Source organism: Sphingopyxis sp. PET50, assembly GCF_025244705.1.
GTDB lineage: Bacteria > Pseudomonadota > Alphaproteobacteria > Sphingomonadales > Sphingomonadaceae > Sphingopyxis.
This window is the reverse complement of sequence record NZ_CP104207.1, coordinates 3,145,937-3,198,168: the sequence shown is the minus strand read 5'-3', so window position 1 is coordinate 3,198,168 and position 52,232 is coordinate 3,145,937. Positions and strand designations below refer to the sequence as shown.

63 protein-coding genes, 4 pseudogenes and 1 riboswitch are annotated in these 52,232 nt (G+C 66.6%); of the genes and pseudogenes, 36 read left to right on the top strand and 31 right to left on the bottom strand.

Features of this window, described 5'->3' with window-relative positions; genetic code table 11:
* Positions 1 to 48: 48 nt before the first annotated feature.
* The gene (locus N0A20_RS16920; RefSeq protein WP_260581518.1) at positions 49 to 561 is read right to left on the bottom strand and encodes a 2'-5' RNA ligase family protein; all 513 of its coding nucleotides are present in this window, start codon (positions 559 to 561) and stop codon (positions 49 to 51) included.
* A 160-nt stretch (positions 562 to 721) separates the two neighbouring features.
* On the opposite strand from N0A20_RS16920, the gene N0A20_RS16915 reads away from it, so the two are divergent.
* Positions 722 to 1,873, top strand: a complete 1,152-nt coding sequence (locus N0A20_RS16915; protein WP_260581517.1) for a Fic family protein — start codon at positions 722 to 724, stop codon at positions 1,871 to 1,873.
* Positions 1,874 to 2,121: 248 nt separating this feature from the next.
* A complete protein-coding gene (locus N0A20_RS16910; protein ID WP_260581516.1) occupies positions 2,122 to 2,247 on the top strand; it encodes a hypothetical protein in 126 nt (41 codons plus the stop codon).
* 91 nt (positions 2,248 to 2,338) lie between these two features.
* Here the strand turns inward: N0A20_RS16910 and N0A20_RS16905 are convergent, their stop codons facing one another.
* The 6 genes from N0A20_RS16905 to N0A20_RS16880 form a co-directional block, all read right to left on the bottom strand.
* On the bottom strand, positions 2,339 to 3,001 hold the full coding sequence (locus N0A20_RS16905) for a DUF4145 domain-containing protein (protein ID WP_260581515.1): 663 nt from the start codon (positions 2,999 to 3,001) through the stop codon (positions 2,339 to 2,341).
* A 53-nt stretch (positions 3,002 to 3,054) separates the two neighbouring features.
* Positions 3,055 to 3,465, bottom strand: a complete 411-nt coding sequence (locus tag N0A20_RS16900) for a nucleotide-binding protein (RefSeq protein WP_260583942.1) — start codon at positions 3,463 to 3,465, stop codon at positions 3,055 to 3,057.
* Between the two features lie 10 nt (positions 3,466 to 3,475).
* On the bottom strand, positions 3,476 to 4,357 hold the full coding sequence (locus N0A20_RS16895) for a hypothetical protein (protein ID WP_260581514.1): 882 nt from the start codon (positions 4,355 to 4,357) through the stop codon (positions 3,476 to 3,478).
* Positions 4,354 to 6,246 (bottom strand): phosphomethylpyrimidine synthase ThiC, encoded by a 1,893-nt coding sequence (gene thiC / locus N0A20_RS16890; protein WP_260581513.1) that lies wholly within the window; start codon positions 6,244 to 6,246, stop codon positions 4,354 to 4,356. The genes N0A20_RS16895 and thiC overlap by 4 nt, the downstream gene beginning before the upstream one ends.
* A gap of 47 nt (positions 6,247 to 6,293) precedes the next feature.
* Positions 6,294 to 6,404, bottom strand: a riboswitch (TPP riboswitch).
* 5 nt (positions 6,405 to 6,409) lie between these two features.
* Complete coding sequence (locus N0A20_RS16885) at positions 6,410 to 7,189, bottom strand: hypothetical protein (protein ID WP_260581512.1); 780 nt, start codon at positions 7,187 to 7,189, stop codon at positions 6,410 to 6,412.
* A gap of 203 nt (positions 7,190 to 7,392) precedes the next feature.
* Positions 7,393 to 7,821, bottom strand: a complete 429-nt coding sequence (locus N0A20_RS16880) for a cupin domain-containing protein (protein WP_260581511.1) — start codon at positions 7,819 to 7,821, stop codon at positions 7,393 to 7,395.
* A 200-nt stretch (positions 7,822 to 8,021) separates the two neighbouring features.
* On the opposite strand from N0A20_RS16880, the gene N0A20_RS16875 reads away from it, so the two are divergent.
* From N0A20_RS16875 to N0A20_RS16860, 4 genes are all read left to right on the top strand, one after another.
* Positions 8,022 to 8,747, top strand: a complete 726-nt coding sequence (locus N0A20_RS16875) for a hypothetical protein (RefSeq protein ID WP_260581510.1) — start codon at positions 8,022 to 8,024, stop codon at positions 8,745 to 8,747.
* Between the two features lie 10 nt (positions 8,748 to 8,757).
* On the top strand, positions 8,758 to 9,990 hold the full coding sequence (locus N0A20_RS16870) for a cytochrome P450 (RefSeq protein WP_260581509.1): 1,233 nt from the start codon (positions 8,758 to 8,760) through the stop codon (positions 9,988 to 9,990).
* Positions 9,991 to 10,081: 91 nt separating this feature from the next.
* Positions 10,082 to 10,531, top strand: a complete 450-nt coding sequence (locus N0A20_RS16865) for a hypothetical protein (RefSeq protein WP_260581506.1) — start codon at positions 10,082 to 10,084, stop codon at positions 10,529 to 10,531.
* 78 nt (positions 10,532 to 10,609) lie between these two features.
* On the top strand, positions 10,610 to 10,834 hold the full coding sequence (locus tag N0A20_RS16860; protein WP_260581505.1) for a transcriptional regulator: 225 nt from the start codon (positions 10,610 to 10,612) through the stop codon (positions 10,832 to 10,834).
* 2 nt (positions 10,835 to 10,836) lie between these two features.
* Here N0A20_RS16860 and N0A20_RS16855 read toward each other — a convergent pair whose 3' ends face one another.
* On the bottom strand, positions 10,837 to 11,436 hold the full coding sequence (locus tag N0A20_RS16855) for a flavodoxin family protein (protein ID WP_260581503.1): 600 nt from the start codon (positions 11,434 to 11,436) through the stop codon (positions 10,837 to 10,839).
* A 171-nt stretch (positions 11,437 to 11,607) separates the two neighbouring features.
* Between N0A20_RS16855 and N0A20_RS16850 the strand changes: the two genes are divergently transcribed.
* The 4 genes from N0A20_RS16850 (at position 11,608) to N0A20_RS16835 (ending at position 12,906) form a co-directional block, all read left to right on the top strand.
* Entirely contained in the window at positions 11,608 to 11,928 is a 321-nt protein-coding gene (locus N0A20_RS16850; RefSeq protein ID WP_260581501.1) for a winged helix-turn-helix transcriptional regulator, read from the top strand.
* A 243-nt stretch (positions 11,929 to 12,171) separates the two neighbouring features.
* Positions 12,172 to 12,456 carry a hypothetical protein gene (locus N0A20_RS16845; protein ID WP_260581499.1) on the top strand — a complete coding sequence of 95 codons (285 nt, stop codon included), beginning with the start codon at positions 12,172 to 12,174 and terminating at the stop codon, positions 12,454 to 12,456.
* The gene (locus tag N0A20_RS16840) at positions 12,453 to 12,800 is read left to right on the top strand and encodes a DUF6265 family protein (protein ID WP_260581497.1); all 348 of its coding nucleotides are present in this window, start codon (positions 12,453 to 12,455) and stop codon (positions 12,798 to 12,800) included. The genes N0A20_RS16845 and N0A20_RS16840 overlap by 4 nt, the downstream gene beginning before the upstream one ends.
* Complete coding sequence (locus tag N0A20_RS16835; protein WP_260581496.1) at positions 12,742 to 12,906, top strand: DUF6265 family protein; 165 nt, start codon at positions 12,742 to 12,744, stop codon at positions 12,904 to 12,906. The genes N0A20_RS16840 and N0A20_RS16835 overlap by 59 nt, the downstream gene beginning before the upstream one ends.
* On the opposite strand, the gene N0A20_RS16830 is transcribed toward N0A20_RS16835, so the two are convergent.
* Genes N0A20_RS16830 through N0A20_RS16815 form a run of 4 tightly spaced genes read right to left on the bottom strand, consistent with a single transcriptional unit; the run spans position 12,903 to position 14,639 of the window.
* Positions 12,903 to 13,361, bottom strand: a complete 459-nt coding sequence (locus tag N0A20_RS16830) for a DMT family transporter (protein ID WP_260581494.1) — start codon at positions 13,359 to 13,361, stop codon at positions 12,903 to 12,905. The two genes, N0A20_RS16835 and N0A20_RS16830, sit on opposite strands and share 4 nt — an antisense overlap.
* Positions 13,358 to 13,579, bottom strand: a complete 222-nt coding sequence (locus N0A20_RS16825; protein WP_260581492.1) for a tautomerase family protein — start codon at positions 13,577 to 13,579, stop codon at positions 13,358 to 13,360. Before N0A20_RS16825 ends, N0A20_RS16830 begins: the two co-directional genes overlap by 4 nt.
* An 11-nt stretch (positions 13,580 to 13,590) precedes the next feature.
* Positions 13,591 to 14,016 carry a VOC family protein gene (locus N0A20_RS16820; RefSeq protein WP_260581491.1) on the bottom strand — a complete coding sequence of 142 codons (426 nt, stop codon included), beginning with the start codon at positions 14,014 to 14,016 and terminating at the stop codon, positions 13,591 to 13,593.
* Positions 14,013 to 14,639 (bottom strand): pyridoxamine 5'-phosphate oxidase family protein, encoded by a 627-nt coding sequence (locus tag N0A20_RS16815; protein ID WP_260581489.1) that lies wholly within the window; start codon positions 14,637 to 14,639, stop codon positions 14,013 to 14,015. The genes N0A20_RS16820 and N0A20_RS16815 overlap by 4 nt, the downstream gene beginning before the upstream one ends.
* Before the next feature lie 136 nt (positions 14,640 to 14,775).
* Here N0A20_RS16815 and N0A20_RS16810 point away from each other — a divergent pair, with 136 nt between their 5' ends.
* Positions 14,776 to 15,633, top strand: a complete 858-nt coding sequence (locus N0A20_RS16810) for a LysR substrate-binding domain-containing protein (RefSeq protein ID WP_260581487.1) — start codon at positions 14,776 to 14,778, stop codon at positions 15,631 to 15,633.
* Between the two features lie 308 nt (positions 15,634 to 15,941).
* Here N0A20_RS16810 and N0A20_RS16805 read toward each other — a convergent pair whose 3' ends face one another.
* The 3 genes from N0A20_RS16805 to N0A20_RS16795 are packed head-to-tail and all read right to left on the bottom strand — an operon-like array spanning position 15,942 to position 17,441.
* The gene (locus N0A20_RS16805) at positions 15,942 to 16,373 is read right to left on the bottom strand and encodes a DUF3592 domain-containing protein (RefSeq protein WP_260581485.1); all 432 of its coding nucleotides are present in this window, start codon (positions 16,371 to 16,373) and stop codon (positions 15,942 to 15,944) included.
* Between the two features lie 59 nt (positions 16,374 to 16,432).
* Positions 16,433 to 16,846 carry a MipA/OmpV family protein gene (locus tag N0A20_RS16800; RefSeq protein ID WP_409574801.1) on the bottom strand — a complete coding sequence of 138 codons (414 nt, stop codon included), beginning with the start codon at positions 16,844 to 16,846 and terminating at the stop codon, positions 16,433 to 16,435.
* Between the two features lie 46 nt (positions 16,847 to 16,892).
* The gene (locus tag N0A20_RS16795) at positions 16,893 to 17,441 is read right to left on the bottom strand and encodes a MipA/OmpV family protein (RefSeq protein WP_260581483.1); all 549 of its coding nucleotides are present in this window, start codon (positions 17,439 to 17,441) and stop codon (positions 16,893 to 16,895) included.
* Positions 17,442 to 17,597: 156 nt separating this feature from the next.
* On the opposite strand from N0A20_RS16795, the gene N0A20_RS16790 reads away from it, so the two are divergent.
* From N0A20_RS16790 to N0A20_RS16775, 4 genes and pseudogenes are all read left to right on the top strand, one after another.
* Positions 17,598 to 17,834 carry a hypothetical protein gene (locus N0A20_RS16790; RefSeq protein ID WP_260581481.1) on the top strand — a complete coding sequence of 79 codons (237 nt, stop codon included), beginning with the start codon at positions 17,598 to 17,600 and terminating at the stop codon, positions 17,832 to 17,834.
* 112 nt (positions 17,835 to 17,946) lie between these two features.
* Positions 17,947 to 19,876: pseudogene (gene dxs, locus N0A20_RS16785) on the top strand (1-deoxy-D-xylulose-5-phosphate synthase).
* 134 nt (positions 19,877 to 20,010) lie between these two features.
* The gene (locus N0A20_RS16780; protein WP_260581479.1) at positions 20,011 to 20,148 is read left to right on the top strand and encodes a hypothetical protein; all 138 of its coding nucleotides are present in this window, start codon (positions 20,011 to 20,013) and stop codon (positions 20,146 to 20,148) included.
* Between the two features lie 25 nt (positions 20,149 to 20,173).
* Positions 20,174 to 20,842 (top strand): hypothetical protein, encoded by a 669-nt coding sequence (locus tag N0A20_RS16775; protein ID WP_260581478.1) that lies wholly within the window; start codon positions 20,174 to 20,176, stop codon positions 20,840 to 20,842.
* 90 nt (positions 20,843 to 20,932) lie between these two features.
* Here the strand turns inward: N0A20_RS16775 and N0A20_RS16770 are convergent, their stop codons facing one another.
* From N0A20_RS16770 to purE, 10 genes and pseudogenes are all read right to left on the bottom strand, one after another.
* A complete protein-coding gene (locus N0A20_RS16770; protein WP_260581477.1) occupies positions 20,933 to 21,352 on the bottom strand; it encodes a DUF3035 domain-containing protein in 420 nt (139 codons plus the stop codon).
* A gap of 24 nt (positions 21,353 to 21,376) precedes the next feature.
* Entirely contained in the window at positions 21,377 to 21,910 is a 534-nt protein-coding gene (gene lspA, locus N0A20_RS16765) for a signal peptidase II (protein ID WP_260581474.1), read from the bottom strand.
* Positions 21,907 to 24,977: pseudogene (ileS, locus tag N0A20_RS16760) on the bottom strand (isoleucine--tRNA ligase). Before ileS ends, lspA begins: the two are co-directional and overlap by 4 nt.
* 148 nt (positions 24,978 to 25,125) lie before the next feature.
* Positions 25,126 to 25,416 carry a GIY-YIG nuclease family protein gene (locus N0A20_RS16755; RefSeq protein WP_260581472.1) on the bottom strand — a complete coding sequence of 97 codons (291 nt, stop codon included), beginning with the start codon at positions 25,414 to 25,416 and terminating at the stop codon, positions 25,126 to 25,128.
* An 86-nt stretch (positions 25,417 to 25,502) separates the two neighbouring features.
* Positions 25,503 to 26,552: a glycerophosphodiester phosphodiesterase family protein gene (locus N0A20_RS16750; RefSeq protein ID WP_260581470.1), complete on the bottom strand. Its 1,050-nt coding sequence runs from the start codon at positions 26,550 to 26,552 to the stop codon at positions 25,503 to 25,505.
* A gap of 47 nt (positions 26,553 to 26,599) precedes the next feature.
* Positions 26,600 to 27,529 (bottom strand): bifunctional riboflavin kinase/FAD synthetase, encoded by a 930-nt coding sequence (locus N0A20_RS16745; protein ID WP_260581469.1) that lies wholly within the window; start codon positions 27,527 to 27,529, stop codon positions 26,600 to 26,602.
* Between the two features lie 157 nt (positions 27,530 to 27,686).
* A complete protein-coding gene (locus tag N0A20_RS16740) occupies positions 27,687 to 28,883 on the bottom strand; it encodes a dipeptidase (protein ID WP_260581467.1) in 1,197 nt (398 codons plus the stop codon).
* Complete coding sequence (locus N0A20_RS16735; protein ID WP_260581465.1) at positions 28,883 to 29,374, bottom strand: dihydrofolate reductase; 492 nt, start codon at positions 29,372 to 29,374, stop codon at positions 28,883 to 28,885. Before N0A20_RS16735 ends, N0A20_RS16740 begins: the two co-directional genes overlap by 1 nt.
* A pseudogene (locus N0A20_RS16730) lies at positions 29,371 to 30,394 on the bottom strand (5-(carboxyamino)imidazole ribonucleotide synthase). The gene N0A20_RS16735 and the pseudogene N0A20_RS16730 overlap by 4 nt, the downstream one beginning before the upstream one ends.
* A gap of 58 nt (positions 30,395 to 30,452) precedes the next feature.
* On the bottom strand, positions 30,453 to 30,950 hold the full coding sequence (gene purE / locus N0A20_RS16725; protein WP_260581463.1) for a 5-(carboxyamino)imidazole ribonucleotide mutase: 498 nt from the start codon (positions 30,948 to 30,950) through the stop codon (positions 30,453 to 30,455).
* Positions 30,951 to 31,133: 183 nt separating this feature from the next.
* Between purE and N0A20_RS16720 the strand changes: the two genes are divergently transcribed.
* Genes N0A20_RS16720 through N0A20_RS16695 form a run of 6 tightly spaced genes read left to right on the top strand, consistent with a single transcriptional unit; the run spans position 31,134 to position 33,321 of the window.
* Positions 31,134 to 31,637 (top strand): GGDEF domain-containing protein, encoded by a 504-nt coding sequence (locus N0A20_RS16720; RefSeq protein ID WP_260581462.1) that lies wholly within the window; start codon positions 31,134 to 31,136, stop codon positions 31,635 to 31,637.
* The gene (locus tag N0A20_RS16715; protein WP_260581461.1) at positions 31,615 to 31,779 is read left to right on the top strand and encodes a hypothetical protein; all 165 of its coding nucleotides are present in this window, start codon (positions 31,615 to 31,617) and stop codon (positions 31,777 to 31,779) included. The genes N0A20_RS16720 and N0A20_RS16715 overlap by 23 nt, the downstream gene beginning before the upstream one ends.
* A 54-nt stretch (positions 31,780 to 31,833) precedes the next feature.
* Complete coding sequence (locus N0A20_RS16710) at positions 31,834 to 32,163, top strand: hypothetical protein (RefSeq protein WP_260581460.1); 330 nt, start codon at positions 31,834 to 31,836, stop codon at positions 32,161 to 32,163.
* A gap of 38 nt (positions 32,164 to 32,201) precedes the next feature.
* Positions 32,202 to 32,453: a hypothetical protein gene (locus tag N0A20_RS16705; RefSeq protein WP_260581458.1), complete on the top strand. Its 252-nt coding sequence runs from the start codon at positions 32,202 to 32,204 to the stop codon at positions 32,451 to 32,453.
* Positions 32,446 to 32,763 carry a TMEM165/GDT1 family protein gene (locus N0A20_RS16700; protein WP_260581456.1) on the top strand — a complete coding sequence of 106 codons (318 nt, stop codon included), beginning with the start codon at positions 32,446 to 32,448 and terminating at the stop codon, positions 32,761 to 32,763. Before N0A20_RS16705 ends, N0A20_RS16700 begins: the two co-directional genes overlap by 8 nt.
* Before the next feature lie 45 nt (positions 32,764 to 32,808).
* Complete coding sequence (locus N0A20_RS16695) at positions 32,809 to 33,321, top strand: Dps family protein (RefSeq protein ID WP_260581454.1); 513 nt, start codon at positions 32,809 to 32,811, stop codon at positions 33,319 to 33,321.
* A gap of 80 nt (positions 33,322 to 33,401) precedes the next feature.
* Here the strand turns inward: N0A20_RS16695 and N0A20_RS16690 are convergent, their stop codons facing one another.
* From N0A20_RS16690 to N0A20_RS20280, 4 genes are all read right to left on the bottom strand, one after another.
* On the bottom strand, positions 33,402 to 34,463 hold the full coding sequence (locus tag N0A20_RS16690) for a TrkA family potassium uptake protein (protein WP_260581452.1): 1,062 nt from the start codon (positions 34,461 to 34,463) through the stop codon (positions 33,402 to 33,404).
* On the bottom strand, positions 34,460 to 35,338 hold the full coding sequence (locus tag N0A20_RS16685) for a M23 family metallopeptidase (protein ID WP_260581451.1): 879 nt from the start codon (positions 35,336 to 35,338) through the stop codon (positions 34,460 to 34,462). Before N0A20_RS16685 ends, N0A20_RS16690 begins: the two co-directional genes overlap by 4 nt.
* Before the next feature lie 219 nt (positions 35,339 to 35,557).
* Positions 35,558 to 36,172, bottom strand: a complete 615-nt coding sequence (locus N0A20_RS16680) for an SOS response-associated peptidase family protein (protein WP_260581449.1) — start codon at positions 36,170 to 36,172, stop codon at positions 35,558 to 35,560.
* A 276-nt stretch (positions 36,173 to 36,448) separates the two neighbouring features.
* Positions 36,449 to 37,246 carry a cold-shock protein gene (locus tag N0A20_RS20280; protein ID WP_312846559.1) on the bottom strand — a complete coding sequence of 266 codons (798 nt, stop codon included), beginning with the start codon at positions 37,244 to 37,246 and terminating at the stop codon, positions 36,449 to 36,451.
* 261 nt (positions 37,247 to 37,507) lie between these two features.
* Between N0A20_RS20280 and N0A20_RS16665 the strand changes: the two genes are divergently transcribed.
* From N0A20_RS16665 to N0A20_RS16645, 5 genes are all read left to right on the top strand, one after another.
* Positions 37,508 to 38,125 carry a ribonuclease D gene (locus N0A20_RS16665; protein ID WP_260581448.1) on the top strand — a complete coding sequence of 206 codons (618 nt, stop codon included), beginning with the start codon at positions 37,508 to 37,510 and terminating at the stop codon, positions 38,123 to 38,125.
* Between the two features lie 15 nt (positions 38,126 to 38,140).
* Entirely contained in the window at positions 38,141 to 38,779 is a 639-nt protein-coding gene (gene lptC, locus N0A20_RS16660; RefSeq protein WP_260581447.1) for an LPS export ABC transporter periplasmic protein LptC, read from the top strand.
* Entirely contained in the window at positions 38,776 to 39,360 is a 585-nt protein-coding gene (locus tag N0A20_RS16655; protein ID WP_260581446.1) for an LptA/OstA family protein, read from the top strand. The genes lptC and N0A20_RS16655 overlap by 4 nt, the downstream gene beginning before the upstream one ends.
* Positions 39,361 to 39,467: 107 nt before the next feature.
* The gene (locus N0A20_RS16650; protein WP_260581445.1) at positions 39,468 to 39,620 is read left to right on the top strand and encodes a hypothetical protein; all 153 of its coding nucleotides are present in this window, start codon (positions 39,468 to 39,470) and stop codon (positions 39,618 to 39,620) included.
* 318 nt (positions 39,621 to 39,938) lie between these two features.
* Positions 39,939 to 41,753, top strand: a complete 1,815-nt coding sequence (locus N0A20_RS16645) for an ABC transporter ATP-binding protein/permease (RefSeq protein ID WP_260581443.1) — start codon at positions 39,939 to 39,941, stop codon at positions 41,751 to 41,753.
* Here the strand turns inward: N0A20_RS16645 and N0A20_RS16640 are convergent.
* Positions 41,750 to 42,154: a hypothetical protein gene (locus tag N0A20_RS16640; protein ID WP_260581442.1), complete on the bottom strand. Its 405-nt coding sequence runs from the start codon at positions 42,152 to 42,154 to the stop codon at positions 41,750 to 41,752. The genes N0A20_RS16645 and N0A20_RS16640 overlap by 4 nt on opposite strands.
* 95 nt (positions 42,155 to 42,249) lie before the next feature.
* On the opposite strand from N0A20_RS16640, the gene ybaL reads away from it, so the two are divergent.
* The 7 genes and pseudogenes from ybaL to N0A20_RS16605 all read left to right on the top strand — a co-directional run bounded on the left by ybaL (position 42,250) and on the right by N0A20_RS16605 (position 50,710).
* Positions 42,250 to 43,890: a YbaL family putative K(+) efflux transporter gene (gene ybaL / locus N0A20_RS16635; protein ID WP_260581441.1), complete on the top strand. Its 1,641-nt coding sequence runs from the start codon at positions 42,250 to 42,252 to the stop codon at positions 43,888 to 43,890.
* Positions 43,891 to 44,054: 164 nt separating this feature from the next.
* Positions 44,055 to 45,830 (top strand): DNA helicase RecQ, encoded by a 1,776-nt coding sequence (gene recQ, locus N0A20_RS16630; RefSeq protein ID WP_260583939.1) that lies wholly within the window; start codon positions 44,055 to 44,057, stop codon positions 45,828 to 45,830.
* A 332-nt stretch (positions 45,831 to 46,162) separates the two neighbouring features.
* Complete coding sequence (locus N0A20_RS16625; RefSeq protein WP_260581440.1) at positions 46,163 to 47,158, top strand: hypothetical protein; 996 nt, start codon at positions 46,163 to 46,165, stop codon at positions 47,156 to 47,158.
* Between the two features lie 45 nt (positions 47,159 to 47,203).
* Positions 47,204 to 47,638 carry a TIGR01244 family sulfur transferase gene (locus tag N0A20_RS16620; RefSeq protein WP_260581439.1) on the top strand — a complete coding sequence of 145 codons (435 nt, stop codon included), beginning with the start codon at positions 47,204 to 47,206 and terminating at the stop codon, positions 47,636 to 47,638.
* Entirely contained in the window at positions 47,635 to 48,042 is a 408-nt protein-coding gene (locus tag N0A20_RS16615; protein ID WP_260581438.1) for a hypothetical protein, read from the top strand. Before N0A20_RS16620 ends, N0A20_RS16615 begins: the two co-directional genes overlap by 4 nt.
* Positions 48,035 to 48,989: pseudogene (locus tag N0A20_RS16610) on the top strand (sterol desaturase family protein). The gene N0A20_RS16615 and the pseudogene N0A20_RS16610 overlap by 8 nt, the downstream one beginning before the upstream one ends.
* A gap of 134 nt (positions 48,990 to 49,123) precedes the next feature.
* Entirely contained in the window at positions 49,124 to 50,710 is a 1,587-nt protein-coding gene (locus N0A20_RS16605) for a GMC family oxidoreductase (RefSeq protein WP_260581437.1), read from the top strand.
* A gap of 74 nt (positions 50,711 to 50,784) precedes the next feature.
* Here the strand turns inward: N0A20_RS16605 and N0A20_RS20825 are convergent, their stop codons facing one another.
* On the bottom strand, positions 50,785 to 50,979 hold the full coding sequence (locus N0A20_RS20825; protein WP_409574800.1) for a winged helix-turn-helix transcriptional regulator: 195 nt from the start codon (positions 50,977 to 50,979) through the stop codon (positions 50,785 to 50,787).
* On the opposite strand from N0A20_RS20825, the gene N0A20_RS16600 reads away from it, so the two are divergent.
* From N0A20_RS16600 to N0A20_RS16590, 3 genes are all read left to right on the top strand, one after another.
* Entirely contained in the window at positions 50,978 to 51,319 is a 342-nt protein-coding gene (locus N0A20_RS16600; RefSeq protein ID WP_260581436.1) for a hypothetical protein, read from the top strand. The genes N0A20_RS20825 and N0A20_RS16600 overlap by 2 nt on opposite strands.
* 206 nt (positions 51,320 to 51,525) lie before the next feature.
* Complete coding sequence (locus tag N0A20_RS16595; RefSeq protein WP_260581430.1) at positions 51,526 to 51,900, top strand: VOC family protein; 375 nt, start codon at positions 51,526 to 51,528, stop codon at positions 51,898 to 51,900.
* Positions 51,897 to 52,094, top strand: a complete 198-nt coding sequence (locus N0A20_RS16590) for a hypothetical protein (protein ID WP_260581429.1) — start codon at positions 51,897 to 51,899, stop codon at positions 52,092 to 52,094. Before N0A20_RS16595 ends, N0A20_RS16590 begins: the two co-directional genes overlap by 4 nt.
* Positions 52,095 to 52,232: the final 138 nt, after the last annotated feature.

Here is a 52,232-nt window from a genome sequence, read left to right as displayed (position 1 = left end):
GCCCGTGCTCCCCGGCGAAAGCCGGGGTCCATACGCCGCGCCGGCTGTTCAGGAAGCGTCCCCGCGCAGCGGCCAGCGGCCGTGTTCGACATGGGTGGTCTTGCCGACGATGCTCTCCATCAGAATGATCTCATCGACCGTCCAGCCGATCGGCGGCATTTTCTGGGCATTCAGGCGGTCGCCGCGATAGTTGATCGTGATGTGCGGTTCGGGCGTGGTGCCGTCCATGATCGGTGCCTTCTCGCGCAGCAGATGGTTGACCAACGCCTTCTGGAACGCCCGCGCCTCGGCCAGCGGATCGCGCGTGCGCAGCGTCACCGCCTTGCGATTCTCGATCCGGTCGAAGCTGAGCGGGAAGGGGGCTGCGGCGAAGCCGTCCAGCGCGGCGATGGTCGCGGGCAGCCACTCGGGCGGCGCATAATGGAGGTCGTAGAGCGAGATGAGCGTGACATGGAGGAGATTAGGGCCGCGTCCGGGGTCGTTGCGCGGCAGCGCGGCGATCTGTTCCTGCACCTCGGGCGGCGGCTTGGCCATGACGTAGAGGGGGGTCCGGGCGCGCATGGCGGGAGTGTAGCATGGTGTGGGGGTGATGCGAGACTGTACGAAGCGGGATCGAAACTGATCCGTTTTGGTTTCCAACGTTCGTGGAAAAGGAGAAAGTAGTTTTCAACGAAACAAAGTTTTTGTAGAAAACCTCTGGCCCATCTTCAAGGAAGCGAGAATGGAACAGAACGGGTTTGGCAAAGCTGCTACCGGCACCCTAGTTCCAACGATTGGCGGGCGCAAAGCGTTTGTACCGGACAAGCTGCCGCCCGTGCTCGACCTGAATCCATTGGCGGCGCAGCTTTCCGCAGCCTCTCAGGCTATCGGGGAGTTGCGCGGGATTGGCCGCGGCATGGCCAATCCGATGCTCCTTATCCGCCCGTTGCAGCGGCGCGAAGCCGTTTCATCGTCGGGCATGGAGGGCACCTACACGACGCTGTCCGATCTTTTCCTGTTTGAAGCCGGGGCGGGCGATGCCGGCAAGCGTGAGGACAATCGCGAAGTCTTCAATTACGTACGCGGGTTGGAAACTGCCATCCAGCAGCTTGATGAACTGCCGATATCGAGCCGCCTGCTGCGCAATGCGCACCGCCTGTTGCTCGACGGTGTGGCGAAGCATCGCGGCGCGAGTGTCGATGCCGGCGAGCTCAAGCGCGACCAGAACTGGATCGGCGGGACGGGCCGGATCGAAACGGCGCGCTTCATTCCGCCGCCGCCGCGCGAAGCCGCCGACGCGCTGGATGATCTCGCCAAATTCATCAACCGGGCCGATCGTGGCGGGATACCGCCGCTGGTCGATGCGGCGCTGGCGCATTACCAGTTCGAGACGATCCATCCCTTTGCCGACGGCAATGGGCGTGTCGGGCGGATGCTGATCACGCTGATCCTGATCCAGAGCGACACGCTGCGCCAGCCCCTGCTCTATATGTCGCCGTGGCTGGAGCGGCACAAGGACCGCTATATCGACCTGATGTACGAGGTGTCGCGGGGGGGCGAATGGTTGCCGTGGCTGTCCTTCTTTCTGGAAGCGGTGACCGAATCTGCGCTGGGTACGATCCGCGTCGTCGAGCGGCTACAGGATTTGCAGACGCGCTATCGCGAGCGGTTCCAGAAAGCGCGCCAATCGGCGCTGTTGCCACGCATCATCGATCTGGCGTTCGAACAGCCCGCGATGACGATCACCGCCATCGCGGCGAAGATCGGCGTGACCTATCAGGCGGCGGCGAACAATGTGGCGGTGTTGGTGGGGGCGAGCGTCGCGAGCGAGATCGGGAGTCATCCGAAGGTGATCGTCTTCGACGAGATATTGGAGGCGCTGCGGGTGGAGTGAGTTTGGGGATTTAGTAAACTGTCACCGTAATTCGAGGGTTGGGAGGGTCTTGTCGTGCTTCATCCAGCAGGATGAACCAGACGGGGGTTTTTTAGGAAAGGGTTTTTTGGGGTGGGGTAGGCGAAATAGGATTTGCGGGGGTGTTCGGTGGGGGGCGGAGGGGAATGGCGTCTGCGGGCCGTTTTACGCGGCCCGGAATTTGGGGATTTAGTAAACTGTCACCGTAATCCATCGCGGCGAAGATCGGCGTGACCTATCAGGCGGCGGCGAACAATGTGGCGGTGTTGGTGGGGGCGAGCGTCGCGAGCGAGATCGGGAGTCATCCGAAGGTGATTGTCTTTGACGAGATATTGGAGGCGCTGCGGGTGGAGTGAGTTTGGGGATTTAGTAAACTGTCACCGTAATTTAGTAAACTGTCACCGTAATTACCGTAATTCTGTCACCGTAATTCTGTCACCGTAATTCTTAGCTATCTTGCGCCTTGGGAGGTGGAAGTGATTTCAGAGCGTCGCGAGATGCGATTGCCTTACGCGCGTTTTCCGGCAACGCATCAAAGAGCTTCCCGATCTTCGCGGGTTCGGTGATTAGCCGCTCAACAATATAATTAAGAAGCTCGAAGAGCGCGGCGGCGGTTTCGCGGTCGTCCGATAAATCAATCTGTCCAGGGTGCACGGCCTGATTTCCGATCACCCTAACGACATCCAGTGCTTCCTGTACATTTGTGGACAATCCTGCACCAACCATCATGCCGATCCGTGCATCCAGCGTTCCCTTTGAAAAGCCTAGAACGACCGTCAATTTCTCCAAAGCCAACCTCAAAAGCGCGCAAGATGCTGTGGGAGAAATCTCAAATACCTGTCGAGCTTCCTCATAGGTTTTGACGATCTCCTTCGGCATGTCTTCATGATGAAACGGCGCCGTCGTCACACTTGGCGAAACAATTGAACCTTTCCACCAGAGCAGCTTTCCGTCGCATTTCAAGCATTCCGATAGGACTGCCTCCGTATCTACAGGTTTATCTTCCCAGTCCAGTCTCTTCAGATCTGAATAGAATTGCATGGAATAAACGCCACACAATGGGCAGTTAAAGGAGTTCTCACGAAATTTAGCAGGAATGGTTTTGCTCATGTTCAGCTCTTAGCTATGGCTAGATTGACACGATTTTTGGCACGCTTATCTGTTCAACCTGCCTTTAGTCCTCTAAGTGCTTTTAGAATTTTCATTCCAGCCTGAAATTCTATTGAACTTCCAGTGTATCTTGATTCGTAGAGGCCCTGCAAATTTGATGGAAGGCTTACGCCATCTTCAACAACGAGAATGAACCGGCCTTTGTATAGTGCCATTGCCGCGCCGATCTCAATCAGTACGTTAGGGTTGATCTGAGGATGTTTATTCCCATCGTCGTCCGTCAACACGCCTTCCGATCCAACATGAATAACTGCTGCGCTACAGCTTCGCATGTCGTCCATTACCTTGTCAGGTATCGGCTTGGCAGTTGTCTCCGTTCTCGTTGATATGATCGGATCAAATCCGCCAAGTTCGACGACCTCTTTAATCTGGTCCAATATTCCTTGGTTTTTCCCATGCGTTATAAATACGCGATTATTGGACGCAGCTGCGATCGCTTAGCGCCTCTAATATTGAGGCACGAGGAGGTGCGCTGATAACTTCTTCGTCACCGCAAACGCCAAAGTCGTCTTCGTCGATGTCCGGGCTGGCAGTCATAAGCGCGGGCCTCGCCTGATTTGTGGGCGGCGCGTCGAGCGAAACAAATGGTCCAGTTTTAGTCTGTTTGATAAATCCGACGAAATCGCCATTACGCTTCAGCAGGCTGACGAGCCCGTCCACACGATCTTTCGGAAGTCCTTTGCTGACCAACACATTACCGGCGATATCATCTCGCGGAAACTTGGCTCGATCATAGTTTCGAAAGAAATCGCCCAGTAAGCGCGGTTTCAACGCAGCTTCCTGCAGGGCTATGAGGTCATCACCCTCCGAAGTGGGCGCGACGATACGTTTGCCCAATTCAGTAAGGACTATTTCTGAGGCGTTGTACCCACCTTCGGTGAGTCCATAAGCAATAGAGGCGCCGCAAAGATTGCGCCATCCGCCGCTGGTCGGGCTTAGGTCAAGTGCCATTGCCACATTATGAGGAGCGGCACCTTTACCAGCGTAATTATCCCAAAGTCCCTTAGCGATGCGCAATGCCTCTTCTAAGCTAATATTTGGGAAGTCTGACTGGCTAATGCGCGACCGTTTTGCCGTATCTGCATCTGAATCCGCTTTTGGCATGGGGGAACCCTTTCGTCCTCTGACGAGAACAAAGTAAGAATTCTTTAACCAAGAATCCAGACTTATTTGAGCATCCAGCAATGAATCTTTTGATCTGTAAGTATAACTATTTGTTTTTAATTGAGAAAAATTTTCAAAAGATTCATTCGCAGCCGTTATATTTTGGTTGTTTCGTGTTTGGGCTTTCTTCAATCATGCTCCCGCCCACCCGCGCCCATATAGAGCTCGCGCCCCGTGTCCTCATAGACTTGGCTCATTTCCGCCATGCCCTTCTCGGCCTCTTCCGCCGCGATGAATCCGGCGCTGTCCTGATTTTGCAGCTTCGCGAACTCGCGGACTTCCTGGCTGATCTTCATCGAGCAGAATTTGGGGCCGCACATGCTGCAGAAATGAGCGGTCTTGGCGCCTTCCGCCGGTAGCGTCTGGTCGTGGTATTGCTCCGCCGTGTCGGGGTCGAGCGACAGGTTGAACTGGTCGCGCCAGCGGAATTCAAAGCGCGCTTTCGATAGCGCGTCGTCGCGGACCTGCGCGGCGGGGTGGCCCTTGGCGAGGTCGGCGGCGTGCGCGGCGAGCTTGTAGGTGACGACGCCGACCTTCACATCGTCGCGGTCGGGGAGGCCGAGATGCTCCTTGGGCGTGACGTAGCAGAGCATCGCGGTGCCGTACCAGCCGATCATCGCGGCGCCGATGCCGCTGGTGATATGGTCGTAGCCCGGCGCGATGTCGGTGGTGAGCGGCCCGAGCGTGTAGAAGGGCGCCTCGCCGCACGCCGCGAGCTGCTTGTCCATATTCTCCTTGATCTTGTGCATCGGGACATGGCCCGGGCCCTCGATCATCACCTGCACATCCTGTTCCCACGCGCGCTTGGTGAGCTCGCCGAGCGTGTAGAGCTCGGCGAACTGCGCCTCGTCGTTCGCGTCGGCGATGCTGCCGGGGCGGAGGCCGTCGCCGAGGCTGTAGGCGATGTCATAGGCCTTCATGATCTCGGTGATCTCGTCGAAGCGTTCGTAGAGGAAGCTCTCGCGATGATGCGCGAGGCACCATTTCGCCATGATGCTGCCGCCGCGGCTGACGATGCCGGTGACGCGCTTGGCGGCGAGCGGCACGTAGGGCAGGCGGACGCCGGCGTGGATGGTGAAATAGTCGACGCCCTGTTCGGCCTGCTCGATCAGCGTGTCGCGGAAGATTTCCCACGTCAGCTCCTCGGCGATGCCGCCGACTTTCTCCAGCGCCTGATAGATGGGGACGGTGCCGATCGGCACGGGGCTGTTGCGGAGGATCCATTCGCGCGTGTCGTGGATGTTGCGTCCCGTGGACAGGTCCATGACGGTGTCGGCGCCCCAGCGAATCGACCAGACCATCTTGTCGACCTCGCTCGCGACGTCGCTGGCGACCGCGCTGTTGCCGATATTGGCGTTGATCTTGACGAGGAAGTTGCGGCCGATCGCCATCGGCTCGCTCTCGGGGTGGTTGATGTTGTTCGGAATGATCGCGCGGCCGCGCGCCACCTCGTCGCGGACGAATTCGGGGGTGACGTAATCGGGGATGCTCGCGCCCCAGTCCTGCCCGTCGCGGATGTACTCGGCGAGGCGCTCGCGGCCGAGATTTTCGCGCGTGGCGACATATTCCATCTCGGGGGTGATGATGCCTTTGCGGGCGTAGTGCATCTGGCTGACGTTCGCGCCGGGACGTGCGCGCAGCACGGTCTTGCGGACGTTGGGGAAAGCGGGGACGCCGCCCGAGCGGTCGGGGCCGAGCTGGCCGTTGTCCTCGGGGCGCACCTCGCGCTGGCGCACTTCCTCGACGTCGCCGCGCGAGCGGATCCACGCGGCGCGCAGTTCGGGAAGGCCCTGGGCGATGTCGATGCGGGCGTTCGGGTCGGTGTAAGGCCCGCTGGTGTCGTAGACGCGGACACTGGGCTCGCCGCTGTGCGGATCGAGGTCGATCTCGCGCATCGCGACGCGGATGCCGCTGCCGGTGGGGCTGGCGATATGGACCTTGCGGCTGCCGCGGATCGGGCCGGTGGTGACGCCGATGGGCTCGGCCTGGGCTATGTCGAGGCGGGAATCGATGTCGGCCATGTGCAGTCGCTCCGTTTCTATGCCGGAGCGAGAACACGGGATTCCGGGTTTGGAACACCGACCCTCCCTCCGCCGGTATTACCCGGATCAGGTTCGACGGGTCGCGGGCTGTTCCGCTCTCAACCTGTTGCTGCACACAGGCTCCCCGGGGATGGCGCGGAGATTAGCGGGGGGCGGGGGCGCTGTCGAGCGGTGTCTTGGGCGCGGGGCCGAGGAGGATGCTGGTGCCGCCGCAGCCATAATGGACCCAGCGCGGCGAGCGGCTGGCGAGCGGTTGCAGGGTGAAGCCGTGGCTATAATGGTCGATGCGGAAAGCGAGGCCGCCGACCGCGACTTCGGCGCCGTCGGCGATGGTCACGCTGGCCTCGGCATCGCGCCCGCTGCCGAAATAGCTGTTGCCGGTCATCGACACCGGGTGCGGCGGGCGGGGGACGAGGCGATAGACATAGGCACCGTCGGAGCCAGTGACATATACGCCCGGGGCAGCATGACGATCCTGGTCCTGGAAGGCGTGGGCGATGGCGAGCCGCGCGATATTGTCCTTCACGGTGACGGTGACGCGGCGGTGGACATAGCGGCGGCTGTCCGCGAGGCCGAGCGGGTCTTCGGCGAGCGCCTGCGGGACCGCGAGGGTCTCGGAACGCTCGAGGTGGCGGACGGGAACGTGCATGGCCGAATCGCCCGCGAACAGGTTGAGCGCTTCGTAGAGGCCGTCGCCATCGCGGTCGGCGAGGCAGGCCTGGACATAGCCCCCGACGCGCCGCCAGCGTTGGCCCTCCGGGGCGAGGACAAAGGGCGCGTACGCCGCGGGCAGGCAATATCGGGGATCGAGCGGGGTGCCGAGCGGGATAGACGAGCCGCTCGGGTCCGGGGACGCGCAACTCGCTCCCGAGCAGCCAGCCCCGGGTCGCGATCTGCACCACCTCGTGCGCGACGACGGCATGGTCGACGATCGGAATCGGATCGACGGCGATATCGACGATCGGGACCGGCGCGATATGGACGCCGCCCTCGCGCCCGCTGTCGCATATGTCGGGCGCGACGGCGCCGAGCAGGAAGGGAGCGGTGAGGAGGAGGGCGAGCGGGCGCATGGCAGCGCCATATCGCGATGCGCGGCGCGGCGCTGTGCGGCCCGTCACAAGGGCCTTAGCCGCCCGGCGCCCAGCCCGGCGGCGCGAGGGTGAAGCCCGCGAAGTCGAAGCCGGGGACGACGAGGCAGCTGACGAGCGCCCAGCCGTCGGCGGCACGCGCGGCCTGCCAGTGGTGCGCGGGGATGCGGATTTGCGGGGCCTCGCCCGCAAGGACGTCGGGGCCGAGGCGATGGTGCGCCGGCGCGTCGGCGTCGGTCGCGGCGAGCGACAGGGTGACGGGGACGCCGGCGTGCCAGAGCCAGATCTCCTCGGCATCGACGCGGTGCCAGTGCGAACCTTGGCCCGCCTCGAGCAGGAAATGGATCGCGGTGCCGCTGGCGCGGCCATCGGCGCCGAGCGGGCCGCGCCAGGTCTCGCGGTACCAGCCGCCCTCGGGATGCAGGGCGAGGTCGAGGGCTGCGATGAGGGCGCGGGGGTCGGTCATGCTGTTTCCGTGGTACGCGGCTGTTGAACCGGTTCTTCGTGCCTTTGTGTGAGATTATTCGAGTCTCGCACAAAGGCACGAAGGCACAAAGAAGGAATAAGCGGGCATCGCGGCGTGCGGTCGCTGGACTCGGTCGGCCAGCATGGCATAGTCGCCTTTGCACGACCTGCGAACCCCCGCGGGCGGCGGAGAGGTGCGCCATGTCGGTCCTGTCGAAGCAGCGTGTCCGGCGAACGGCTTTGCCGATGCTTGGCGTGACGGCGGCGGTGCTCGCCGTGCCCTCGTCCGCGATCGTCGCGACCCCGCCGCCGCCTTTATGCGCCGCCTTTTCCAACGCGGACCTCGTGGTCACGGGAACCGCCTCGCATTACGCGGTCGATAGCGAATGGCAGAGCTGGACCATCTCGGCCGATCATTTCTACAAGGGCCATGGCCCCCGGCGGCTTCGGGTGGTGACGCAAAATACGAGCGCGCGCGGATGGGCCGATGCCGGACAGCGCAACATCCTGTTTATCGAGCGCGGGGGCGGGCGGTACCAGATCCGGGGAAGCGATCCCAACAGCAGCGGCGCGCGGATGCGGCAGGTCGAAGCCGGGGTGAAAGCCCTGGCCGCGCGGCCCGCGAAGGGGCCGGGATCGATCAGCCTGTACGTCGCGACCGACCAGAACGAGCCGCTGGCGGGCGCGCGCATTCGGCTGCGACAGAAGGGCGTCGAAAAGGCGCGGTTCGTCCGTACCGACGCGGCGGGCCGGGCGGTCGTCCGCGCCGCGCCGGGGCATTGGAGCGCCGAGCTTGTCGAGCCCGGGTGGACGAGCCGCTTCAGCCTCTACAGCTATCAACGCGCCGATGGCTTCGACCTGCCGCCGGGCGGATGCGCCGACTTGCGGCTGGAGCCGATGCGGTTAGGATCGGGCGGAAAGACATAGGGAGAGACACATGGCTTCGGTTCTGGACGAGGCGCGCGCGATCGCGCCGGTCGATGTCAGCGATATTGCGCTCTATACCGAGGACCGCTGGCGCGAGCCCTTCGCGCATCTGCGCGCGGAGATGCCGGTGAGCTGGTGCCCCGACAGCCCTTATGGCGGTTACTGGTCGGTGGTCAGCCACGCGCTGGTGCAGGCGGTCGAGCTCGATCCCGCGACCTTCTCCTCCTCTTGGGAGAATGGCAATATCGTCATCGCCGACCCGCCGCCGCAGTCGAACCTGCCCAATTTCATCGCCGCCGACCCGCCGGTCCACACGGCGCAGCGCAAGGTGATCGCCCCCGCCTTCAACCCCAGCCAGATGGCCGAGCGCGAGAAGGTGGTGAAACAGCGCACGCGCGAATTGTTCGACGCGCTGCCGGTCGGCGAGACGTTCGACTGGGTCGAAAGCGTGTCGGTGCCGCTGACGATCGGGATGCTGTGCATATTGTTCGATTTTCCGTGGGAGGAGCGGCACGACCTCAAACGCTGGTCCGACTATGGCGGCAATGTCTCGCCCGAGACCGCGACGGAAGAATATCGCGCCGAGTGGATGGCGCAGATGACCGCGATGCTCGCGCGCTTCGACGCCGAGTTCGCGAAGCGCAAGGCGATGCCGCCGACCGATGACCTGCTCTCGCGGATGGTGCACAGCGAGGCGATGGGGAATCTCAATCCGATGGAGCGGCTCGCCAATATCGCGCTGCTGATCGTCGGGGGCAACGACACGACGCGCAATTCGATGAGCGGGCTGGTCGAGGCGCTGCACCGCTTCCCGGGCGAACTCGACCGGTTGCGCGCCGATCCGTCCTTGATCCCCAATGCGGCGCAGGAGATCATCCGCTGGCAGTCGCCGGTGACGCATATGCGGCGCACCTGCACGCGCGATGTCGAACTGGGCGGGCAGCAACTTCGCAAGGGCGAGAAGGTCATCCTCTGGTACATCTCGGCGAACCGCGACGAGAGCGTGTTTCCCGATGCCGAACGCTTCGACGTCGGGCGCGCCAATGCGCGGCGGCATGTCGCCTTCGGCCACGGCATCCACCGCTGCGTCGGGGCGCGGCTCGCCGAGATCCAGCTATGTACGCTGATCGAGGAGATCGTGACGCGCGGGATACAGATCGAGCCGCAGGGGGAGGCCGAGCGGCTGGCGAGTCCGTTCCTGCACGGCTTCGTGCATATGCCGGTGCGGATCGTGCCGGGCTGATCCTTAACTTTCCATATTGGAAAACTATCGCTTGCCGAATCGGAAAGTGACGGCTATTACTTTCCGCATTGGAAAGTGAAGGAGTCATGCGATGAATCCGATCGAAGCCCAGGCGGCGCTCGACACGATCGCCGAAGCGCGGCGCGAACTGGCGCGGAGCGGCCCCCAATATCCGCTGTGGCGGCACGCCGCCTTTGCCGCGGTGATGGCAGCGCTGGTTCTGGGGCAGGGGTTCGGCTTTCCCTGGCAATTGCCGTTGCTCATCTTCCCGCTGATCGCGATCGTCTGGCTCGTGGCTGACGACCGCAGGCGTTATGGCCTGTTCGTCAACGGTTATCGCAAGGGACGCACCCTGCCGGTTACCCTGCTGCTGCTCGCGCTGATGCTCGGCGCCATGGGCGGCGAGATTTATGCCCGCTTCGCCGAGCTTGGCTTGCTCGTAAAGTTCGGCATCGCGGGCTTCGCCTTTGCCGTCGCGCTCGCGATGAGCCTGTGGTGGACGCGCGTCTACGACCGCGAACTGCTCGGCGGGGACGCCTGAGCATGGGCGGGATCGACATGGTGCTCCACGCGCGCGGCGCGGCTGCAGATCGCCGCGCTGCTGAGCAAGGTCAGCGAGATGGAGTTCGCGAAGCTGCGCGAACTGGTCAAGGTCAGCGATTCGGTGCTGTCGAAGCATCTGTCGGCGCTGGCGGACGCGGGCTATGTCGCGCTGCGCAAGGCCGCCGAGGGCGGGCGCCAGCGGACCTGGGTTTCGCTGACGAAAAACGGCGACCGCGCGCTGGCGGCGCATGTCGCCGCGCTGCGCGCGATCGTCGCGCATCTGCCGGTGGCGGCGGAGTAGACTTAGGCCGCGACCGTCGCGGTCGCCCCGGCCTTCCACCGCGCCGCGGCGGTCGCCACGCGTTCGCCCAGCGAGTGCGCGGTGGCGCGGTCGCCGGCCTTGGGGGTGACTTCGGGGCTGTCGTTCGCGGCCTGCGCCATCGCGCCGAGGAAGCTGCCGAGGCGGTTCTCGACATCGGTCGCCGCCGAGGTGTCGTCGTTGTTGCCGGGGTTCTGGCCGGTGCCGATCCACAGCATCGCATGCTGCGCCGCGAAGATCGCGAGGCTGGTCAGCGTGTTGAGCTTGTCGCCCGACGGCGAGCCCGAGACGGTGAAGGCGGCGGCGAGCTTGTCCTTCCACTGCTTGGTGAAATAGACGGCGGCGCTCGCGTCCATGAACGCCTTCATCGGCGCCGAAACGGTGCCCATATACGTGGGCGAGCCGAAGATCAGCGCGTCGCTTTCGGCCGCGACGGCGAAAAATTCGTCGAAGCTCGTCTGGCCGGGCTCGATGGCGAGCAGCACCGGGGTCGCCCCCGCCGCCTCGACGCCGCGCGCGACGTCGGCGGCGAGCACCGCGGTGTGGCCGAAGCCCGAGTGATAGATGATCGCTACCTGGGTCATGTCTTTTGTCCTTTCCTGGGTCGCCGGGGAGAGCCGGGCGGCTTGCGGTGCCGGACATGATGGAGTAGGCACCAAAAGTGAAGTACGCACCTGTAGGTAACTGCCAAAATGATTGTTCGGGGCTGGGTAGATAAAGTTGATCCGTGCGATGCGAATTGCCCGTCGCGCGACATGCTCGACCTGATCGGCGACCGCTGGAGCCTGCTGCTGATGCTGGTGATCGCGCAGGGTGTGCACCGCAACGGCGAGCTCAAGCGGCGCGTCGGCGGGATCAGCCAGAAGATGCTGACGCAGACGCTGCGCGCGCTGGAGGCGAACGGGCTGGTCGAGCGGCGCGACTTCATGACGGTGCCGCCGCATGTCGAATATCATCTGACGCCGCTCGGCGCGTCACTGGGGCCGGCGCTGGGGCCGCTGTTCGAGTGGATCGAGACGCGCTTCGCCGATGTGCTGGCCGCGCGGGCGGCGTTCGCGGGGCGCGAGGCGGCTTAGGAGGGGTTGGTTTGGCTCCCCACCCCCTTGCGGGGGGTTGGGGGTGGGCAGCGACGTTACCATGGCCCACCCCGCTGCGACTAACGAGCAAGCTCGTAAGTCTCGCTGCCCCTCCCGCTTGCGGGAGGGGTGATCGGCGTGTGCCTGCCACGTCCGCTCCCACCCCAAAGAGACCGCCCCATCCTCAACCGACCGCTTCGCGCGTCATTGGCGCGGGCGCCGCGATGTGGCAGAAGGCGCGGCATGAGCCGACCCGATCTGACCGACGCCGAAGCCCGGGCCGCCTATCGCCGCGAATTGCGCGGGGTGGCGCGCTGGCCGCGGCTCGCGGGGTTCGTGCTGATCCTCGGCGCGGTGGGGCTGTGGGCGTGGCCGCGCAGCGGCGGGCCCTGGTTCCTCGGCCCCTTGCCGACGCAGACATGGGCGTGGATCAGCCTTGGGCTCGGCTGGGCGATCTGGATCGGGGTGATCGTCGCGCGGACACGCCATCACCGGGCACGGATGGCCGAGCCGGGAACCGGCGGATGAAGGCGTCGATCGCGATGCTGGCGGCGCTGCTGCTGGGCGCGGCGACCCCGGCGACCCCGGCGGCGACGGTCGATGACCTCGGCTGGCTTGCCGGGACCTGGGTGGAGGAGGGCGAAGGCCGCTGGACCGAGGAAAGCTGGACGGACCCGCGCGGCGGGGTGATGCTGGGGCACAGCCGCTCGGGACGCGGCGACGCGCTGCGGGAATTCGAGTTTCTGCGGCTGCAGGCCGGCGAAGACGGAGCAGCCGGCCTATATCGCGCAGCCGGGCGGCGGTGCGCCGGTGGTGTTCCGGCTGGTCGAAAGCGGCGCGGGGCGCGCGGCCTTCGAGAATGCGGACCATGATTACCCGCAGCGCATCGCCTATGTCCGCGACGGCGACACGCTGACCGCGACGATCTCGCTGGTCGACGGGTCGAAGGCGCGGAGCTGGGTCTACAGGCGGCGCTAGGCCGTCTTTCGGGCGAGATAGACCCCTGCGATCATCAGCGCGATGCCCGCGGCGCGTTTCAGGTCGATCGCCGAGCAAATCGCGCCGAACAGGCCGAAATGGTCGATCGTCGCGGCGCTGATCAGCTGGCCGACGAGCACGAAGAAGATCGCGTTGCCGACCCCGAATTTGGGCGCGATGAAGGTCACCGCGATGACATAGAAGGCGACGAACAGCCCGCCGAAATAGAATTGCGGCGGAATCTCGCTCGTGAAGCGAACCTGCCCGGCCGACCCGGTCAAGAGCACGCCCGCCGCCGCGATCAGGAAGGCGAGGCCGAAGAGGATCATCGACGCCGCCATCGGGCTGCCGAGCCGCGCGCCGAGCCCGCCGTTGAGCGCCGCGAGGATCGGGATGCCCACGCCGGTGAGCAGCATGATGAGGGCAAAGGCGGGGGCGCTGTTGTTCGCGGTCATCGCTTGGGCCCGCTCGCGGCCTGCGCCGCGCGATAGTCGAGGACCGGCAGCCCGCCGATGCCCCAATTGTCGGTATCGACCTCGTCGATCGTGACGACGGTGGTCGCCGGATTCTTGCCGAGCACGCGCTGCAGCAATTCGGTGACGCCGCCGATCAGTTCGGCCTTCTGCTCGGGGCTGGCGCCCTCGCGGGTGATGCGGATGTTGACGTAGGGCAAGGGTGCGCTCCTCAGGCGAAAGGGGTGGCGAATTCGATGCGGATGCCGCCGGGCATGGTAGCGATGAAATGATGCGTCGTCGCGCCCTCGCGGATCGGTTCGGGATCGAATTCGATTGCGACGCCGGGATGGCCCTGCACCCGCGCGAAGACGATGCGCAGCGCATCGAGATCGGCGACGCCGAGCGCGAGATGGTGAAGGCCGATATTGGCGCGCCGGTCGAAGGGAGTCGCACGGGCGGGGTCGGCGACCTGCCACAGGGTGAGCAGGGTCGTGCCGTCGGTGACGAAGATCGCGGGATAGCCGGGGCGTTCGGCGGCGACGCTGTAGCCGAGCGCGTCGACGAAGAAATCGCGCGCCTCGGCGACGTCGCGCACCGCGAGGCCGATATGGTGGGCGCCCCGGGTCCAGGCTTTGGGCGTGCGGGGCCTGGTCATTTTTCTTCCTTTGCCGAACGAAGCGCGGCGATCTCGGCGCGCAGCTGGTTGAGTTCGGCCGCCATCGGCCGGATCGCCGCCGCGATTTCGGCTTCGGTGAAGCGCGGGGTGATGTGCTGCGGGCAATTCCATTCCCAGCCGACGACGTCGATCAGGAAGGCGCGCTCGGGCACCGCGCGATAGCCCGCGGGCATCAATGAGGCGACGAGGGCGGGGTCGTCGCCCAATTCGACGCTCACCGCATGGCCGAGCAATTTCAGCCGCTCCTTGTTCGGATAGTCCATCAGGAACAGCGCGACGCGGTCGTCGCGCATCAGATTGGCGGTGCTCATATATTGCCTGTTGCCGCGATAGTCGGCGAAACCGATGCGGTTGCCTTCGATGGGGCGCAGGAAACCGGCGGGGCCGCCGCGATGCTGCATGTAGGGCCAGCCGTCGGCGGTGACGCTCGCCATGTAGAAGCTGTCGCGCGCGGCGATGAAGCCGGTCTCCTTGGCCGTCAGCACGTCGGGGCTGCCGTCGGCACCCGCGTCGAGCTTCGCATAGGAGGCGCGCGAGCCGTGGAGCGCCTGCAGCCGCTGCACATCGTCGTTGAAGAGGGTGGTCCGGTAATTGCGCGCCATCGGATCGGCCTTTCGGGGCGGAGCGAACGAAGGCCGGGAGGGGGATGCCTTCGTTCGCCGGAGCGATTTAGATCATTGCCCGGAGCGCGATAATCGGCGAAGTTCGTACGACTTCATTCCGAAATATGGAATAATCATGGACCGTTTGCTGACGCTGGAAATGTTCGTCGCCGTAGCGGGCGAAGGGGGGTTCGCGGCGGCGGCGCGCAAGCTCGGCAGCTCGCCGCCGGCGGTGACGCGCGGGATCGCGGCGCTCGAGGCGCGGCTGGGGACCGGCCTGTTCCACCGCTCGACGCGCGCGGTGGTGCTGACCGATGCGGGCGCGGCCTTTCTGGGCGAGGCGCGGCGCATCCTCGCCGATCTCGCGGGCGCCGAACGCGCGCTGCGCGGCGTAGCGGCCGAACCGCGCGGCCAGCTCTACCTCACCGCGCCCGTGATGTTCGGACGGCTGCATGTGCTGCCGGTCGTGAGCGCGCTGCTCGCCGAGCATCGCGCGCTGACCGCGCGGATGATGCTGATCGACCGCAATGTGCGCATCGTCGAGGAAGGGATCGACGTTGCGCTCCGCATCGGGCCGCTCGCCGATTCGGCGCTGAAGGCGGTGCGCATCGGCGCGGTGCGGCAGATGCTGGTGGCGAGCCCCGCCTATCTGGCGCGGCACGGGGCACCGGTGGCGGCCGCCGACCTGTCCGGCCATGCGCTGATCGCGATGGACGGGCCGCGCGCGGGCAGCGAATGGCAGTTCGCGGGACGCAGGCTGCGGCTCGAGGCGCGGCCGCGGCTGGTCGTCAACACGGTCGACGCGGCGATGGCGGCGGCCGAGGCGGGGGTCGGGATCGCCAATCTGCTGAGCTATCAGGTGATGGACGCGGTGGATGCCGGGCGGCTGATCGCGCTGCTCGCCGCCGAGCAGCCGCGGCGCTGCCGGTGCACCTGCTGTTCGAACCGTCGCGCGCCGCGCTGCCGTCGGTGCGGCTGTTCGTCGAGGCGATGAAGGCGCGGCTGCGCATGGCGGGGCTGGCGTAGCCGGGAAAGCGGCTCGCGGATCGAATTTCGTCTTGGAGCAGGTGGGTCGGGATTTTTTGTTTCGCACAAAGACACAAAGGCACGAAGAGGCCGGTTTGCGGCCGCCAGGCCGCCTTCTCGGCATCGTTGCGTCCGGCACAATATGAAAGAACCGAGCCGCTTCGCGGCAAGCGCGACATCTTCGTGTCTTTGTGTCTTTGCGCGAAATAATTTCACGGCGTCCGCGTCGCGGCGCCATGTTCTCGGCTCGCGCACTGCGCTACCGCCCGGAACCGCTCACGCTCCCGAAAGCGCGATCCACACGCCGCCGATCGCGGCGAATATCAGCCCCATGCCGATGAACAGCCCGATGAAACAGCCTTGCCGCATCGGCGCCCACACCATGACGTCATGGGGATTATCGGGGTTGTAGCGCACGCGCGCGGCGCTGCCGACGGGTTTCGGGTGGTTGGTCGACAGGCTGTCGGTTATCTGTTTCGGGCCGAGGCCGGGCAGGCGATATTCGATCACCGCGGTGTGCATCAGCGTGCGGTCGCCGTCGCTGTCGGTGCTCCACTTGCTGTTGTGGCCGATGACGCGTCCTTCGACCTCGTGCCAGCGGCGGCCGCGCATCTCGCTCTTGGCCATCCACAGGCCGACGACCGCGAACAAGGTTCCCATGCCGGCGAAGAACCAGGGTATCGCCCGCGTGATCCAGTCGTCTTCCATCGCACATCCCCCCGTTTAAAAAGGCGTGCGGAGCCGACCCTGCCCCGTCCGAAAATCCGTCAGAACTGATAGGCGAGCCCGATCCCGCCGAGCCACTGGTCGGCGCTGCCCGCGTCCCCGACGATCGGCGAATCGGCATAGCGGCCGAGCATCCGGCCATATTGGGCGCCGCCGATCAGCACGAAGCCTTTCCTGAGGTCGCCCGACAGGCCATAGGCCCCGGCCACGCCGATCGTATATTTGCCCGCGGTGACCTTGCGCCCGGCGCCGGTATAGACGGGAAGCCCGCTCGCGGCGCTGCCGACCGGGTCGACGTCGAAATAATAGCGGCCGAAGCCCTTGCCATAGACGTTCACCGACGCCGACAGGCCGATGAAGGCGCGCTTCGACAGGGGGGTGCCATAGTCGATCGTCGGCGAAACCACCCAACTGTCGTGCTTGCCCGAAATGTCATAGAGGCCGACGACGCGCAGGCCGACCTGGTCGTATCCGCTGGTGACGATGCCGGTGTGGGTGACGCTAGGCCGATATGCCCAGTTCGACCGCCATCTTCTTTTCGCCGAGCGCCTCGACCTGCGGGTCCTTGATCCGGCCGGTGCGGTCGCTGCGCAGATTGATGATCGGGCCGAATTTGAGATCGGTCTTCTGCCCGCGTTTCTGACGGATCAGGTCGACCTGGAGGTTGGTCCCGCGGGTCGAGAAGGCGAAGCCGCCGAGCCGGCCGCGCAGATAGAAGCCGGGCAGGATCACGCGGTCGTCCGAGCCGTTGTAGCTCGGCGCGGTGATCACCCCGGCGGCGATCGAGATATAGTCGCGCGCCCATTTGCGGTCGTCGTCGTCGCCTTCGGGCGAAGCGGTCGGCAGCACGATCGCCTCGTCGATCTCGCGGTCCTGCCCATAGGCGGCGGATGCCAGCGCGAGCGGCGCGGGGCGGCCGGGGGTGAGTTCGGCGCCGCCGAGGGCGGCCAGATCGTAACCGAGCGGAGCGTCGATCGCCTGGGCGGGCGCGGCGGCGCCCAGCAGCAGCGCGGCGAGAGCGAGGCGGGAGAAGAAGGCGGGCATCGGCATGTGGCGTCGGTTCCTGTTGGTCTTGCCCCTCGTGACAGGGGTGTAAGTGAAGCCGGGGATGTTGGAAAGACAGAGACTTGCCGCGACGGGATTTAGTTTCCATGCTGGGGCGATGACGGCTTTCCCCACCCCCGGCCCCCGCGGCGGCGCGCGGGCATGACACGCCTGCCGCGCTTTGCCGGCTATGGCTTCATGGCGGGCGCCGCCCTGCTCGCGGTGGCGATGCGCGAGGGCCGGGTGACCGAGGTCGGTCCGCTGCCCGCCGTCGCGGTCGCCCTGTTGCTCGGCATGGTCGGCGTGATGCTGGTGTTCACCGACCTGATGGTACGCGGCATCTATGCGCAGGTCGATGCGGCGAAGCGGCGCGGGGACGATGCGGGGGACGGCGGATAGCGGACGGGAGGCATCCGGAAACCTCCGTCCTTCATCCCCGAACCGGCGTCCGCGCCGCCGCCTGCCCGCCTTTTCGTTCGACACTATCGGCGGTTAGCTTTATGACGCGGGCATGACCGATCGTCCGTCCACACCGCTGCTCGACACGGTGGATGTCCCCGCCGACCTCCGCAAATTGCAGCCCGACCAGCTCCGCCAGTTCGCCGACGAACTGCGCGCCGAGATGATCAGCGCCGTCGGCACCACGGGCGGGCATCTGGGTTCGGGGCTGGGCGTGGTCGAGCTGACCACCGCGCTCCACTATGTGTTCGACACGCCGCGCGACAAGATCGTGTGGGACGTCGGCCACCAATGCTATCCGCACAAGATCATCACCGGGCGCCGCGACCGCATCCGCACGCTGCGCCAAGGCGGCGGCCTTTCGGGCTTCACCAAGCGCAGCGAGAGCGAATATGATCCGTTCGGCGCGGCGCACAGCTCGACCTCGATCAGCGCGGCGCTGGGCTTCGCGATCGCCAACAAGCTGAAGGACGAGCCCGGCCGCGCGATCGCGGTGATCGGCGACGGGTCGATGTCGGCGGGCATGGCCTATGAGGCGATGAACAATGCCGCGGCGGCGGGCAACCGGCTGATCGTCATCCTCAACGACAACGACATGTCGATCGCGCCGCCGGTGGGCGGGCTGTCGGCCTATCTCGCCAAGCTGGTGTCGTCGCGGCCCTTCCTCGAGCTGCGCGAGATCGCGCGGCGCTTCGCGCGCAAATTGCCCGAGCCGCTGCACAAGGCGGCGAAGAAGACCGACGAGTTCGCGCGCGGCATGGCAATGGGCGGCACGCTGTTCGAGGAACTGGGCTTCTACTATGTCGGGCCGATCGACGGGCATAACCTCGACCATCTGATCCCGGTGCTGGAGAATGTCCGCGACAGCGACCATGGCCCGGTGCTGATCCATGCCGTCACCGTGAAGGGCAAAGGCTATGCGCTGCGCGGAAGCCGCCGCCGACAAATATCATGGCGTCCAGAAATTCGACGTCATCACCGGCGTGCAGGCAAAGGCGCCGCCGGGCCCGCCGGCGTACCAGAATGTGTTCGGCGAGACGCTGGCGAAGCTCGCCGAAACCGACAAGCGTATCGTCGCGATTACCGCGGCGATGCCCTCGGGGACCGGGGTCGACAAATTCGCGAAGGCGCATCCCGACCGGACGTTCGACGTCGGCATCGCCGAGCAGCATGCGGTGACCTTCGCGGCGGGGCTCGCGGCGCAGGGGATGCGGCCCTTTGCCGCCATCTATTCGACCTTCCTGCAGCGCGCCTATGACCAGGTGGTGCATGACGTCGCGATTCAGAACCTGCCGGTGCGCTTCGCGATCGACCGCGCGGGGCTGGTCGGCGCCGACGGGTCGACGCATGCGGGATCGTTCGACGTCACTTATCTCGCGACGCTGCCGAACATGGTGGTGATGGCGGCGGCCGACGAGGCCGAGCTCGTGCATATGACCTATACGGCCGCCGAATATGACGATGGGCCGATCGCCTTCCGCTATCCGCGCGGCAACGGGACGGGCGTGCCGCTGCCCGAGGTTCCGCAGAAGCTGGAGATTGGCAAGGGCCGCGTCGTGCGGCAAGGCAAGACGGTCGCGATCCTGTCGCTCGGGACAAGGCTCGCCGAGGCGCTGAAGGCGGCGGACACGCTGGAGGCGCGCGGGCTGTCGACGAGCGTGATCGACCTGCGCTTCGCCAAGCCGCTCGACGAGGAACTGGTCCGCCGGACGCTCGCCGCCCACGAGGTGTGCGTGACGATCGAGGAGGGGAGCATCGGCGGGCTCGGCGCGCATGTGCTGACGCTGGCGAGCGACGCGGGGCTGATCGACGCGGGGCTGAAGCTGCGCACGATGCGGTTGCCCGACCTGTTCCAGGACCAGGACAAGCCCGAGCTCCAATATGACGCCGCCGGCCTCAACGCGCCGCAGATCGTCGACACGGTGCTGAAGGCACTGCGCCACAACAGCGCGGGCGTCGAGGAGGCGGGCGCGCGGGCTTGAAGGCGCCGATGTGCGACCCGAAACCGCCGAATTCCTCTGGGATAGGAGGATCGCCTATCTGGCGCCGAAACTCGCGCCTCACCCCGAGGACCATCTCTTCAACGACCTGCCCATCGACGCGGATGAAGTCGGCCATGCTGTGGCTGCCCGATTTCGCCGAAATCCATGGAAGGGAATGGGAAAACTGGCCCGATTGGCCGAAGGACCGGGCCGGGACGGTGCGAAACTTTGCGCGCTGGCTCGAAATGGGGTTAGTATCGCGCGATCGTTGAGGCTGGCATCGGGGGAACGAAGCCTTTGGATTTCCTGAAACTCATCCAGTCGCTCGACGAACTGCTGTACGAGATCATGTCGTGGCTGATCTTCTATCCGGTCACGCTGTGGCGGACGCTGACGCGGCCCTTGAAGATGATGGATTATTCGGAGGCCGAGCTCGGCGATGCCGCCGACCATCAATATACCGACACGCTGTCGCCGCCCTTGTTCCTGATGTTGACGCTCGTGATCAGCCACGGGATCGAATTGTCGACGGTGGGCGAGAGTGCGACGGTCATCGAGAAGACCGGGCTCAGCGGGCTGATCAGCGACGATTCGAGCCTGATCCTGCTGCGCGTCGCCTTTTTCAGCATCTTTCCGCTGGTGATGGCGGCGCGGCTGGTGCGGGCGCGGGGCGTCAGGCTCGACCGCGACACGCTGAAGGCGCCCTTCTACAGCCAATGCTATGCGACCGCGCCCTTTGCGATGCTGGTCACCGGTGCGTCGATCCTGATGCGGATGAGCGCGGTGGAGGCGGTGCTGGCGGGTTTCGCGCTGCTGATCGTCGCGCTGCTGTGGTTCGGCAGCCTGCAGATATTGTGGTTCGCGCAGCATCTGCGCTCGGGCCGCTGGCGCGCGGCCGCCCACGCCTCGCGTGCGATGGCCGAGGCGCTGGCGCTGTTCGTCGCGGTGTCGTTGCTGTTCGGGTGACCCGAAAGGCCGGCCCGATTCGGGATGCGCGCAGAATGAAAAAGGGCGGCCGGAGCCGCCCAAATTACTCTCTGCAATTTCTGCGCGAGCTTACGCTCCCGGAATCGCCGCCGACGCGTCGCGGCCGTCGCCTTCGGGGGCGAAGATGATGTCGCGGGTCACGAGGCCCTTGTCGACGACTTCGGTGGTGGGGCTGCCGACCTGGCTGCGGATACCGGGGTCGGCGCGGTTCGCGTCGGCGCTGCCGATGATCTGCGTCTCGGTCGCGCTGCGCGGCGCGGGGCCGCCGAAGAGCGCGCGCAGCGTCTGTTCGGCGGTCGTCTCGCCGCCGGGGCGCGCGGCGCCGGGGGCGGGCGGGGTCAGCGAATAGTCGGGCGGCACGATCAGCGGCGCCTGGCGCGACACGCGCATTTCGTCGGGCCGGTCGCGGCTGAACAGATTGTTCGACCCGCAGGCGGCCAGCGTCGATGCGGCCAGGGCGGCGCAGAATATGGCGGTGGTCCGGTTCACTGTAATACTCCCAATACGCCCCGTTTACTCGGCGGCGGGCCCCTTGCTGACAGGCTCGCCCGCCTTCGGGGCCTTTTCGCCCAAGAGCAGCGCGCGCGCAACCAGCAAAAGCACCCCGATGGTGATGCAGGCGTCGGCGACGTTGAAGATCATGAAGGGGCGAAATTCGCCGAAATGCAGGTCGGCGAAATCGACGACATAGCCATAGCGCACGCGATCGACGATATTGCCGAGCGCGCCGCCGAGGATCATCGCGAGCGCGATGACGTCGCCGCGCGCCTTTTCGCGCGTCATCCACACCGCGACGGCGGTCGCGACGAGGCCGGTGACGGCGACGAGCGTCCAGCGCGTCGTGTCGGTGCAGCTGGCGAACATCGACAGCGAAATGCCGCAATTTTTGGCCCAGCTCAGGCGGAAGAAGGGCAGGATATCGACGACGCGCTTCATTTCGAGCGACAGCGGGGTGATGATCACCCACTTGGTGAACTGGTCGAGCAGGAAGGCGAAAGCCGCGAAGATCAGGCCGAACTTCAGATGCGGGGAACGGGTGCCGGTCATCCCGCGTCCAATAGCGTGTCGCAGCGATTGCACAAGGCGCCGTCCTCGACCACTTCGGGCAGATGGCGCCAGCAGCGGCCGCACTTATGGTTTTCGGTGCGCTTCACATCCCAGTCGCCCCGATGGACGGTCGAAGTGATGAAAATCTCTTCGAAATCGACGTCGCCCGCTTCGTCGGGGAGCCAAACCTCCGCTTCGAGGCTGGAACGGACCACCTTTTCGCGGCGCAGCGGTTCGATCCGTTCGGTGACGAGCGCGCGGGTTTCGCGGATTTGCGCCCACTTTTCCGTCAACTGTGTGTTCCCGCGAAGGCGGGAACCCATCTCCGGATGGTGCGAGACGGAGCTAAGCAGATGATGGGTCCCCGCCTTCGCGGGGACACAGGAGTTGATCGAAATTCGGCCACTCCAGCAGGTGCACGCTGCCCGCATCGGGATAGCGCGTGCCCCACACCTCCTCGCTGGTGAACACCAGCACCGGGGCGGCGTAACGCACGAGCGCGTGAAACAGCACGTCGAGCACGCTGCGGTACGCGCGGCGGGTGTCGGTGCCGAGCGGGGCGGCGGGGCCTAGGTCGCAGTAGAGGACGTCCTTGCGGATGTCGAAATAGAAGGCTGACAGATCCTCGTTGCAGAAATCGGCGAGCAGCCGCGTGTAGCTGTTGAAGTCGAAATCATCGACCGCTGCCGCCAGCTTCGCGTCGAGATCGGCGAGCAGGTTCAGCATATAGCGTTCGAGTTCGGGCATCGCCGAAACGTCGGTGACGCGCTCCTCTTCGCTGAACCCGTCGAGCGCGCCGAGCAGGTAGCGGAACGTATTGCGCAGCTTGCGATATTGGTCGGCGACCCCGGTCAGGATTTCGTCGCCGATGCGGTGATCCTCGGTGAAATCGACGCTCAGCGCCCACAGGCGGATGATATCGGCGCCGTTGGTTTCCATTACCTTGACCGGATCGGTCGTGTTGCCTTTCGACTTCGACTGTTTGAGGCCCTTGCTGTCCATCGTGAAGCCATGCGTGAGGACAGCCTTGTAGGGCGCCTGCCCGCGCGTGCCGCAGCTCTCGAGCAGGCTCGACTGGAACCAGCCGCGATGCTGGTCGCTGCCCTCCAGATAGAGGTCGGCGCTGTGCGTGCCGCCGTCGTGGCGGACGAGCGCGGGCCATTTGCCGCTTTCGAGCACGAAGGCGTGGGTGCAGCCCGAATCGAACCAGACGTCGAGAATGTCGGTCACCCGCTCATAATCTTCGGCCTTGTAGCCGTTGCCGAGATACTCCTGCGCGCGCGCGTCGCTCCACGCGTCGACGCCCGATAGCTTCACCGCCGCGACGATGCGGTCGTTGACGATCGGGTCGTTCAGATACTGCCCGGTCTTGCGGTCCACGAACAGCGTGATCGGCACGCCCCACGCGCGCTGGCGGCTGAGCACCCAGTCGGGACGGCCCTCGACCATCGACCCGATGCGGTTGCGGCCCTTGGCGGGCACGAAGCGGGTTTCGTCGATCGCACGCATCGCCGCCTGCCGCAGCGTCGGCGCGTCGCACAAATCCTCCTCGTGCGGGTTGAGCGCGCCGCCCTCATTCTCCCAGCGCTTTTCGCGCGGGGTCTTGGGCTCGATATGCGTCATCACCTTGTCCATCGGCACGAACCATTGCGGGGTGCAGCGGAAGATGACCTTGGCCTTCGAGCGCCAGCTGTGCGGATAGCTGTGCTGGTAGTCGGCGCTGGCGGCGAGCAGCGCGCCGGCTGTCGCGCAGGTCGGTGCAGATCGGGCCGTCGGGGGCGTTGAACTTGGGGTTGATGACGCTGCCCTGACCGCCGAGCCAGCCCCAGTCGTCGCGATATTTGCCGTCGCCCTCGACCGCGAACACGGGGTCGATGCCGTTCGCCTTGCACAGGTCGAAATCATCCTCGCCATGGTCGGGTGCCATATGGACGAGGCCGGTGCCGCTGTCGGTGGTGACGAAATCGCCCGCAAGGAAGGGGCGCGGGCGCGCGAAGAAGCCGCCGAGCGCATGCATCGGGTGGCGGGCGATGGTGCCGGCGAGGTCGGAGCCACGCACGTTGCAATATCCGCCATCGAGGACAGTTTTTTCAAATAGGAAGTCATCGAACTCAACGATGGGATGGCTACTCGGCCAATCATTCGCAGACGGGAGCTCACGGACGTGGCGCTCAACGCGCTCACGGAATGTCGGGAAGAGGTCTTTCGCGATTAGAACTCGTTTCCCACTCAGGTGAGGCGCATCGACGTGGGCTGTAATTTCGTAGAGGCAGTACTTAACCTCCGGCCCATAGGCCAAAGCCTGGTTGACCGGGATCGTCCACGGCGTCGTCGTCCAGATGACCGCATACGCGCCGACCAACTCCGCGATCGGGCTTTCCGTGATCTCGAACGCCACGTCGACCTGGGTCGAGACGATGTCCTCATATTCGATCTCGGCCTCGGCGAGCGCGGTCTTTTCGACCGGCGACCACATCACCGGCTTGGCGCCGCGATAGAGCATGTCGTTGGCGGCGAACTTGAGCAGTTCGCGGACGATCGTCGCCTCGGCCTCATAATCCATCGTGAGGTAGGGATGGTCCCAATCGCCGCCGATGCCGAGGCGCTTCAACTGCTCGCGCTGGGTGTCGACCCAATGCTGCGCATAGGCGCGGCATTCGGCGCGGAATTCCTCGACCGGAACCTCGTCCTTGTTGAGCTTTTTCTTGCGATACTGCTCCTCGACCTTCCACTCGATCGGCAGGCCGTGGCAGTCCCAGCCGGGGACATAGGGTGCGTCCCTGCCCTTCAGCGTCTGGGTGCGGACGACCATGTCCTTCAGGATATGGTTGAGCGCGTGGCCGATGTGCATGTCGCCATTGGCATAGGGCGGGCCGTCGTGGAGGATGAACTGGTCGCGGCCGGCGCGCGCGGCGCGAATCTGCCCTTCGAGATCGCCCTCGAGCCATTTGGCGAGAATCAGCGGCTCCTTCTGCGGCAGGCCGGCCTTCATCGGAAAGTCGGTCCGGGGCAGGAAGACGGTGTCGCGGTAATCGCGCTGTTCTGCGGTGGGCGTGCTGTCGATCATGGTGCGCGGCGCTTAGCGTATCCGGCGGTTGATTATCAACTTTTGGTTTGGATGCTCCGCGTTCGGGTTGATCGCTGCCATAATGGACCCCGGCTTTCGCCGGGGAACGACGCATGCTGTTCCCCGGCAAAAGCCGGGGTCCAGACGGTTAGCGCAGCAGCTTGGAGTAAAGATCGCGCCATTCAGGATTCATCGCCTCGATCAGTTCGATCTTCCATGCCCGTTTCCACTCCTTCATCTGCGCCTCGCGGCGGCGGGCATCCTGAAGGTCGTCGAAATGCTGGAACCAGACCAAGGTTTTGAGTCCATATTTCTTGGTGAAACCCTCGACCAAGGCTTCCCGATGCTGCCAGATGCGCTGCGGCAGGTCGCTGGTCACGCCGATGTAGAGCGTGCCATTCCGCTTGTTGGTGACGATATAGACCCAGCCTTGCTTCATGACGCTCCGTTGCTACTGGACCCCGGCTTTCGCCGGGGAACAGTTTGGTCCGGTCTGGTGCCTTTCCCGGCGAAGGCCGGAGTCGCTTATTTCTGCCGCGGCCTCAGTGCCGGGCCGACCTCGGCGATATTCTCGACCCAGATATAGCCGTTGAAGCTCGCGGGGATTTTGGTGATCTGCTGCGGGGTCGAGATGCCCTCGTTCGATTTGCCGCTTTCGTAGGGGCCGAAGACGACCACTTTTGCGCCGACGCTGTCCATCCGCGCGATCAGCCGGTCGGGCCAGCCCCAGAAGGCCCATTGGTAATTGACCGGGATGCCGATCACGCCGTTCCGGCAGCTTGCCGGTATGATGCCGGTCCAGCCGTACATCACATAATCCTTGGTGCAGGCCATGCCCTCGGTCTTGAGGTCGAAGGACCAGTTTTCGGGCAGCAGTTCGCGCATCCGCTTCACCGGGGCCTCGGCGCCGTAGAAAGCATCGCCGATCTTAGCGCTGTCGCGGCCCGAGGCTTGCAGGATGGCGAAGAGCTGGTCGGCCTCGGTCGCGTCCTTCGACTTGAAGTTGAAGAGGATCGGGTGGACCGGGAGCGCGGCGAGACCCTGTTCGACCGTCGGCATCTTGCCCACGCCCTTGCCGCGCAGCGGGAAACTCTTGCCGCCGTCGGCGGTATAGCCATAACCGATGTCGAGCGCCTGCAGCTCGGTCAGCGTGAGGTCGCGCGTCTCGCCCTTGCCGTCGGTGCGGCAGTCGACGGTCCAGTCGTGGAACAGCACCATCCTGCCGTCCTTCGTCGGGGCGACGTCGACTTCGACCATCGCGGCGCCGTAGCCCACCGCGAGGCGCATCGATTCGGGCGTATTCTCGAAAATCTCGTGCGCCGGCGGATAGATATGCTGCGCGGTGCAGGTGTCGCGGCCGGCGGCGGCGCGCTTGTCGTAGAGGTGATGGACGCCGCGGTGCGCGATCAGCTTCGGCTTGCCCACCGGGTCGGGGGCGAGCCAGCTCGCGTTGCTGAGCGTCGCCCAGGCGACGAAGGCGGCGAAGACCCAGAGAAAGATCTTGGTGCCGCGCTTCATCGGCTTCTTTTTCGGCCCTTCGAGCGCTTCGGCCCAATCGTCGGTAGCGTCTGTCATATGTCCCCCCGAATATTCCAACTCCCTCTCCCTTGCGGGAAAGGAAATCAGATATCTTCCAGCAATCCTTTTGCCTCGTCGCAGTCCGCCGCGATCTGCACCATCAGCGCGTCCATGCCATCGAACTTCGCCTCGGGCCGGATGAACGCGTGAAAGGCGACGTCGATTTCCTGTCCATAGAGGTCCTCGGCGAAATCGAAGAAATGCGGTTCGAGCAACTCCCTGGGCGGATCGAAGCTCGGGCGGATACCGAGGTTCGCCGCGCCCTTCAGCACGCGCCCGTCCGGCAGGCGGCCGGTGACGGCGTAGATGCCGTAACGCGGGCGGAGATAATGGCCCATGTCGATGTTCGCGGTCGGGAAACCGAGCAGGCGGCCGTTCTTGTCGCCATGCTGGACGGTCCCGCGCACCGTGAAGGGGCGGGTGAGCAGCCGCGCCGCCGTCGCGCAGTCGCCCGCCTGCAGCGCCTCGCGGATGCGGCTCGACGAGATCACCTCGTCGGCGTCGTCGACGGGCGCGACCATTTCGGTGAAGAAGCCGAGGCGGCGGGCATGGTCGGCGAGGGTGACGACATTGCCGCCGCGGCCCTTGCCGAAGACGAAATCGGCGCCGGTGACGATGCCGGCGGCGCCGTAGCGGTCGAGCAGCAGGCCGGTGATGAAATCCTCCGCCGTGGTGCTCGCGAGCGCGGCGTCGAAGGGCAGGACGAGCATCGCGTCGGCGCCCGCCGCGGCGAACAGCTCCTGCCGCTGGTCGAGCGTCGTCAGGCGGAAGGGCGCGGCGTCGGGCTTGAAGAAGCGCACCGGATGCGGATCGAAGGTCGCGACGATGGCGGGAATCCCCTCGTCCTTCGCATGGTGGACCGCGCGGCCGACGACGGCCTGATGGCCGCCGTGGAAGCCGTCGAAATTGCCGAGCGCGATCACCCCGCCGCGCAGGGGGTCTTCGATGCGCTGGTGGCCGTCGAGGCGGATCATGGATGCTCCGGCTCCACTGCGATGCGGTTCCAATCCGATTCCCCGAGCGAAGCCGCAGGGCTTGGCCGAGCGAAGCCGAGGCCGCGACGGTGCGGCTTCTCGCTCCGCTCGAAGGGGCCCTCCGGCTTCGCTCGGGGAATCGGGAAAGGGGCGCGGCTCAATTGCCTGCCGCCGGTTCGAGCGGCGGGGTCAGCGGGACCAGCCCCGCGCCCAGCACGCGGATCGCATTGCCGCCCATCACGGCGCGAATCTCGTCGTCGGTGAAGCCTGCGTCGATCAGCGCCTGGGTGATCTGGACGAGCTGCGACGTGTCAAAACGCACGGTGGTGGCGCCGTCATAGTCGCTGCCGAGCGCGACATGCTGGATGCCGACGAGGTCGCGGACATGCTTCATCGCCTTGACGATGCTCGCGGGCGAGGTGTCGCAGACGGCGGCGTCCCAATAGCCGATGCCGATCAGCCCGCCGGTCGCGGCGACGCCCCTGATCTGCTCGTCGTCGAGGTTGCGGTTGACCTTGCACGTCGCCTGCACCCCGCCATGGCTCGACACGACCGGGCGGCGCGCGAGTTTGAGGATGTCGGCGACGCAGGCGCGGCTGCAATGCGCGACGTCGACGATCATCCCCTTGGTTTCCATGCGGGTGACGACCTGCCGCCCCAGCGGGGTGAGCCCGCCCTTCTTCAGCCCGTGCATCGACCCGGCGAGGTCGTTGTCGAAGAAATGGGTGAGCCCCGCCATGCGGAAACCCGCGGCGTAGAGCCTGTCGAGATTGGCGATATCGCCTTCGAGGATGTGCAGCCCCTCGATGCTGAGCATCGCGCCGGTGGCGAGCGGCTTGCCGCGCCGCGCGGCGAGCAGGGCGGTTATGTCCTCGGGGCTGGCGACCGCGCGCAGCGTGCCGTGCGATTTTTCGGCGTCGCGGTGCAGCTTGGCCGCGTGCCACAGTGAGCGTTCGAGCAGGGAGTTCCAGGTCCGCACCGGCTGAAGCTGCGCGATGACGAGGCCGGTGATATTGTCGGAATCGGCGCCGTTGGCGTCGTAATTCTGGCCCTTGGGCGACTGGGTCGTGCTGGCGAGGACCTGCAGCGCGACATGGCCGTCCTGCAGGCGCGGCAGGTCCATATGGCCGCGGTCGGCGCGCTTCAGGAAATCGCGGCTCCACAGCAGGCTGTCGCTGTGCAGGTCGACGATGGTCAGCGTTTCGTGAAGCTTTTTCGCGCGTTCGCTGACCTCGGCCAGCGGCTTGCCGTCGATCTTGTTGAGCCCGCGCTCGATCATCCCCGGCGCGAGCGTGAAAAAGGCGAGCGCGGCGAGCGCGACGACGAGCAATAGGCCGAGTAGCCAGCGGCGCATCATTTTCTCCGCGTGAAGGTGACGAAGCTGTAGGCGGGACGGCCGTCGGCGGCGGCATGGTCCTCGCGCGCCGCTTCCTGCCAGTCGGCGGGGTCGGGATAGGGAATCGCCGTATCGCCCGCGGGTTCGAGCGCGACCTCGGTCAGCTCGATGCGGTCAGCCTGGCCGAGGAACATGGCATAGATTTCGGCGCCGCCGATCACCATCACCTGCGGCGCATTGGCGAGGCGCAGCGCCTGCTCGACCGAGGCCGCGGGTTCGGCGCCGTCCTCCTGCCACGCGCGGTCGCGCGTCAGCACGATGTGGCGGCGCCCTTCGAGAATCGCGGGCAGGCTGTCGAAGGTCTTGCGCCCCATGATCATGGGGCGGCCCATGGTGAGCTGCTTGAAGCGGCGAAGGTCGGCGGGCAGGTGCCAGGGCATCCGGCCGTTGGCGCCGATGACGCCGTTCGCCGCGCGCGCGATGATCAGGGTGATTTCGGGGTGGTTCATGCCGCCGGTTCCGCCCCGACCCATGTCGCATGGCCGAGCTTGCGGCCCTCGCGTACCTCGGTCTTGCTGTAGTGATGGACGTGGCAGTTCTCGTCGGCGAGCAGCGCCGGAATCCGCGCGATGCCGGCGCCGATCAGGTTGCGCATCACGACCGGCAGCGCGCGCGTCGCGGTGCTGCCGAGCGGCAGGCCGGCGATGGCGCGGATGTGATTCTCGAACTGGCTCGTCACCGCGCCCTCGATCGTCCAATGGCCGCTGTTGTGGACGCGCGGCGCCATCTCGTTGAACACCGGCCCGGCGTCGGTCGCGAAAAATTCGCCGGTGAGCACGCCGACATAGTCGAGCGCGTCGGCGATCCGCGCCATCATCGCGTGCGCTTCGTCCTGCTGGTCGAGCACGATCGGCGGCGGCGGCAGGCTGGCGGTCGCGAGGATGCCCGATTCATGGACGTTGACGGTCGAGATCCCAGTAACGCACCTCGCCGTCGATGCCGCGCACGAGGATCACCGAAAATTCGTGCGCGAAGGCCACGAAGCCTTCAAGCACCGCGGCGTGGCGGCCGATGGCATCCCAGGCGGCGTCAGCGTCCTGCGCCGCGGCGAGGCGCGCCTGGCCCTTGCCGTCATAGCCCATGCGCACGGTCTTGAGGATCGACGGGGCGCCGACCTCCCCCAGCGCGGCGTCGAGCGCGGCGCGGTCGGGCACCGCGGCGAAGGGCGCGGGGCGGCCGCCGAGGCCGGCGACGAAATTCTTTTCGGCGAGCCGGTCCTGCGCGATCTCCAGCCCCGCGGCGCCGGGACGCACCGCGACATGACCCGACAGGAAGCGCACCGTGTCGATGGGGACATTCTCGAATTCGAAGGTGACGATGTCGCAGGCGGCGGCAAAGGCGGCGAGGCGCGGTTCGTCGTCCCACGCGGCCTGGCTGTGGTGCGTGGTGACCTCGGCGGCGACGCTTTCGGCCTCGGGGGCATAAATATGCACCTTGAAGCCGAGCTGCGCGGCGGCGAGGCCCAGCATGCGGCCGAGCTGGCCGCCGCCCAATATGCCGATCGTTGAGCCCGGTGGCAGCAAGGCGTCAGCCCTCGCGGACGGGGGTAGGGGCGACGCTTTCCGACTGCGCGGCGCGCCAGGCGTCGAGCCTTTCGGCGAGGTCGGCATCCTCGTTGGCGAGCAGCGCGACGGCGAACAGGGCGGCGTTGGTCGCCCCCGCCTTGCCGATCGCGAAGGTCGCGACGGGAATGCCGCCGGGCATCTGGACGATCGAATAGAGGCTGTCGACGCCGCTCAGGGCCGCCGACTGCACCGGAACGCCGAGCACCGGCACCCGCGTCATCGACGCGACCATGCCGGGCAGGTGGGCGGCGCCGCCGGCGCCGGCGATGATCGCCTTCAGCCCGCGATCCGCGGCGGATTTGGCGTAGGAAACGAGCCGGTCGGGGGTGCGGTGCGCCGAGACGATCTGCACTTCGTGTCCGATGCCGAATTCCTCGAGGATATGGACGGCATGCGCCATGGTCGGCCAGTCCGACTGGCTGCCCATGATCACGCCCACCTGCGGCGCGTTGTCGCCCATCCCGCTGTCTCCCTGCCGCGGCGAGTCATCGCCAGCCCCTCCCCTAGCGGGTCGCAATGATGCGGGCAATGTCATCAAATCGCCCAGCGTTTACCGATTGGTATCAAGTCGCCCCTAGGGTCATGCGCCATCAAAGACCGTCGGCGCGGGGCCGGCGGCGCGGGCTCGCTTCGGGGACACGGGATGGACAGCATAGGGGGGGCACGGATCGCGGTCGATCATCTGACCGCCGTACCCGTCGACTCCATCGAAGACCAATTGCGCGCGCTGCGCCGCGAGCGTGACGCGTTGCGCCGCGAAAACCGCATCCTCAAGATCGCGGTCGCCGAGCTCGAACGCGTGTCGGAGCGCGACACGCTGACCCCGCTGTTCAACCGCCGCTATTTCCTGACCGCGATCCACCAGCGCATCGCGCGCTTCGAGCGCCACGCCGAAAGCGCCGCGGTGGTGTTCGCCGACGTCAACCAGCTCAAATATATCAACGACAGCTATGGCCATGCCGCGGGCGACTTCGCGCTGATCCAGATCGCCGAGCGGCTGCTCGCCTCGATCCGCTCGACCGATGTTGCGGCGCGCATCGGCGGCGACGAATTCGGGCTGATCCTCGACCAGTCGACCGAGGCCGGCGCACGCACGCAGGTCGAGCGACTGTGCGAGGTGCTGAGTGTCGCGCTCGGCGATCTATGACGGGCGCGAAATCACCCTGTCGGCCTGTTTCGGAATCGCCATGCTCCAGCCCGGCATGACCGAATCGGACATCCTCGCCGCCGCCGACCGCGACATGTACCGCCACAAGCAGGGACAGGATCGCCCGACCGGCCATCGCTAACCTGCTGTTAACCAAATGAGCGCATCGTCCAACCCGGAATAGTGGGGGTGTTCGATGCTGCATCATTACGACCCGAGCCAGGATATCCAGAGCCGCATTACCGGGCAGATCGGGGCGCTCGCCGAAGCGCTGCCGCATTGCGCGCTGACGCGGATCGTCCAAGGGATCGACGACATCCGCTGCCTCGCGCGCGACAATGGTTTCGCGGCGGTCGAGACGCTGGCGAGCCAGCTGGAATCGGCCGTCGCCGCGGGCGGGCATCGCGCCGCCATCCTGACCTACCTCGACGCGATGAGCGACGCCGCGAGCGCACCGCGCGGGCCCATGGCGCCGGCGGTGCAGGAGGCCTGGCTGGCGTCGGTCGCGATGCGCCTCGGGCATTGATCCCCGAATTACAGGATTGATCTCCGATGGATGCCATCATGCTCGCGCTCGTCGCGGTGGCGCTGGCCAATGCCGATGGGCGGACGGGCATCCTGCTGTCGCGGCTCCTCGCGGCGCGCGACGACCGGCGTGCCACCTTCGGCCTCGCGGTCGGTGCTTTCGTGATCAACGCCGTGATTGCCGCGACCGCCGGTTCGATCGCCAACCGGATGATCGGACAGGGTGTCGTCCTGTTGCTCGTCGCTCTCGCCATGCTGTCGGCGGCGGCGGCACTCGCGTGGCATGGCTAGGCCGGCGTCGACCGGTGAACGCCCGCTCGCGGCGCCCCTGCCCCTGCTTGGCGCGCGAATGCTGCTGGGCCAGTTCGGCGACCGCAGCCATTTCCTGATCGGCGCGCTCGCCGCGACGAGCGGCGCGGGGCATTGGGCGGCGGCGGGGGGGCTGGCCGGATGGATACTCGCGATGCTGCCCTTCCTCGCCTTTGGCCCCGATCTCGCCGGGCGGCTGGCGGCGAGGATCGCGCGCTGGCTCGGCGTCGTGATTCTCGCAATCTGGGGCCTGCGTAGCGGCCTCGCGGCCTTCGGTATGCTCGGTCAATAGCTCGCCATTAATCGGTTTTTCCGATCAAGCTGCGCGAAACGCTGCATGGGCAAGTCCGCGCGAGCGGTCCTATATCGGCGGGAACAGGAAAGGAAGGTCCCATGCCCGACCATAATCAGCTCGGCCGTAGCCGACGCGCTCAACACGCTGCTCGCCGACAGTTTCGCTCTCTATCTGAAGACAAAAAATTATCACTGGCACGTCCAGGGTCCGCGCTTTCGCGAGTTGCACCTGCTGTTCGACGAACAGGCGACGCAGATCCTGGCGACCACCGACCTGATCGCCGAGCGCGTGCGCAAGAATGGCGCCGTCACGCTGCGCTCGATCGGCGACATCGGGCGGCGCCAGTCGATCAAGGACGACGATGCCCCCGCGGTCGATGCCGACACGATGGTCAAGACGCTCGCCGCCGACAACCGGACGCTGCTCGCGCAGCTCAAGGAGGTCAAGGCGGCGGCCGAAAAGGCCGGCGATATCGCGACCAGCGGCCTGGTCGACGGCTGGGCCGACGAGACCGAGCAGCGCATCTGGTTTCTGGAGGCGACGGCGGGTTATTGAGCCGGGGATCGGCGGGTTTCGGGCGGGATCGCCTATTGCAGAGCGTCACGCCCGTTCCCCCAACGGACAGCGCCGCGTGCTTATGTCACATCCGATTCGCATTCCTCGCATGCGATGACCTCGACGATCATGTCGCCGGGCTGCAGCGCCTGCGTTTCCTTTTCCCAGAAGCCATAGGGCCTGCCGCCGCGATAGATGCGCAGGCCGCGGCCGCCGCTGGCCAGCTGGTCGAGGCTGCGGCCGATTTCCTCGGCGCTGATCGGGCGTTCGCGCAACTGGACCTTGCCGCCGGCCGCGGCGAGGTCGGCCATATAGTCCGCGACATGTTCGCCCTGCGCCGACCCCGCAAGCAGCAACCCGGTGAAGCTGACCGGGTTGATGACGTTGTTCGCGCCCGCCTGACGCGCGAGCAGCTCATTGTCCTTGGCGCGGACCACGACGCTGATCGGCACCTCCGGTGCGAGGTGACGGACGGTGAGCACGATCAGGATCGAGCTGTCGTCGCGGCCCGCCGACACCAGGACGCTGCGCGCCTTGGCGATCTGGACGTCGATCAGCGTATCGTCGTTCGAGGCATCGCCCTGCAGCACGTTGCAGCCCGCGGCTTCGGCCGCCTGGATGCGCGGGCCCGACTGGTCGATCACGACGATGCAGGTGGGGTCGGTGCCGCGCGCGATCAGTTCATGCACGGCCTCCGCGCCGCTGGTGCCGTAACCGAGCACGACGATATGATCGGTGAGCTTTTCCTGGATGCGGGCCATTTTCCATTTTTCCCATGTGCGCTTGATGGCGAACTGATACGCCGTGCCGACGAAGATGAAGAGGACGGCGATGCGGATCGGCGTCACGATCACGGCTTCCATGAAACGCGCGCTGTCCGATTTCGGCACGATGTCGCCGAAGCCGGTCGTGGTGACCGAAATCATCGTGAAATAGACGACGTCGAGAAAGCTGATATGGCCGTCGATCTGATCGACCAGTCCGTCGCGCCCGGTCCAGTGAATCGCGACGACGATCGCGATCAGGAAGAAGGCGAGGCCGAGGCGGGCGAGGATGTCGGCCCAGATCGGCCATTTGCTCGCGCGCTTGAGCGGGCGGAAGATGTGCGGCAGGTGCAGCTTGTCGGCGGATTTCCTGCTCATCGGGCGGGCAACTGCTTGAGCGGGTCGATGGGGATGCGGTTCTTGCGGAGCTGAAAATGGAGCTGCGGAATCTGCACCTGCCCGCTGGCGCCGGCAAGGCCGATGACGTCGCCCGCCCTGACCGCCTGACCGCGCCGGACGTCGATCTGCTGGGCGTGACCATAGGCGCTGACCCAGCCGCCGCCATGGTCGATCAGGATCAGCCCGCCATAGACCGCGATCTGGTCGCCGGCATAGGAGACGACGCCGTCGGCGGTGGCGTGGATCGGGGTGCCCGCGGACGCCGCGATATTGATGCCGTCATTGACCTTGCCCGGCGCGAGCGGGCCGAATTTGGCGATGACCTTGCCCGGCAGCGGCCAGACGAAGCGGCCGCTGAAGCGGCTCGGCGTCGCGATGGCGGCGGTGACCGGTCCCCGCGGTGCGGCCGCGGCGGCGGCGGGCGCCTTGTCGGCGGCGAGCGCCGGCTGGCTGCCGGTCGCGATATCGTCGATGTCGAGGGTGAAGGCCGCGGCGCGCGCCGCGATGTCGACCTGTCCGGGGGTCAGCGGACGCGCATTGACGGGCAGGCGGAGGCGCTGGCCGACGCGCAGGATATAGGGTTCGGTCAGGGCGTTGATCGTGACGATCTCGCCCCAGTCGGCGCCATAGGCATTGGCGATGCCGATACCGGTCTCGCCCGCCGCGACGCGGTGATAGAGGCCGGCGGGAATGCGCAGCCGCTGACCGGGGACGAGCGTGTAGGGCGGGACGAGGTCGTTTTCGAGCGCGATCGCCTCCGACCCCGCGCCGCTCATCTCGCCGATCGCGCGCAGCGTGTCGCCGCGGCGGACGGTGTAGCTGGCGGCGGCGATGGTGACCGCGTTGGCCGTCACCGGCTTCAGCGTCCAGGTCGGCTGGCTGTCGCCGCCCGATACATTGTCATGGGCGAGGTCGGCGTTGGCCGGCCGCCGGGGCGGCGGTGGCGGGCGGGGCGGGACGGGGCGGCGGCGCCGAGGCGGGGATGCAGGCGGCGAGCGGCGCCGTCAGCAGCAGGATGGTGAATATGCGGCGCCGGTCCCCCATGCGCCTTATCTGCCAAAGCCTTGCGTGCTTTACCAGCCCGTCACGACGTGCCGGCGTGCGGCGGCGCGTCCGACACCTTCATCGCCTGGCCGGGGAAGGGCGCGACGAGCGCGCGCGCGTCCTTCCAGTCGGCGGCGAGCCAGCGTTCGTGCGCCCCGGCCGAGCAGGATCACCGGCATCGCGCCCGGATGATGGTGCGCCACGAGCCGGTTGGGGTCGGTCGCGAGCATCGCGAAGTGCGGGATTTCGTCGGCGAAGCGGACGATGCCCGCGAAGGCGAAGATCGGCGGGCCGGCGAGCGAGAACCAATGTTGCGTCTTCGCACCCTCGGGCCCCGACCAGGCCGCAAAGCTGGTCGCGGGGATCAGGCAGCGCAGTTCGGCATGGCGCAGCGTGCCGATCCAGAAGGGGCTGTCGAGGTTGCGGACGCTGGTGACGGGTCGATCGCCGCGCGGCGGCGGGGGCACGCCCCAGAACATCGGGCGCAGGCGGCGGCGCCCTTCGGGCTTGCCGTCGCCGACGACGATCGGGGCGGGACGGCCCGGCGCGACATAGCCGCCCGGCCAAGGATCGCCGCCCGCATCGGCGCGAAAGGCCGCCGCGACATCGGCGGCGGGGGCGTCGAGGCGGTAGAGACGGGTCATCGGGCTAGTAATCGGATGCCGTCAAGGCATTTGCAAACACAGGTTGGTGGCTTTCGGGCGTCAGGGTCCTGACCCCAATGGGCATCAAATCTTCCCAGTGGCCGCAGGCCATGAGCGGGGGACGACCGCCGCAGGCGGTGGTGGAGGGGGCAAAAGGTCGCACGACACCCGACCGCGCCAGCCCCTCCGCCGGTGGCTGCGCCGCTGCCGCCGCCATCTTCAACGAAAAAGGGCGGCCCCAGGGCCGCCCTTTCCTTTATCCGCTGCGGACCGAAATCAGTCCTGCGCCGGCTGCAGGTTCACCGCGGCGAATTTGCCGCGATCGTCGACTTCGATGTCGAAGGCGACGCGGTCGCCTTCCTCGAGGCCGGTCATGCCCGCGCGCTGCACCGCGCTGATGTGGACAAAGGCGTCGGCCTGTCCGTCGTCGCGGGCGATGAAGCCGAAGCCCTTGGTGGTGTTGAAGAATTTCACCGTGCCCGAGGTGCGCTCGCCGGTCAGCTGGCGCCGGCCGCGGGCGCCGCCCGGACGGTCGCCGCCACCGAAGCCGCCGCCACGGTCGTCGCGGCGCGGCGGGTGATCCTCGATCGGGAGCGGTTCGCCCTCGATCTTCAGGTCGATCGCCGACACCTTGCCGTTGCGTTCGACGAGGGTGAAGCCGAGCGGCTGGCCCGAGGCCAGGCCCTGCAGCCCCGCCTGTTCGACGGCGCTGATGTGCACGAACACATCCTCGCCGCCGTCGTCGCGCGCGACGAAGCCGAACCCCTTCGACGGGTTGAAGAATTTGACGGTGCCCTGACCCTCGCCGACGACCTGCGCCGGCATGCCGCCGCCGCGTCCGCCGCCGAAGCCGCCACCACCGGCCCGGTCGCCGCCACCGAAGCCGCCGCCACGATCGCCGCCGCCGAATCGGTCACCGCCGAAACCGCCCCCACGGTCCCGGTCGCCGAAGCCGCCGCGTCCGCCGCCATAGCTGTCGCCGCTATAGGGCGCGGGCTCAAAGCTGTCGAAACCGCCGAAATCATCGCGCTTGCCACGTCCGCGGTGGCCGCGCCGATCCTTGTTGAAACTCATTGTCTGATAGTCGCTTTCGGTCGTCCACGCTCCGTCATACCGGCTCCTTGCGCCGGACGGAGACGCAGTTCACCATGGGCACAGACTCGCCCCGTGCCGCTAACGGCGCAATATATAACCTAAATGCGAACGTCCTGCGAACAGAAAATTCAAGGGGCCCGTCGCGATGCGGGCAGCATCCGTCGCGCGCTTCCGGCACCCCCGTACCATGCGCGAAACCAGTCATTGAGCAGCAAGGCCGCTTCGCCTAAGGCGTCGGGGATGAGTGTCTATTTCCATGAAGAAGATCTGCCCGCGGACGCGCTGGGCCCGGGACCGGTCGCGGTCGATACCGAAACGATGGGGCTGAACCCGCTGCGCGACCGGCTTTGTCTTGTCCAGATCAGCGACGGGTCGGGCGACGAGCATCTGGTGCGCTTCGGCCCCGGCAGCGCCTATGATGCGCCGGTGCTGAAGGCGATATTGGCAGATCCCAACCGGTTGAAACTGTTTCATTTCGCGCGCTTCGACATCGCCGCCCTGCAGCACGCGCTGGGCGTCGTGACCGCCCCCGTCTATTGCACCAAGATCGCCTCGCGGCTGGTGCGCACCTATACCGACCGCCATGGCCTCAAGGAACTGGTGCGCGAATTGCTGGGGCAGGATGTGTCGAAACAGCAGCAGTCGAGCGACTGGGGCGCCGCGACGCTGACCGACGCGCAGCGCGACTATGCCGCGAGCGACGTCCGTTTCCTGCACGCGATGAAGGACATCCTCGACGCCCGGCTGGTGCGCGAGGGGCGCATGGAACTGGCGCAGGCCTGTTTCGATTTCCTGCCGACGCGTGCCGCGCTCGACCTCGCGGGCTGGCCCGAGATCGACATCTTCGCGCATAGTTGACGGGACCGATTCGCGATGTCCGCCCGCGCCGATCATGACCGCACGATGCGCCAGCTGTGGGCGGCCACCGGGTCGAACCACGACCGCGTCGTCCGCGTCCTGCGTTTCGGCCTGCCGCTCGTCATCGGCGTGGTCGCCGCGGTGCTGATCTTCTCGCCCTTCACCCAGCGCGCCGAGGTCAGCTTCCTGCTCGCCAAGGACAAGGTCGAGGTCGCGAAGGAGCGGATGCGCGTCACCCGCGCCGAATATCGCGGTCAGGACGCCAAGGGCCAGCCCTTCGCGCTGATCGCCGGGAGCGCGGTGCAGAAAAGCTCGGCCGAGCCGATCGTGCGGATGGAGCATCTGTCGGGCGCGATCAACCTGGCCGACGGTCCCGCGACGATCGCGGCGGTGGCGGGGCAATATAATATGGACACCGAACAGGTCGCGGTGCCCGGCGCGGTGCGCGTGCGCAGCGCCGACGGCTACCGGATCGACGCGAGCAACGTCGCGATCGACCTCAAGACCCGCAGCCTGCTGGGTCGCGGCGGCGTCACGGGTACATTGAATATCGGCAATTTTTCGGCCAACACGCTGTCGGCCGACCTCGACAGCCGGATCGTCCGCCTGTCGGGCAATGCGAAGCTGCGCATCAACCAGGGAGTGCTGAAATGAGTGCAACGCCGCGCCTGTGGGGCGCCCGCAGCCTGCTGTTGGCGGGCGCGAGCTTCGCGCTCACCAGCCTCGCGATCCTGTCGGGCGGCCAGGGCGGTGCGCCGGCGCAGGCGCAGGCGCTCGCCAACCACAACAGCAATGCCCCGGTCGATTTCGACGCCGGCAGCATCGAGGTGCAGGACCGCGCCGACCGCGTCATCCTGGCGGGCGGGGTGCGCGTGACGCAGGCGGGAATGACCGTCACCTCGCAGCGCATGACCGTCGCCTACAGCCGGTCGGGCGGCACCGACGTCAACCGGCTCGACGCGACCGGCGGCGTCGTGGTGACCAAGGGCGACGAACGCGCGTCGGGCAATGTCGCGATCTACGACCTCGACCGGCGGCTGATCACGATGGTCGGCAATGTCCAGCTGACCCAGCGCGGCAACCGCCTGAACGGCGGGCGGCTGGTGATCGACCTCAACAGCGGCCGCGCGACGGTCGACGGCCGCGGCGCGACGAGGGGGCCGGACGGCAATGTCGTGCCGGGCAGCGGCGGGCGCGTCACCGGCACCTTCACGGTACCGGAAAGAAAGCAGTAACCAGGCGGCTTAGCCGAAAGATAAGCATAAGCTGCAAAGAGTCGCGCAGGGACCGGATCACCTGCGGCACGGGGGCGAGGCCGCATCGAAAAGGCAGGCCCCGTCCCATGCGTTTTTCCCCCATCGTCACCCCGCGCCGCCCGCTGTTCGGGCGCCGCGCCGCCAATCCCGACAAGCCGGACCTGCTCGGCCCGACGAGCGAGGAACGGCGGCTGATCGACCGTCTGCTGCGGCGCGCGGGCTATCGCGATTCGCGGTAGCGAGGAATTTTCGCGCGAGGGCGCGAAGAAGAAGTTTCGCACGAAGCCACAAAGCCACAAAGGAGCTTTTCTCTTGTCCGTTCGTGCTGAGCTTGTCGAAGCACCGTCCTTTCCTTGGAGGCCATGAAGAAAAGAATGGCCCTTCGACAAGCTCAGGGCAAACGGCGGCTGAGAAGCACCCCTTTGTGGCTTTGTGGCTTCGTGCGAGTCTGTCTTTTGTTTCTTCGCGCCTTTGCGCGAGACTAAAATGGCGCTCCGCTCCAAGGTCTAGCCAACCCCGCTTGGCGTCGCGCCGCGGCCTCCCTACATAGGCCGTCCATGCCGCCCGATACGCAAACTTCCGCCGAGGCGGCCCGCGAACCGCCCGTCCTCGCGACGCTGCGGCGATTCCTTCCCTATCTGTGGCCCGCGGGGCAGACCGGACACAAGGTCCGCATCGCCCTCGCCGCGCTGATCGTGCTCGCGTCGAAGGGCGTGCAGCTGTCGATGGGTTTCCTCTATGGCGCCGCGATCGACCGCATGGCGCCGGGGATGGAGGAGGGCGTCGCGCTCGCGATCGGGCTGGTGCTCGCCTATGCCGGCGCGCGCTTCGCCTCGGTCCTGTTCGACAATCTGCGCAACGTCGTGTTCGAACGCGTCGGGCAGGATGCGACGCGCGAGCTGGCGATCGCGACCTTCACCCATCTGCACGCGCTGAGCCTGCGCTTTCACCTCGCGCGGCGCACCGGCGAGGTCACCAAGGTGATCGAGCGCGGGACCAAGAGCATCGACACGATGCTCTATTTCCTGCTGTTCAACATCGCGCCGACGATCGTCGAGCTCGCCGCGGTGCTGATCATCTTCTGGACCAAATTCAGCTTCGGCCTCGCCGACGCGACGGCGCTGATGGTGATCGTCTATATCGTCTTCACGCGGCGGGTGACCGACTGGCGCAACGCGCTGCGCGTCCGCATGAACGACCTCGACACCCTCACCGTCGGGCGCAGCGTCGACAGCCTGCTCAATTACGAGACGGTCAAATATTTCGGCGCCGAGGAGCGCGAGGCGGCACGCTACCGCGACGTCGCCGACCAATATGCGCGCGCTGCGGTGAAGAGCGAGAACAGCCTCGCCTGGCTCAACATCGGGCAGAGCTTCATCACCAACACGGCGATGGCGGGAGCGATGGCCTACACCGTGTGGGGCTGGTCGAAGGGCGCGTTCGCGGTCGGCGACGTGGTGCTGGTGAACACGCTGCTCGCGCAGCTCTTCCGCCCGCTCGACATGCTCGGCATGGTCTATCGCGTGATCCGCCAGGGGCTGATCGACATGGAGGCGATGTTCCGCCTGATCGACACCCCGCCCGAGATCGCCGACGCGCCCGACGCGTGGCCGCTGGTGGTGAACGGCGGCGCGGTGGCGTTCGACAATGTGGTGTTCGGTTACGAGCCCGACCGCACGATTTTGAACGGCGTGAGCTTCGCGGTGGCAGCGGGCGAGACGCTGGCGATCGTCGGGCCGTCGGGCGCGGGCAAGTCGACGATCGCGCGGCTTCTCTTCCGCTTCTACGACCCGCAGGGCGGGCGGATCACCATCGACGATCAGGATATTGCGCAGGTGACGCAGGCCAGCCTGCGCGCCGAGATCGGCATCGTCCCGCAGGACACGGTGCTGTTCAACGACAGCATCGGTTACAATATCGCCTATGGCCGCGACGGCGCGAGCGCCGAGGCGATCGCTGCGGCGGCGAAGGGCGCCGCGATCGACGCCTTCATCGCGCTGCTGCCGCAGGGCTATGACACCGAGGTCGGCGAGCGCGGGCTCAAGCTGTCGGGCGGCGAGAAACAGCGCGTCGCCATCGCGCGCACCCTGCTCAAGAATCCGCCGATCCTGATCCTGGACGAAGCGACGAGCGCGCTCGACAGCCGCACCGAGGCGGCGATCCAGGCGACGCTCGAGCGCATCGCCGAGCGCCGCACGACCTTGGTGATCGCGCACCGTCTGTCGACGGTGACGGGCGCCGACCGGATCATCGTGCTCGACAAGGGCCGGGTGGCGGAAACCGGGACGCACGAGCAACTGCTCAGGATGCGCGGCCTTTATGCAGACATGTGGGCGCGGCAGCAGGCCGAGCGCGAGGAGGGGACGGTCTAGGGACGGCTCTCGTCGGCGGTGATCAGATGCTTCGATGCCCGGACATGATAGGGTTCGAGATCGGTCGGGAGCGCGTGCGGCACGGGACTGCTGTTCGCATTGCAGGTCACATCGACCCGGTCGAGATTGCCCGCTGCGTCGACCGACAGCATGATTTCGAGCTGCCGGTCGGTCGTCACCAGAAAATCGGCGCTGAACACCACGCCGCCCTGCTTCGACTTTCGGACTAGCGGAGGCGTGCCGGGCCGAACGCATATGCTGAAGCTGTTGCAGCCGCATTCGCAGAACTCCGCCAGTTCGGCGCCCTCGAATTGCCGGGCCAGCAGCTCGGCATTGGGATAACCGCACCGCGCGATAACGAAATCGCGCCAATAGGCGGCCTGTTCGGGTCCGTTCGGCATTGGCTGATGCTATTCCCGGCGAGGTCGAAGGGCAATCGCAACAAAATTGGTTGTGTTACTTGACCCCCCGCGCCCGCGCCCCCTAGGCAGGACCTATGCCGCACGACACCACTCTGATCGGCACCGTGGTCGCCGGCCTCGGCGTCGCTTTCCTGATGGGGGCGCTTGCGCATCGGCTGAAGATTTCGCCGATCGCGGGCTATCTGCTCGCGGGCGTGCTCGTCGGGCCCTTCACGCCGGGCTTCGTCGCCGACACGGGACTGGCGATGCAGCTTGCCGAGATCGGGGTGATCCTGCTGATGTTCGGCGTCGGGCTGCATTTCTCGCTGAAGGACCTCTTGTCGGTGCGCAACATCGCGGTGCCCGGCGCGGTGCTGCAGATCGCGGTGGCGACCGCGCTCGGCATGATGCTCGGCCTGTGGCTCGGCTGGTCGGTCGAGGGCAGCGCGGTCTTCGGCCTCGCGCTGTCGGTCGCCTCGACCGTCGTGCTGCTGCGCGCGCTGCAGGCGCGCGACATGGTCGAGACCGAAAAGGGGCGCATCGCGGTCGGCTGGCTGATCGTCGAGGACCTCGTCATGGTGCTGGCGCTGGTGCTGCTGCCCGCGATGTTCGGGTCGCGCGGCGACGAGGCGAACGGCGCGGGGCTGCTGCAATCGGCGGCGATCGTGTCCGTCAAGGTCGTCGGCTTCGCCGCCTTCATGTTCCTGATCGCGCGGCGCGTGCTGCCCTGGGTGCTGCACTGGGTCGCGCATTCGGGATCGCGCGAACTGTTCCGCCTGTCGGTGCTGGCGATCGCGCTGGGGGTCGCCTTCGGCGCGGCGGTGGTGTTCGATGTGAGCTTCGCATTAGGCGCCTTCTTTGCCGGCATGATCCTCGGCGAAACGCAATTGTCGCGCCGCGCGGCGGAGGAGACGCTGCCGCTGCGCGACGCCTTTGCGGTGCTCTTCTTCGTGTCGGTCGGCATGCTCTTCGACCCCACCGTGATCGTCGAACAGCCGGGGCCGGTGATCGCGACAGTCGCGATCATCGTTTTCGGCAAGTCGCTCGCCGCCTATGCGCTCGTCCGCGCCTTCGGCCATCCGAACCAGACCGCGCTCACCGTGTCGGTCAGCCTGGCGCAGATCGGCGAATTCTCCTTCATCCTCGCGGGGCTGGGCGTCGGGCTCGAGGTGCTGCCCGAAACCGGGCGCGATCTGATCCTCGCGGGCGCCCTGCTGTCGATCCTGGTCAATCCGATCTTCTTCACGCTGATGGTCAAGCGCATCCGCGCCGAACAGCCCATTGCGGATGAGAAGAGCGAGCCCGAAGCGGTGGCCGAGACGTGCAATGCGGGGGTGGTGCTGATCGGCTATGGCCGCGTCGGCAGCCATATCGGCTCGCTGATCTGCGGCCGCGGCGAGGGGCTGACGGTGATCGAGGACCAGAAGGACATGGCGGCGGCGGCGCGGGCGGCGGGCGCGACGGTGATCGTCGGCGACGCGACCAAGGAAAGCATCTTGCGGCAGGCGGGGCTCGAGGAGGCCTCGACGCTGCTGATCGCGATCCCCGAGGGGGTCGAGGCGGGAGCGATCGTGCGGCGCGCGCGGGCGATCAACGCGAAGCTGCTGATCGTCGCGCGCGCGCATTCGGACGAGGAGGTGAATGACCTCGTCCGCCATGGCGCCGACCATGTCGTGATGGCCGAGCGCGAGACCGCGTCGCGCATGGCCGAACGGGCGATGCTGGCGCGGGCATGAAAGCCCCCTACCCTCTAGGGGAGGGGTTGGGGTGGGGCCTGCGATGTGGCGCATGGTTTCTGGGCCCCACCCGCTGCGACTAACGAACAAGTTCGCAAGTCTCGCTGCCCTCCCCTGAAGGGGAGGGCTTGAGTTTGGTGCCCCATCCGCCCTATCGCCCCACCATGTCCGCCGACGCGCTCCTCCCGCTCCTCAAATCGACCTTCGGTTTCGACCATTTTCGCGGGAAACAGGCCGATGTCGTCGATCGCGTCATGGCGGGGCAGCGCACGCTCGCGGTGATGCCCACCGGCGCCAGCAAGTCTTTGACCTATCAGCTGCCCGCCGTCGCGCTCGACGGCTGCGTCGTCGTCGTGTCGCCGCTGATCGCGCTGATGCACGACCAGCTGCGCGGCGCGCGAGCGGCGGGGATTCGCGCGGCGTCGCTGACCAGCGTCGATGCCGATTTCGCCGATACGCGGCAGGCCTATCGCGACGGCGCGCTCGACCTTCTCTACATCGCGCCCGAGCGCGCGACGGGCGAGGGGTTCCGCTCGCTGATGGAGGCGCGCGCGCCCGCGCTGTTCGCGATCGACGAAGCGCATTGCGTCAGCGAATGGGGGCATGATTTTCGTCCCGACTATCGCCTGCTGCGGCCGCTGCTCGACGCCTTTCCGGCGGTGCCCCGGCTCGCCCTGACGGCAACCGCCGACAAGCACACGCGCGAGGATATCCTGCTCCAGCTCGGCATCCCGGCCGAGGGGCTGGTGCTCGCGGGCTTCGACCGGCCGAACATCCGGTATCGGGTGACACCGCGCGTCAGCCCGGCGAAGCAGCTTGCCGATTTCATCGCCGCCAATCCGGGGCCGGGCATCGTCTATTGCCCGACGCGCGACGGGACCGAGCGCATCGCGGAGCGGCTGGCGGCGGCAACCGGGCGCCGCGTCGCCGCCTATCACGCCGGTCTCGACCCGGAGCGGCGCGCGGCGGTGCAGCGCGACTTCGTCGCGTCGGAGGACGGCATCGTCACCGCGACCGTCGCCTTCGGCATGGGGATCGACAAGCCCGACGTGCGCTTCGTCGCCCACGCCGGCCTGCCCAAGTCGATCGAGGCCTATTATCAGGAAACGGGGCGCGGCGGTCGCGACGGCGACCCCGCCGAAACGCTGATGCTGTGGGGCGCCGACGATTTCGCGCGCGCGCGGATGCGGCTGTCCGAACTGCCCGAGGCGCGCGTCGCGGGCGAACGTGCGCGGCTCAATGCGATGGCGGCGCTGGTCGAGACGAGCGAATGCCGCCGCGCGCTGCTGCTCCGCCATTTTGGCGAGACCCCGCCCGAGCGGTGCGGCAATTGCGACAATTGCCTTGAACCCCCGGCGCAGATCGACGCGACGGTGCTGGCGCAGAAACTGCTCTCCGCTGTCTATCGCACCGGGCAGAGCTTTGGCGCGGGGCATGTCGAGGCGGTTCTGACCGGGCGCAGCGACGACCGCATCGCGAGCCGGGGACACGACAAGCTCTCGGTCTTCGGCATCGTCGGCGGCGAGGAGGCGCGGCTCATCAAGCCGCTGGTGCGCACCCTCGTCGCGCGCGAGGCGCTGGAGACGACTGAACATGGCGGGCTGATGTTCGGCCCCGCCGCGCGCGCGATGATGAAGGGCGAGGTGCCGGTGCTGATCGCCGAACCGCCGGCGCGGCGCACGCGGCGCGAGCGCGGAGGCACGGGCGCCGCGGCGAACCCGGTCGGCGATCCGCTGTTCGACGCGCTCCGGGCCACCCGGCGCGAACTCGCCGCCGAGGCGGGGGTGCCGCCCTATGTCGTGTTCCACGACGCGGTGCTGCGCGCGATGGCGAGCGAGCGGCCCGACAGCCTGCACGCGATGGGGACGATCCCGGGGGTCGGCGCGAAGAAGCTCGAGGCATGGGGCGACGCGTTCCTGGCGGTGATCCGGCAGTTTTGAACAGGGTTTCGCGCAAAGACGCAAAGACGCGAAGAGGAAGGATAATCGCACACAAAGGCACGAAGGCACAAAGACGGGGATATTGTCGTCCGATCTGCAAGGATCGCGCGAAGCGCCATTATGGATAGTCGCCTGCGGCGACGAAGCTCTCGCCGAACTTCCAGAACCCCTTTGTGCCTTCGTGCCTTTGTGTGAGACCCCTTTTTTCTTCCTTCTTTGCGTCTTTGCGCGAAATATTTGATCCCGCGCCTTCCGCCCAAACTGTCGCCCGATTGACAGCGCTCCGCGCCCGCCGCATGAGCGGGCCCGGGTCGCGGCCTTCGGAGCCTGCCATGCTGCGCCATGCCCTGCCGCTGATCCCCGCCCTGTTGTTCGCCATCCCCACAGCCGCGCAGGAGGCGCCGCCGCCGCTCATGCTGGAGGCGGCGATGCGCTGCGGCGTGCTCAACAGCTTGATGGGGGTGCTCGAAGAGGGGGACGCCGAAAAGAACCGCGTGCGCAACGCCATCGCGCTGACCTGGTTCAGCCTCGGCAGCGATGTGCGCGATGTCGACGAGGCGGCGCGTCAGGCCATATTCGACCGCGTCCACAATGAGGAGGGCGAGGCGGTGGTCGCGCTGCCCGCCGAGGGCGATGCGCGCGCGGCGCATCTGCTGAAGCGGCTCGATGCCTGCGACAAGCTCAAGGATGCGCATGACCCCGACTATCGCGCGATGGCCGAGCTTCTGGCCACCGCCGACGCCGCGCAATTTGCGGACGATGCCGCGCTGTCGCGGCAGGGCCGGGAGCCGCCGCCGATCCCGGAGAAGAGCCTGACATTCCCGGGCGGCTGGTCGTTTCAGTCGAAATATGATTTTTGTACCGCCAGACGGTCGCTTGGCCGCGACACCGAACTGGTGCTCGGTTTCAACAATTTCGGCGATGGGCATATCGTGGTCAAGAGCAAGGGGCTTCCCCGCTTCGACGAGGAGACGGAAGGCGATATGTTCGAGCCGCACAACCGCGGGTTCAGGCTGGTCGATACCCCCGATGGCGATGTGGTCCCGGCATTTGCCGAGGGCGTGACCGCCGAAAATTATCCGGGAACCGCGATGATCGTCGATGCGGCCTTCCCGATCCCCTTTTTCAACGGCAGCACGAACGAGGATGACGGGGTCAGCAGCTATCTCTTCGGCGCCAACCAGCGCCTGTTCTGGCCGCTGCTGAAGGCGGGCCGGACGGCGTCGATCGTGATCGTCGGCAAAAGCCGGTACCGGCTGTCGCTGACCGAGAGTCCGGAACTCTGGGCCGAGATGCAGGAGTGTATCGACCAATATCCCGACGGTTGACCTTCATGCTTGTCAGCACCGCCCCATCGGCATTAGACCGCCGCCATGAGCGATTTTCGACCCCTGACCGACGCCTATAGCGTCGCCCCGCAAATCTCGATCGAGGATATCGCCGCCGCCAAGGCCGCGGGTTTCGCGATGATCGTCAACAACCGTCCCGATGGCGAGGAGCCCTCGGCGCCGCAGGGCGAGGCGATCGCGCACGCCGCCGCCGCCGAGGGGCTGGCCTATGCCGCCATCCCGATCGGCCATGCGGGCTTCAGCCATGCGCAGATCGACGCGCTCGACGCGGTGCTGGCGGGGGCGACCGGACCCGTGCTCGCCTATTGCCGGTCGGGCACGCGGTCGACGCATCTGTGGGCGCTGACGCGCGCGCGCGCGGGCGACGATGTGGATGCGCTGTGCGACGCGGCGGCGAAGGCGGGTTACGACCTGTCGGGGCTGCGGCCGATGATGGATGCGCTCGCGGGGGAAAGATGACGATTGCCGATTTGATCCAGCTCGGCGTTTCGCTGGCCGCCGTGCTGTTCGTCGCGTGGCTCGTCGGCAGGATGGGACTCGGCGCCGATCCGCGGATCGCGGACGATGCCCAGGCGATCCGCCTTGCCGAAGAGGCCGAGGCGGGGTTTCGCGGCACCGAGGTCGCGCGCGACCGGGCGGGGTTCGCGGCGCTCGTCCGCAATGCCGAAGGGCGGATGATGCTGGTGCGCGCGCACGGCAATCATTTCGCGGCGCGGCCCGTGGACCCGCAGATGATGGCGCGGCTCGACAAGGATTTCCTGACCCTGATCCCGGCCGAGCGCAGCTTCGGCGCAGTGACGCTCAATCTGGGCAAGGACGCGGGCGCATGGGCGGCGCGGATGCGGAGCCTGACCCATGGATAAGCTCCCCGATCCGGTCGTCTATGCGGTGCCCGCCTTCATCCTGCTGCTGATCGCCGAGATGGTCTATTCGCTGCGCAAGGACAGAAGCCGCTACGAGGCGCGCGACACGTTGACCTCACTGATGCTCGGCACGGTCAGCCAGGTCGCGGGCGCGCTTGTCGGCGCGGCGGTGGTCGGCATGTCGGTGTGGGTGTACCAGTACCGGCTGTTCGACATCGGGATCGAATTCCGCACCTGGTGGTGGGCGTGGATCCTCTGCTTCTTCCTCGACGATCTCGCCTATTATGTCTTCCACCGCAGCGCCCACCGCGTGCGCTGGTTCTGGGCGAGCCATGTCATCCACCATTCGAGCCAGCATTATAATCTGTCGACCGCGCTGCGGCAGACCTGGACCGGCTTTTTCAGCCTGACTTTCCTGTTCCGCCTGCCCTTGTTCCTGATCGGCTTTCCGCCCGCGATGGTGTTCTTCTGCGCCGGGCTGAATCTCATCTATCAGTTCTGGATCCATACCGAGGCGATCGGGCGGATGCCGCGCTGGTTCGAGGCGGTAATGAACACGCCGTCGCATCACCGTGTCCATCATGGCGTCAACCCGCGCTATCTCGACGCGAACTATGCTCGGCGTCTTCATCATCTGGGACCGGATGTTCGGCAGCTTCGTCGCCGAGCGCGACGACGAGCCGGTGCGCTACGGCATCGTCAAGCAACTCGGCAGCTTCAACATCCTATGGGCCGCGGTCCACGAATGGGTCGGCATCGCGAAGGACGTCTGGCACGCGCCGTGGCGGCACAAACTCTCCTATATGTGGCGCGAGCCGGGCTGGAGCCACGACGGCAGCCGCGCGACGAGCGCGATGATCAAGGAACGCTGGGCGGCGGCATCGGGTGCAGCAGCCGATGCTTCTGACGTCATTGCGAGCGAAGCGAAGCAATCTAGGGCGGCCTGAAACCGCTCTGGATTGCTTCGCCCGGCGTTGCCGGGCTCGCAATGACGAATGTTTGAACGCTTGCCACACCCCCTAATGACATTCATGTAAGCACCCGGACGACCGCCGCGCAGGCGGCGCGAGGGGAGCGGTACATGGATCAGTTCGACATCATCGTCATCGGCGGCGGCAGCGCGGGGAGCGCGGCGGCGGGGCGGCTCGCCGAAGACGGCAAGCGGACCGTGTGCCTCGTCGAGGCGGGCGGGACGAACGACATCGTTCGCGTGAAGACGCCGGGCTTCATGCCCTTCATCCCCAAGGCGTCGAACTATCGGTACGACACCGTCCCGCAAAAGGGGCTGAACGGCCGCACCGGATATCAGCCGCGCGGGCGCGGGCTCGGCGGGTCGAGCGCGATCAACGCGATGGTCTATATCCGGGGGCACGCCTTCGACTACGACCAATGGGAGTCGCTCGGCGCGACCGGCTGGAGCTATGCCGACGTGCTGCCCTGGTTCAAACGCAGCGAGGGCAATGAGCGCGGGGCCGACGATTATCACGGCGCCGACGGGCCGCTCAATGTCATGGACCAGCGCTGCCCCAATGTGACGAGCCGCCGCTTCATCGAGAGCGCGGCGTCGCTGCAACTGCCGCGCACCGCCGATTTCAACGGCGCGCAGCAGGAAGGCTTTGGCCTCTATCAGACGACGCAGAAGGCGGGCGAGCGCTGGTCGGCGTCGCGCGCCTATGTCGAACCGCTGCGCGGCCGCGCCAATTTCGACATCCGCACGGGCGCCCTCGTCGAGAAGATATTGGTCGACGATGGCCGCGCGGCCGGGGTGGTGATCCGGCGCGGAAGAAGCCGCGAGACGCTGCGCGCCCGCGGCGGGGTGATCCTGTCGGCGGGGGCGTTCGGCAGCCCGCAGATATTGATGCTGTCGGGCATCGGACCCGCGGCCCATCTGCGCGAGCATGGCATCGCCGTCGTCGCCGACCGCGCCGCGGTGGGCGCCGATCTGCAGGACCATATCGACTATGTGTCGAGCTGGGAGACGCGCTCGACCGATCCGTTCGGCGACAGCCTGGGCGGGACGTGGCGGATGGTGAAGGCGATCGTCGAACATCGGCTGAAACGCACCGGCATCATGACGACCTGTTTCGCCGAAGCGGGCGGCTTCTGGAAATCGCATCCCGACCTGCCCGCGCCCGACGTGCAATATCATTTCGTGCCCGCGATGCTCGAGGATCATGGACGCGCCAAGGTGAAGGGGCATGGCTTTTCGTGCCACGCCTGCGTGCTCAGGCCCGAGAGCCGGGGGACGGTGCGGCTCGCATCGCGCGATGCCGCGGCGGCGCCCGCGATCGACCCCGGCTTCCTGACCGACGAGCGCGACATGGTCACCCTGCGGGCGGGGGTGCGGATGATGCACCGCATCGCCGCCGCGCCGCCGTTGTCGGACTATGCCGGCGCCGACCGGCACCCGGTCGACCTGACCGACGATGCCGCGCTCGACGCGCTGATCCGCAGCCGCGCCGATACCGTCTATCATCCCGTGGGCACGTGCCGGATGGGCAGCGATGCCGATGCGGTGGTCGATCCGGCGCTGAAGGCGAAGGGGATCGACGGGCTGTGGGTGGCCGATGCCAGCATCATGCCGCGGCTGGTATCGGGAAATACCAACGCGCCCAGCATCATGATCGGCGAGCGCGTGGCGGATTTCGTGAAGGCGGCGTTGGCCTGACCGCTCCCCGGCGAAAGCCGGGGCCCAGGGCGCTGGCGCGACGTTGCATGGGCCCCGGCTTTCGCCGGGGAACGCTAAGCGCAAGCCTCCGCCAGCACCCGCCCGTTCCCCGTCAGCCCGTAAAGGCTGCTCGGCGGGCGGGTATCGATCACCTCGCGCCGCACCAGCCCATGCCTGCCCAGCGCCGTCAGCCCCTGCGACAGTGCGCGGGGCGTCGCGGGCGCAAGCAGCCGCGACAGGGCGTTGAAGCGGTCGTGCCCCGCGCCGATGCCGGCGACCAGCGGCAGCCCCCAGCGCGTCCCCGCGCCGGGCGGCAGGCCGAGCGCCGCCTGCGCGCCGGCTGATCGTCGCGGCGCGCAGCGCGGCCCCCGTGCCCGCCTCGGTCAGGATATATTCGGGGCGCAGCGGATGACCGTGACCGGGGTTGCGCTGCACCCAGCCGATCGCCGCCGCGGCATCGAGCGTGCGTGCCAGGCTGTCGCGGGGCAGTGCCAACCGGTTCACCAGTTCGACGAAGCGCGCCCCGCGATGCGCCGCGAGGTCGGCGAGCAGCGGCACGAGCCAGCGATGGCTGGTCAACTGGGCGAGCAGCGGATCGGGCATGCTTGACGGCATTTGCTAGTAACTATACAAACCGGACTATAGATGCAAGCGCACTGGAGCTTCGGCTGCGATTCGTGAGGCATCGTCATTGCGAGGAGCCCCGGACTTGATCCGGGGCGACGCGGCAATCCGGAGCCCACATACCGCCCTGGATTGCCCCGTCGCTGCGCTCCTCGCAATGACGGGGTCCTTTGGGCGAAAGGGGAAATGGCATGGTGTTGAAGATCGGGTCCGAACTCACTTGTTCGATGGGCGTCAGGGACATGACGGCGTCGATCGCCTGGTACGAGCGGGTGATGCTGTGCGAGCTGCTCTACCGCGCCGACGAAATCGGCTGGTGCGAGCTCAGGACCCCGATGGCGGGGGTGAACATCGGCCTCAGCCAGGTCGAGGAGGTCGTCCAGGGCGGCGGCGCCACCAATGTGTTCGAGGTCGAGGATATCGCGGCCGCCAAGGCGCATCTCGATGCCGAGGGCGTGCGCCAGGACGGCGACATTCAGCATATCCCCGGCCTCGTCAAGCTGCTCACCTTCTATGATCCCGACGGCAACGCCTTCATGTTCTCGCAGTCCGAGCTGACGGCATGACGGCGCCGTGGTGGGCGGCGGCGGCGCTGTTCGCGCCCGCCACGCCTGCCGCCGCCGTTCCGTCGCTTGCCGCCTGGCACGGCAGCTGGATCGGTGAGGGCGAGGCCTTCAGCAGCGATTCGGTGCTGCAGCCCGACGGCAGCTGGCGTGTGTTCGCGATGCTGCAATATCGGCACAAAACAGCCGAAGAATGAGCGGCAATGGGTGCGCTCTTTATGCTGCGCAAAAAAAGAGGGCCGGGACTTGCGTCCCGGCCCAGCCTTTCAGGCTCTCCCCTCCTGAAACTCTCGAGCGCTGAATGCCATATTAATGTCATCATGGAAAGGCCTAAA

What these genes read in the sequence shown, in the direction of transcription:
- N0A20_RS16920 (WP_260581518.1), bottom strand. Translation starts at nt 561, where the DNA reads ATGCGCGCCCGGACCCCCCTCTACGTCATGGCCAAGCCGCCGCCCGAG.
- N0A20_RS16915 (WP_260581517.1), top strand. Translation starts at nt 722, where the DNA reads ATGGAACAGAACGGGTTTGGCAAAGCTGCTACCGGCACCCTAGTTCCA.
- N0A20_RS16905 (WP_260581515.1), bottom strand. Translation starts at nt 3,001, where the DNA reads ATGAGCAAAACCATTCCTGCTAAATTTCGTGAGAACTCCTTTAACTGC.
- thiC (WP_260581513.1), bottom strand. Translation starts at nt 6,246, where the DNA reads ATGGCCGACATCGATTCCCGCCTCGACATAGCCCAGGCCGAGCCCATC.
- N0A20_RS16885 (WP_260581512.1), bottom strand. Translation starts at nt 7,189, where the DNA reads ATGCCGTCGTCGCGCACGAGGTGGTGCAGATCGCGACCCGGGGCTGGC.
- N0A20_RS16880 (WP_260581511.1), bottom strand. Translation starts at nt 7,821, where the DNA reads ATGACCGACCCCCGCGCCCTCATCGCAGCCCTCGACCTCGCCCTGCAT.
- N0A20_RS16875 (WP_260581510.1), top strand. Translation starts at nt 8,022, where the DNA reads ATGTCGGTCCTGTCGAAGCAGCGTGTCCGGCGAACGGCTTTGCCGATG.
- N0A20_RS16870 (WP_260581509.1), top strand. Translation starts at nt 8,758, where the DNA reads ATGGCTTCGGTTCTGGACGAGGCGCGCGCGATCGCGCCGGTCGATGTC.
- N0A20_RS16865 (WP_260581506.1), top strand. Translation starts at nt 10,082, where the DNA reads ATGAATCCGATCGAAGCCCAGGCGGCGCTCGACACGATCGCCGAAGCG.
- N0A20_RS16860 (WP_260581505.1), top strand. Translation starts at nt 10,610, where the DNA reads ATGGAGTTCGCGAAGCTGCGCGAACTGGTCAAGGTCAGCGATTCGGTG.
- N0A20_RS16855 (WP_260581503.1), bottom strand. Translation starts at nt 11,436, where the DNA reads ATGACCCAGGTAGCGATCATCTATCACTCGGGCTTCGGCCACACCGCG.
- N0A20_RS16850 (WP_260581501.1), top strand. Translation starts at nt 11,608, where the DNA reads ATGCTCGACCTGATCGGCGACCGCTGGAGCCTGCTGCTGATGCTGGTG.
- N0A20_RS16845 (WP_260581499.1), top strand. Translation starts at nt 12,172, where the DNA reads ATGAGCCGACCCGATCTGACCGACGCCGAAGCCCGGGCCGCCTATCGC.
- N0A20_RS16840 (WP_260581497.1), top strand. Translation starts at nt 12,453, where the DNA reads ATGAAGGCGTCGATCGCGATGCTGGCGGCGCTGCTGCTGGGCGCGGCG.
- N0A20_RS16830 (WP_260581494.1), bottom strand. Translation starts at nt 13,361, where the DNA reads ATGACCGCGAACAACAGCGCCCCCGCCTTTGCCCTCATCATGCTGCTC.
- N0A20_RS16820 (WP_260581491.1), bottom strand. Translation starts at nt 14,016, where the DNA reads ATGACCAGGCCCCGCACGCCCAAAGCCTGGACCCGGGGCGCCCACCAT.
- N0A20_RS16815 (WP_260581489.1), bottom strand. Translation starts at nt 14,639, where the DNA reads ATGGCGCGCAATTACCGGACCACCCTCTTCAACGACGATGTGCAGCGG.
- N0A20_RS16810 (WP_260581487.1), top strand. Translation starts at nt 14,776, where the DNA reads ATGGACCGTTTGCTGACGCTGGAAATGTTCGTCGCCGTAGCGGGCGAA.
- N0A20_RS16805 (WP_260581485.1), bottom strand. Translation starts at nt 16,373, where the DNA reads ATGGAAGACGACTGGATCACGCGGGCGATACCCTGGTTCTTCGCCGGC.
- N0A20_RS16795 (WP_260581483.1), bottom strand. Translation starts at nt 17,441, where the DNA reads ATGCCGATGCCCGCCTTCTTCTCCCGCCTCGCTCTCGCCGCGCTGCTG.
- N0A20_RS16790 (WP_260581481.1), top strand. Translation starts at nt 17,598, where the DNA reads ATGACACGCCTGCCGCGCTTTGCCGGCTATGGCTTCATGGCGGGCGCC.
- N0A20_RS16780 (WP_260581479.1), top strand. Translation starts at nt 20,011, where the DNA reads ATGCTGTGGCTGCCCGATTTCGCCGAAATCCATGGAAGGGAATGGGAA.
- lspA (WP_260581474.1), bottom strand. Translation starts at nt 21,910, where the DNA reads ATGACCGGCACCCGTTCCCCGCATCTGAAGTTCGGCCTGATCTTCGCG.
- N0A20_RS16755 (WP_260581472.1), bottom strand. Translation starts at nt 25,416, where the DNA reads ATGAAGCAAGGCTGGGTCTATATCGTCACCAACAAGCGGAATGGCACG.
- N0A20_RS16750 (WP_260581470.1), bottom strand. Translation starts at nt 26,552, where the DNA reads ATGACAGACGCTACCGACGATTGGGCCGAAGCGCTCGAAGGGCCGAAA.
- N0A20_RS16745 (WP_260581469.1), bottom strand. Translation starts at nt 27,529, where the DNA reads ATGATCCGCCTCGACGGCCACCAGCGCATCGAAGACCCCCTGCGCGGC.
- N0A20_RS16740 (WP_260581467.1), bottom strand. Translation starts at nt 28,883, where the DNA reads ATGCGCCGCTGGCTACTCGGCCTATTGCTCGTCGTCGCGCTCGCCGCG.
- N0A20_RS16735 (WP_260581465.1), bottom strand. Translation starts at nt 29,374, where the DNA reads ATGAACCACCCCGAAATCACCCTGATCATCGCGCGCGCGGCGAACGGC.
- purE (WP_260581463.1), bottom strand. Translation starts at nt 30,950, where the DNA reads ATGGGCGACAACGCGCCGCAGGTGGGCGTGATCATGGGCAGCCAGTCG.
- N0A20_RS16720 (WP_260581462.1), top strand. Translation starts at nt 31,134, where the DNA reads ATGGACAGCATAGGGGGGGCACGGATCGCGGTCGATCATCTGACCGCC.
- N0A20_RS16710 (WP_260581460.1), top strand. Translation starts at nt 31,834, where the DNA reads ATGCTGCATCATTACGACCCGAGCCAGGATATCCAGAGCCGCATTACC.
- N0A20_RS16705 (WP_260581458.1), top strand. Translation starts at nt 32,202, where the DNA reads ATGCTCGCGCTCGTCGCGGTGGCGCTGGCCAATGCCGATGGGCGGACG.
- N0A20_RS16700 (WP_260581456.1), top strand. Translation starts at nt 32,446, where the DNA reads ATGGCTAGGCCGGCGTCGACCGGTGAACGCCCGCTCGCGGCGCCCCTG.
- N0A20_RS16695 (WP_260581454.1), top strand. Translation starts at nt 32,809, where the DNA reads ATGGGCAAGTCCGCGCGAGCGGTCCTATATCGGCGGGAACAGGAAAGG.
- N0A20_RS16690 (WP_260581452.1), bottom strand. Translation starts at nt 34,463, where the DNA reads ATGAGCAGGAAATCCGCCGACAAGCTGCACCTGCCGCACATCTTCCGC.
- N0A20_RS16680 (WP_260581449.1), bottom strand. Translation starts at nt 36,172, where the DNA reads ATGACCCGTCTCTACCGCCTCGACGCCCCCGCCGCCGATGTCGCGGCG.
- N0A20_RS20280 (WP_312846559.1), bottom strand. Translation starts at nt 37,246, where the DNA reads ATGAGTTTCAACAAGGATCGGCGCGGCCACCGCGGACGTGGCAAGCGC.
- N0A20_RS16665 (WP_260581448.1), top strand. Translation starts at nt 37,508, where the DNA reads ATGAGTGTCTATTTCCATGAAGAAGATCTGCCCGCGGACGCGCTGGGC.
- lptC (WP_260581447.1), top strand. Translation starts at nt 38,141, where the DNA reads ATGTCCGCCCGCGCCGATCATGACCGCACGATGCGCCAGCTGTGGGCG.
- N0A20_RS16655 (WP_260581446.1), top strand. Translation starts at nt 38,776, where the DNA reads ATGAGTGCAACGCCGCGCCTGTGGGGCGCCCGCAGCCTGCTGTTGGCG.
- N0A20_RS16650 (WP_260581445.1), top strand. Translation starts at nt 39,468, where the DNA reads ATGCGTTTTTCCCCCATCGTCACCCCGCGCCGCCCGCTGTTCGGGCGC.
- N0A20_RS16645 (WP_260581443.1), top strand. Translation starts at nt 39,939, where the DNA reads ATGCCGCCCGATACGCAAACTTCCGCCGAGGCGGCCCGCGAACCGCCC.
- N0A20_RS16640 (WP_260581442.1), bottom strand. Translation starts at nt 42,154, where the DNA reads ATGCCGAACGGACCCGAACAGGCCGCCTATTGGCGCGATTTCGTTATC.
- ybaL (WP_260581441.1), top strand. Translation starts at nt 42,250, where the DNA reads ATGCCGCACGACACCACTCTGATCGGCACCGTGGTCGCCGGCCTCGGC.
- recQ (WP_260583939.1), top strand. Translation starts at nt 44,055, where the DNA reads ATGTCCGCCGACGCGCTCCTCCCGCTCCTCAAATCGACCTTCGGTTTC.
- N0A20_RS16625 (WP_260581440.1), top strand. Translation starts at nt 46,163, where the DNA reads ATGCTGCGCCATGCCCTGCCGCTGATCCCCGCCCTGTTGTTCGCCATC.
- N0A20_RS16620 (WP_260581439.1), top strand. Translation starts at nt 47,204, where the DNA reads ATGAGCGATTTTCGACCCCTGACCGACGCCTATAGCGTCGCCCCGCAA.
- N0A20_RS16615 (WP_260581438.1), top strand. Translation starts at nt 47,635, where the DNA reads ATGACGATTGCCGATTTGATCCAGCTCGGCGTTTCGCTGGCCGCCGTG.
- N0A20_RS16605 (WP_260581437.1), top strand. Translation starts at nt 49,124, where the DNA reads ATGGATCAGTTCGACATCATCGTCATCGGCGGCGGCAGCGCGGGGAGC.
- N0A20_RS16600 (WP_260581436.1), top strand. Translation starts at nt 50,978, where the DNA reads ATGCCGGCGACCAGCGGCAGCCCCCAGCGCGTCCCCGCGCCGGGCGGC.
- N0A20_RS16595 (WP_260581430.1), top strand. Translation starts at nt 51,526, where the DNA reads ATGGTGTTGAAGATCGGGTCCGAACTCACTTGTTCGATGGGCGTCAGG.
- N0A20_RS16590 (WP_260581429.1), top strand. Translation starts at nt 51,897, where the DNA reads ATGACGGCGCCGTGGTGGGCGGCGGCGGCGCTGTTCGCGCCCGCCACG.